Origin of the sequence: Nocardia aurantia (assembly GCF_009604425.1) — a bacterium.
GTDB classification, from domain to species: domain Bacteria; phylum Actinomycetota; class Actinomycetes; order Mycobacteriales; family Mycobacteriaceae; genus Nocardia; species Nocardia aurantia.
Genome location: NZ_WEGI01000005.1, coordinates 114,030 through 171,700 on the forward strand (window position 1 = coordinate 114,030; position 57,671 = coordinate 171,700).

Annotated in this window: 40 protein-coding genes (2 of these 40 cut by a window edge); 15 read left to right on the forward strand and 25 right to left on the reverse strand. The window is 69.6% G+C overall.

Annotation, left to right across the window (positions count from 1 at the left end; translation table 11 throughout):
- Positions 1-1,603, forward strand: partial view of an arabinosyltransferase domain-containing protein gene (locus NRB56_RS12340; RefSeq protein WP_319942893.1) — the final stretch only. It extends 2,000 nt beyond the left edge of the window; the window shows 1,603 of its 3,603 coding nt (coding positions 2,001-3,603); its start codon lies beyond the left edge, outside the window; the stop codon is at positions 1,601-1,603.
- Positions 1,604-1,737: 134 nt separating this feature from the next.
- Positions 1,738-5,154, forward strand: a complete 3,417-nt coding sequence (locus tag NRB56_RS12345) for an arabinosyltransferase domain-containing protein (RefSeq protein ID WP_153341579.1) — start codon at positions 1,738-1,740, stop codon at positions 5,152-5,154.
- Between the two features lie 125 nt (positions 5,155-5,279).
- Here the strand turns inward: NRB56_RS12345 and NRB56_RS12350 are convergent, their stop codons facing one another.
- The 19 genes from NRB56_RS12350 to NRB56_RS12440 all read right to left on the reverse strand — a co-directional run bounded on the left by NRB56_RS12350 (position 5,280) and on the right by NRB56_RS12440 (position 33,963).
- Positions 5,280-5,480 carry a DUF5988 family protein gene (locus NRB56_RS12350; protein ID WP_153341581.1) on the reverse strand — a complete coding sequence of 67 codons (201 nt, stop codon included), beginning with the start codon at positions 5,478-5,480 and terminating at the stop codon, positions 5,280-5,282.
- An 86-nt stretch (positions 5,481-5,566) separates the two neighbouring features.
- The gene (locus tag NRB56_RS12355; protein WP_319942894.1) at positions 5,567-7,111 is read right to left on the reverse strand and encodes an acyl-CoA carboxylase subunit beta; all 1,545 of its coding nucleotides are present in this window, start codon (positions 7,109-7,111) and stop codon (positions 5,567-5,569) included.
- A 21-nt stretch (positions 7,112-7,132) separates the two neighbouring features.
- Positions 7,133-12,493 carry a polyketide synthase Pks13 gene (gene pks13, locus NRB56_RS12360; RefSeq protein ID WP_153341583.1) on the reverse strand — a complete coding sequence of 1,787 codons (5,361 nt, stop codon included), beginning with the start codon at positions 12,491-12,493 and terminating at the stop codon, positions 7,133-7,135.
- A 126-nt stretch (positions 12,494-12,619) separates the two neighbouring features.
- Complete coding sequence (gene fadD32 / locus NRB56_RS12365; RefSeq protein ID WP_153341585.1) at positions 12,620-14,533, reverse strand: long-chain-fatty-acid--AMP ligase FadD32; 1,914 nt, start codon at positions 14,531-14,533, stop codon at positions 12,620-12,622.
- Positions 14,534-14,838: 305 nt separating this feature from the next.
- Positions 14,839-15,774 carry a cutinase family protein gene (locus tag NRB56_RS12370; protein WP_153342088.1) on the reverse strand — a complete coding sequence of 312 codons (936 nt, stop codon included), beginning with the start codon at positions 15,772-15,774 and terminating at the stop codon, positions 14,839-14,841.
- A gap of 50 nt (positions 15,775-15,824) precedes the next feature.
- Positions 15,825-16,379 carry a DUF732 domain-containing protein gene (locus NRB56_RS12375; RefSeq protein ID WP_153341587.1) on the reverse strand — a complete coding sequence of 185 codons (555 nt, stop codon included), beginning with the start codon at positions 16,377-16,379 and terminating at the stop codon, positions 15,825-15,827.
- A 154-nt stretch (positions 16,380-16,533) separates the two neighbouring features.
- Positions 16,534-18,357 carry an alpha/beta hydrolase-fold protein gene (locus tag NRB56_RS12380; protein WP_153341589.1) on the reverse strand — a complete coding sequence of 608 codons (1,824 nt, stop codon included), beginning with the start codon at positions 18,355-18,357 and terminating at the stop codon, positions 16,534-16,536.
- Between the two features lie 258 nt (positions 18,358-18,615).
- Entirely contained in the window at positions 18,616-19,686 is a 1,071-nt protein-coding gene (locus NRB56_RS12385) for an alpha/beta hydrolase (RefSeq protein ID WP_153341591.1), read from the reverse strand.
- Between the two features lie 365 nt (positions 19,687-20,051).
- Entirely contained in the window at positions 20,052-20,999 is a 948-nt protein-coding gene (locus NRB56_RS12390) for an alpha/beta hydrolase (protein ID WP_319942895.1), read from the reverse strand.
- A 394-nt stretch (positions 21,000-21,393) separates the two neighbouring features.
- A complete protein-coding gene (locus tag NRB56_RS12395) occupies positions 21,394-22,407 on the reverse strand; it encodes an alpha/beta hydrolase (protein ID WP_153342092.1) in 1,014 nt (337 codons plus the stop codon).
- A gap of 248 nt (positions 22,408-22,655) precedes the next feature.
- Positions 22,656-24,791 carry an RAD23 family protein gene (locus NRB56_RS12400; RefSeq protein ID WP_153342095.1) on the reverse strand — a complete coding sequence of 712 codons (2,136 nt, stop codon included), beginning with the start codon at positions 24,789-24,791 and terminating at the stop codon, positions 22,656-22,658.
- A 4-nt stretch (positions 24,792-24,795) separates the two neighbouring features.
- Entirely contained in the window at positions 24,796-25,740 is a 945-nt protein-coding gene (locus tag NRB56_RS12405) for a decaprenyl-phosphate phosphoribosyltransferase (RefSeq protein ID WP_319942896.1), read from the reverse strand.
- Between the two features lie 23 nt (positions 25,741-25,763).
- The gene (locus tag NRB56_RS12410; protein WP_227837600.1) at positions 25,764-26,333 is read right to left on the reverse strand and encodes a phosphatase PAP2 family protein; all 570 of its coding nucleotides are present in this window, start codon (positions 26,331-26,333) and stop codon (positions 25,764-25,766) included.
- Positions 26,330-28,291: a glycosyltransferase gene (locus NRB56_RS12415; RefSeq protein WP_153341593.1), complete on the reverse strand. Its 1,962-nt coding sequence runs from the start codon at positions 28,289-28,291 to the stop codon at positions 26,330-26,332. Before NRB56_RS12415 ends, NRB56_RS12410 begins: the two co-directional genes overlap by 4 nt.
- Positions 28,288-29,490, reverse strand: coding sequence for a UDP-galactopyranose mutase (gene glf, locus NRB56_RS12420; protein WP_319942897.1), 1,203 nt, complete (start codon positions 29,488-29,490; stop codon positions 28,288-28,290). Before glf ends, NRB56_RS12415 begins: the two co-directional genes overlap by 4 nt.
- 74 nt (positions 29,491-29,564) lie before the next feature.
- A complete protein-coding gene (locus tag NRB56_RS12425) occupies positions 29,565-30,440 on the reverse strand; it encodes an SMP-30/gluconolactonase/LRE family protein (RefSeq protein ID WP_153341595.1) in 876 nt (291 codons plus the stop codon).
- A 71-nt stretch (positions 30,441-30,511) separates the two neighbouring features.
- Positions 30,512-31,000 carry a hypothetical protein gene (locus NRB56_RS12430; protein WP_153341597.1) on the reverse strand — a complete coding sequence of 163 codons (489 nt, stop codon included), beginning with the start codon at positions 30,998-31,000 and terminating at the stop codon, positions 30,512-30,514.
- A 152-nt stretch (positions 31,001-31,152) separates the two neighbouring features.
- The gene (locus tag NRB56_RS12435; protein WP_153341599.1) at positions 31,153-31,917 is read right to left on the reverse strand and encodes a MerR family transcriptional regulator; all 765 of its coding nucleotides are present in this window, start codon (positions 31,915-31,917) and stop codon (positions 31,153-31,155) included.
- A gap of 588 nt (positions 31,918-32,505) precedes the next feature.
- On the reverse strand, positions 32,506-33,963 hold the full coding sequence (locus NRB56_RS12440; RefSeq protein ID WP_227837602.1) for a SpoIID/LytB domain-containing protein: 1,458 nt from the start codon (positions 33,961-33,963) through the stop codon (positions 32,506-32,508).
- A gap of 535 nt (positions 33,964-34,498) precedes the next feature.
- Between NRB56_RS12440 and NRB56_RS12445 the strand changes: the two genes are divergently transcribed.
- A complete protein-coding gene (locus NRB56_RS12445) occupies positions 34,499-37,249 on the forward strand; it encodes an N-acetylmuramoyl-L-alanine amidase (RefSeq protein WP_406603470.1) in 2,751 nt (916 codons plus the stop codon).
- 80 nt (positions 37,250-37,329) lie between these two features.
- On the opposite strand, the gene NRB56_RS12450 is transcribed toward NRB56_RS12445, so the two are convergent.
- Positions 37,330-38,130: an HAD family hydrolase gene (locus NRB56_RS12450; RefSeq protein WP_194290851.1), complete on the reverse strand. Its 801-nt coding sequence runs from the start codon at positions 38,128-38,130 to the stop codon at positions 37,330-37,332.
- 216 nt (positions 38,131-38,346) lie between these two features.
- Here NRB56_RS12450 and NRB56_RS12455 point away from each other — a divergent pair, with 216 nt between their 5' ends.
- The 6 genes from NRB56_RS12455 to NRB56_RS12480 are packed head-to-tail and all read left to right on the forward strand — an operon-like array spanning position 38,347 to position 46,299.
- Positions 38,347-39,324, forward strand: coding sequence for an ABC transporter permease (locus tag NRB56_RS12455; protein ID WP_153341603.1), 978 nt, complete (start codon positions 38,347-38,349; stop codon positions 39,322-39,324).
- 2 nt (positions 39,325-39,326) lie between these two features.
- Entirely contained in the window at positions 39,327-40,289 is a 963-nt protein-coding gene (locus NRB56_RS12460) for an ABC transporter permease (RefSeq protein WP_153341605.1), read from the forward strand.
- Positions 40,286-42,220, forward strand: a complete 1,935-nt coding sequence (locus tag NRB56_RS12465) for a dipeptide ABC transporter ATP-binding protein (protein WP_153341607.1) — start codon at positions 40,286-40,288, stop codon at positions 42,218-42,220. The genes NRB56_RS12460 and NRB56_RS12465 overlap by 4 nt, the downstream gene beginning before the upstream one ends.
- A 9-nt stretch (positions 42,221-42,229) precedes the next feature.
- Positions 42,230-43,903 (forward strand): ABC transporter family substrate-binding protein, encoded by a 1,674-nt coding sequence (locus NRB56_RS12470; RefSeq protein ID WP_319942898.1) that lies wholly within the window; start codon positions 42,230-42,232, stop codon positions 43,901-43,903.
- A 15-nt stretch (positions 43,904-43,918) separates the two neighbouring features.
- Positions 43,919-45,583 carry an ABC transporter family substrate-binding protein gene (locus NRB56_RS12475; protein WP_319942899.1) on the forward strand — a complete coding sequence of 555 codons (1,665 nt, stop codon included), beginning with the start codon at positions 43,919-43,921 and terminating at the stop codon, positions 45,581-45,583.
- Positions 45,584-45,639: 56 nt separating this feature from the next.
- Positions 45,640-46,299, forward strand: a complete 660-nt coding sequence (locus tag NRB56_RS12480) for a hypothetical protein (RefSeq protein WP_319942983.1) — start codon at positions 45,640-45,642, stop codon at positions 46,297-46,299.
- Positions 46,300-46,340: 41 nt separating this feature from the next.
- Here NRB56_RS12480 and NRB56_RS12485 read toward each other — a convergent pair whose 3' ends face one another.
- Positions 46,341-47,102, reverse strand: a complete 762-nt coding sequence (locus NRB56_RS12485; RefSeq protein WP_194290831.1) for a lysophospholipid acyltransferase family protein — start codon at positions 47,100-47,102, stop codon at positions 46,341-46,343.
- Positions 47,103-47,134: 32 nt separating this feature from the next.
- Positions 47,135-47,914 carry a lysophospholipid acyltransferase family protein gene (locus NRB56_RS12490; protein ID WP_319942900.1) on the reverse strand — a complete coding sequence of 260 codons (780 nt, stop codon included), beginning with the start codon at positions 47,912-47,914 and terminating at the stop codon, positions 47,135-47,137.
- Positions 47,915-48,082: 168 nt separating this feature from the next.
- On the opposite strand from NRB56_RS12490, the gene NRB56_RS12495 reads away from it, so the two are divergent.
- Complete coding sequence (locus tag NRB56_RS12495) at positions 48,083-49,633, forward strand: Rieske 2Fe-2S domain-containing protein (RefSeq protein WP_319942901.1); 1,551 nt, start codon at positions 48,083-48,085, stop codon at positions 49,631-49,633.
- A gap of 93 nt (positions 49,634-49,726) precedes the next feature.
- On the opposite strand, the gene NRB56_RS12500 is transcribed toward NRB56_RS12495, so the two are convergent.
- Positions 49,727-51,508 (reverse strand): putative bifunctional diguanylate cyclase/phosphodiesterase, encoded by a 1,782-nt coding sequence (locus tag NRB56_RS12500; RefSeq protein WP_227837606.1) that lies wholly within the window; start codon positions 51,506-51,508, stop codon positions 49,727-49,729.
- A gap of 512 nt (positions 51,509-52,020) precedes the next feature.
- The gene (gene serS / locus NRB56_RS12505; protein ID WP_153341613.1) at positions 52,021-53,286 is read right to left on the reverse strand and encodes a serine--tRNA ligase; all 1,266 of its coding nucleotides are present in this window, start codon (positions 53,284-53,286) and stop codon (positions 52,021-52,023) included.
- A 102-nt stretch (positions 53,287-53,388) separates the two neighbouring features.
- Between serS and NRB56_RS12510 the strand changes: the two genes are divergently transcribed.
- On the forward strand, positions 53,389-54,513 hold the full coding sequence (locus NRB56_RS12510; protein ID WP_153341615.1) for a septum formation family protein: 1,125 nt from the start codon (positions 53,389-53,391) through the stop codon (positions 54,511-54,513).
- 10 nt (positions 54,514-54,523) lie between these two features.
- Positions 54,524-54,874 (forward strand): metallopeptidase family protein, encoded by a 351-nt coding sequence (locus NRB56_RS12515; RefSeq protein WP_153341617.1) that lies wholly within the window; start codon positions 54,524-54,526, stop codon positions 54,872-54,874.
- A gap of 6 nt (positions 54,875-54,880) precedes the next feature.
- Here NRB56_RS12515 and NRB56_RS12520 read toward each other — a convergent pair whose 3' ends face one another.
- Positions 54,881-55,717, reverse strand: coding sequence for a glycoside hydrolase family 16 protein (locus NRB56_RS12520; RefSeq protein ID WP_227837608.1), 837 nt, complete (start codon positions 55,715-55,717; stop codon positions 54,881-54,883).
- A 248-nt stretch (positions 55,718-55,965) separates the two neighbouring features.
- Between NRB56_RS12520 and NRB56_RS12525 the strand changes: the two genes are divergently transcribed.
- The 3 genes from NRB56_RS12525 to NRB56_RS12535 all read left to right on the forward strand — a co-directional run.
- Complete coding sequence (locus tag NRB56_RS12525) at positions 55,966-56,277, forward strand: PE family protein (RefSeq protein WP_153341621.1); 312 nt, start codon at positions 55,966-55,968, stop codon at positions 56,275-56,277.
- Between the two features lie 65 nt (positions 56,278-56,342).
- Positions 56,343-57,524 (forward strand): PPE domain-containing protein, encoded by a 1,182-nt coding sequence (locus NRB56_RS12530; protein ID WP_153341623.1) that lies wholly within the window; start codon positions 56,343-56,345, stop codon positions 57,522-57,524.
- A protein-coding gene (locus tag NRB56_RS12535; RefSeq protein ID WP_319942902.1) for an ESX secretion-associated protein EspG crosses the window boundary here: on the forward strand, positions 57,525-57,671 show its start. 732 nt of this gene lie beyond the right edge of the window; only the first 147 of its 879 coding nucleotides appear in the window; its start codon is at positions 57,525-57,527; its stop codon lies beyond the right edge, outside the window. It begins immediately after the preceding gene.

The following is a 57,671-nucleotide window of genomic DNA, read 5'->3' on the forward strand; positions in this document are numbered from 1 at the left end:
CATGTCGCTGCTGCTGATGATGTTCACGCCGACCAAGTGGACGCATCATTTCGGCGTGTACGCGGGGCTGGCCGGGTCGCTGGCGGCGCTGACCGCGATGGCGGTGGGCAGCAACGGTATTCGGGCGCCCTATCTCCGGTCGCTGTTCGCGGCGGCGGTGTGTTTCCTGCTGGCGATCACCTTCACCGGGTCCAACGGGTGGTGGTACGTGTCCAGTTACGGCGTGCCGTGGTGGGACAAGCCGCCGATGATCGCGGGTAAGGGCTTCTCGACGGCGTTCCTGGGGCTGGCGGTGGTGTGCCTGCTGGTCGCGGCGTGGCGGTACTACCGGCAGCCGTACGTGGCGGCCCGGCCGGTCCGGTGGCGGTTCGATAGGTTCGCGGTCGAGCCGTTGACGATCGCGGCCGCGTTCATGGTGCTGTTCGAGGTGGCCTCGTTCGGGAAGGCGGCGGTGACCCAGTATCCGGCGTATTCGATCGCGAAATCGAATGTCCGGGCGCTGACCGGCCGGCCGTGCGCGCTGGCGGACGAGGTGCTGGTGGAGACCGATACCGCGGATTCGCTGTTGCAGCCGTACTCCGGCGCCGCGAAGGACGGGCTGGCCGCGACGCCCGAGGACAACGTCGGCTTCACCCCCGACGGCGTCGCCGACGATCTCACCGCCGATCCCGACGAGACCGTGGCCGGCGGCGCGAATTCGATCAACGCCAATTCCAAGAACAAGACCACCCGGACCACCGCGGCCGGCACCGGCGGCGGCACCGCGACCGCCCCGGGGCTGAACGGCAGCGCCGCGCTGTTGCCGTTCGGGCTGGATCCGGCCCGGACCCCGGTGCTGGGCAACTACACCACCGGCGACAAGCAACCGGCCAAGCTGACCTCGCAGTGGTATCGCCTCGATCCGGCGGCGCGCCAGGACGCGGATCGGCCGGTGCTGGTGGTGACCGCGGCCGGACGGATCAAGTCGATCAACAAGGACGGGGTGGTCAGTTACGGCCAGGACCTGCGGCTGGACTTCGGTCATCGCAATGCCGACGGTTCGGTCGCGCCGCTGACCTCGGTGCTGCCGCTGGATATCGGCGGCGCGCCGTCGTGGCGCAATCTGCGGGTGCCGCTGGATCGGGTGCCCGCCAACGCCGACGCCGTGCGCCTGGTCGCGGTCGCCAACGACCTGACCGCGCGGCAGTGGCTGGCCGTGACCCCGCCGCGGCTGCCACGGCTGGCGACCCTGGACGCGGTGGTCGGCCGCACCGATCCGGTGCTGGCGGATTGGCATGTGGGGCTGGCCTTCCCGTGCCAGCGACCGTTCGATCACGCCGACGGCGTGGCCGAGGCCCCGCGCTGGCGCATCCTGCCCGACCGGGTCGGCTCCGACGCCGCCAACGCCTGGCAGGACGATATCGGCGGCGGTCCGCTGGGCTGGACCGGACTGTTGTCGAAGCCGACGACGCTGTCCACCTACCTGAACCACAACTGGGATCGGGACTGGGGCGAGCTGGAGCGTTTCACGCCGTATCGGCCGGATGCCCGGCCCGCCACCATCGACGTCACGGTCCGGGATCGCGGCGGCTTCGGAAAGGACGCGCCGATCAAGACACGCTGACCGCCGGATTCCGGCCCGGTTCGAATTTCCGGCCCGCCGGAGTGCCGGATTTCCGGCCCGTGGTGAGCGGCGAATGTCGCGTCCGGACGGAATCAGCTGTGTGCTCGTGTGCACTGTGGGCGGATATCGGCTCGATGCGGATACCATTCCCAACCGTGTCCGATGTCGCAACCGCAGTCCTGACGAAGCCGGCACCGCCCCCGCCGGTGCCCAAGCCGAGCGATTACCGTGCCGCGCGGCTGATCGCCGCCATCGCCGGGCTGCTCGGAGCGCTGTTCGCACTCGCCACCCCGTTCCTGCCGGTGGTGCAGACCACCGCGGAGGTGAACTGGCCGCAGAGCGAGACGATCGGCAACCTCGAGTCCCCGCTGATGGCACAGGTGCCGGTCGATCTCCGGGCGAGCATCCCGTGCGCCGTGGCGGCGCAGCTGCCACAGGGCGGCCTGTTGCTGAACACCGCCCCGCCGCAGGGTGATCGGTCCGCGCTGCAGTCGCTGTTCGTGCGCGTCACCGAGAACTCGGTGGACGTGGTGGACCGCAACGCCATCGTCGCCAGCGCCAAGCGGGCCGACCTCGGGCGCTGCACCTCGATCGACATCAGCTCCGACGTCAACCGGACGAGCGCCGCGTTCACCGGGCTCACCGCCACGGTCGAGCGGCCGGTGGCCGGTGGTCCCGCGGGCGCCACCGAACTGGTCACGGCGCCGGTCGAGGGCACCCTCAACGGAGATCTGCGGCCGCAGGTGGTCGGCGTGTTCTCCGATCTGAAGGGCGCGGCGCCCGCCGGGCTGTCCTTCCACATGACCGTCGACTCCCGGTTCACCTCGCACCCCACGCTGACCAAGATCGTCGCGACGATCGCCGCCGTGCTGTGCACGCTCATCGCGTTGCTGGCGCTGGCCCGGCTCGATCTCGCGGACGGCCGCGGTCATCGGCGCATCCTGCCCGCCCGCTGGCTGCGGCCGACCTGGGCCGACGGCACGGTGATCGGCACGCTGGGGATCTGGCATTTCATCGGCGCCAACACCTCCGACGACGGCTACATCCTGACCATGGTGCGGGTGGCCCCGCACGCGGGCTACCTGGCGAACTACTTCCGCTGGTACGGCGTCCCGGAGTCGCCGTTCGGCTGGTACTACTACGTCATCCAGGAGTTCGCGAACATCTCCACCGCGAGCTGGTGGGTGCGCATTCCGGCGCTGTTGTGCGGCATCCTGTGCTGGCTGGTGATCAGCCGGGAGGTGCTGCCGCGCCTGGGTCGCGGCAGCCGCGGCGCACTCGGCCGGCACCCGCTGGTCCGGGGCGATTCCGTCGCGCTGTGGACGGCGGGCATGGTGTTCCTGGCGTTCTGGCTGCCGTACGACAACGGCCTGCGCTCGGAGCCGATCGTCGCGCTCGGCGCGATGCTGACCTGGGTGTCGCTGGAACGGGCCATCGCCACCAGCCGGTTGCTGCCGGCCGCGGTGGCGGTGTTCTTCGCCGCCTTCACCCTCGCGGCGGCGCCGACCGGCCTGATGTGCGTGGCCGCGCTGCTGGCCGCCATCCGCCCGCTGGTCCGGATCGTGGTGCGCCGCCGCCGGGAACTCATCGCGCGAGGCGCGGGCCGCCGGCTGGGTGCGACGCTGCCGCAGCTGGCCCCGATCGGCGCGGCCGGCCTGCTGGTGCTGACCGTCGTCTACGGCGACCAGACCTTCGCCAACATCCAGGAGGCCGACCGGATCCGGCAGATCACCGGCCCCAACCTGGCGTGGTGGGAGGACTACCTCCGCTACTACTACCTGTTCGTCCAGACCGTCGACGGCTCGGTGTCGCGCCGCTTCGCGTTCCTGGCGATGATCCTCTGCCTGATCACCACGACGCTGGTGCTGTTGCGCCGGCGGCAGGTTCCCGGGCTGGCCTCCGGGCCGACCTGGCGGCTGATCGGCATGGTGGCCGGGACGATCTTCTTCATGATGTTCAACCCGACCAAGTGGACCCACCACTTCGGCGCGTACGCCGGTCTCGCCGGTGCGCTGGCGGCGGCGACCGCGATCGCGGTGTCGCGGACCACGCTGCGGTCGCGCAAGAGCCGCTCGATCTTCCTGGCGGGCCTGCTGTTCGTGCTGGCGGTGTCGTTCTCCGGCACCAACGGGTACTGGTACGTCTCCAGTTACGGTGTGCCGTGGTTCGACAAGCCGGTGCAGCTGCACGGGCATCAGTCCAACACCATCATGCTGGTGTTGTTCGGCTTGGCCCTGGCGCTGGTGGGCTGGCAGGCGCTGCGCGAGGACTACGTGGCCCCGCCGGGCGACCGGCCGCGGCGCGCGGCCACCGCGCGCCGGCTGGCCGGGGTGCCGCTGACGCTGGTGGCGCTGCTCATGGTGGCGTTCGAGGTGCTGTCGCTGGCCAAGGGCGCGTACTCGCAGTACCCGTCCTATTCGCTGGCCCGCTCGAATTTCGATGCGCTGGGCGGCAATTCATGCGGACTCGCCAACGACGTGCTCGTGGAGGGAAATGTCAACGGCGGCAACCTGACTCCGATCATCGATCCGGCGCATCCGCCGAAGAACGGCGACCCGCTGGCCGGCGAGAACCCGACCGGCTTCGACCCCAACGGGATTCCCGACACGCTGAAGGCCGATTCGGTCGAGGTGAAACCGGGTTCCGGCAACACCACCACCCAGTCCGTCGGCGTCAACATGGCGGACGGGCAGAACGCCGGCACCGGGGGCGGCCGCATCGCCGACGCCGGGGTGAACGGCAGTACGGTGGCACTGCCGTTCGGTCTCGATCCGAAGACCACGCCGGTGCAGGGCAGCTACCAGGCCGGTATCCAGGAGCCGGCGCATCTGACCTCCAGCTGGTACGAGTTGCCCGCGCGCTCACCGCAGTCGCCGCTGGTCGTGCTCTCGGCGGCCGGGCGAATCCTGTCCTACGACACCGCGGGAGCACTCCAGTACGGCCAGGACCTCGTGGTCGAGTACGGCAAGCGCAACCCCGACGGCACCGTCACCAAGCAGGGCAGCACCATCCCGCGCGATATCGGCCCGGCGCCGTCCTGGCGCAACCTGCGCGTCCCGATGGACGCGCTGGCCGGCGACGCCGACGCGATCCGCGTCGTCGCCAACCGGAACGTGCTGATCGGCGACCAGTGGCTGGCCTTCACCGCTCCCCGGGTGCCGGCCCTGCAGACGCTGGGCGACTACATCGGCACGAAACAGGAGGTGCTGGAGGACTGGGCGGTGGGCTTGCAGTTCCCCTGCCAGCAGCCGTTCCTGCATCGTGACGGCGTGGCCGATATGCCGAACTTCCGGATCAAGCCGGACCGACCGCTCGCGGTCAGTTCGACCGACACCTGGCAGGCCGAGGAGTTCGGTGGCATCAACGGTTTCGCCAACATGCTGGCCGGCGCCTCGACGATCCCGACCTATCTGAAGGGCGACTGGGCGCGGGACTGGGGTTCGCTGGAGCGCTTCGACCGCTACTACCCGAACGCCACCCCGGCGAAGATCGATACCGGGGAGCAGACCCGATCGGGATTCTGGTCACCGGGCCAGATCAGGATGTACTGAGTCTATCGAGCGATCCGTGGGCGGACACCGCGGCGGATCGGCTCGGCGGAATTCGGAACGGGCGGGCGGCGTACCTCGGTACGCCGCCCGCGACTCGTCTGGGGAACCGGACCGGGCGAGCGAGCTCAGTGTTCGATGTGCTCGAACCATTCGTAGACGGGCAGGCTGCCCTCGGAGGTGTCCCGCCAGCGCGGGGTCACCCTGAACCGCTCGTAACCGCCGTCGTGCGCAATACGTAACTCGATACCCGGTGGAGTTATCGGGACGATCCGTTGCGACAGGTCGGACGGTCCGCCTTCTAGTACAGCCTTCGGTGAGCTACCCATAGCAGAAGGCTCTCACACCGTGGTCCCCGGTCCCGCTGATTCCGGTAAAGACAATGATTGCGGTCGTGTTCCGGCCGGTGGGGCGGTCAGAACGGGAACAGATGGTGTTTGCGCGGGTTGCGAATCAGCTTCTTGTCCCGCAGAAGGTGCAGGGCCCGGCGAATTTCCAGGCGCGTGGCGGCGGGCTCGATGACCGCGTCGACGTAGCCGCGCTCGGCGGCGACCCACGGCGTGGCCATGGTCGCGTTGTAGAAGTCGATCATCTGCTTGCGCAACTGCTCGCGCTGATCCTCCGGCGCGGCCGCCAGCTGCCGGGCGCCGATCAGGCTGATCGCGCTCTCCGCGCCCATCACCGCGATCCGGGCGGTGGGCCAGGCCAGATTCACGTCGGCCCCGAGCTGTTTGGAGCCCATCACCGCGTAGCCGCCGCCGTACGACTTGCGGATCACCACCGTCACCTTCGGCACACTGGCCTCCACATACGAGGCGATGAACCGACCGCCGCGCTTGATGACGCCGATCCTCTCCTGCTCGACCCCGGGCAGGAAACCCGGTGTGTCGACCACGAACACCAGCGGGATCTCGAACGCGTCGCAGATCCGCACGAAATGCGCGGCCTTGTCGGCGGTGCGGGCGTCCAGTGCGCCCGCGTACATCATCGGCTGGTTGGCGACCACGCCCACCGCCCGCCCGTCGACCCGCGCGAAACCGGTGATCAGGTTCCGGCCCGCCGCCGCGCCCACCTCGTGGAAGTCGCCGTCGTCGAAGATCCGCAGCAGGATGTCGTACATGTCGTAGGCGGCGTTGTCGGCGTCGGGCACGATCGTGTCGAGTTCCCGGTCGCTGTCGGTGATCTCGGGTTCCAGGCCCGGATTGATCACCGGGCCCTCCTCCTGGCAGCTGGACGGGAAGTAGCTCAGGTACTGCCGCACCCATTCGAAGGCGGCGGCCTCGTCCTTCGCGACGTGATGGATGTTGCCGTACTGCGCCTGGCTGTGCGCCCCGCCCAGTTCCTCCAGGCTGACATCCTCGCCGGTGGCCTCGAGGATCACCTTCGGCCCGGTGACGAACAGGTAGGCCGATTCGGTGGCCACCAGCACGTCGGTGTTGATCGGGGCGTAGACCGCGCCGCCGGCACAACTGCCGAGCATCATCGAGATCTGCGGCACCATGCCGGACAGCGGCTCCTGGCGACGGCCGAGCTCGGCGTACCAGGCCATGGAGGTCACCGCCTCCTGCACGCGGGCGCCGCCGGAATCGTTGATGCCGACCACCGGGCAGCCGACCTTGGCCGCGAACTCGTAGATCGCGGCCACCTTCCGGCCGAACATCTCGCCCACCGAACCGCCGTACACGGTCTGGTCGTGGGAGAACACCGCCACCGGCCGGCCCTCGACCAGGCCGTGCCCGGTGACCACGCCGTCGCCGTAGAGCGCGTCGGGGTCACCGGGGTTGCGTACCAGCGCACCGACTTCCACGAAGCTGCCGGGATCGAGCAGCATGCCGATCCGATCCCGGGCCGAGGGGATGCCCTTGCGAGTCCGTTTCGCCACCCCCACTTCGCCTGCCGGTTCCTGCGCGACTTCGAGTTTCTTGCGCAGTTCGGCGAGTTTCTCGGCGGTGGTGCTCACAGATCTCCCCTCGGATATCGGTCAGCTGCGTTGTATCTCGGTCAACTTCGCGGTCAGGTCGGCGCCGATCGTAGCGATCCGCGGTTCATCGACTATCTGGAGGTGATCGCCCGGGATGTGGATGATCTCCAAGTTCGGGATGTACTCGTCCCAGCCGCCATTGGGCCGGCGGTCGGCGAAACGCGGTTCCAGCTCGATGATTCCGTCGTGGTATCGATCCGCAAGGTACAGCACGGTATCACCGTCATACCGGCTGGGTGTCACCTTCTGCAACTCGCGGCTCTCCACCCAGGAGGTGCGCTGATGCTCCAGCACACCGCCGGGGATCTGCACACCGGCGAATTTGATGAGTTCCGAGATGATCTGGAACTGCTCGGCATCGTCGACGCCGGCCAGTTCCTCCATCTGCTCCTGATCCAATTCGCCGTTGAATCCGTAGGTCTTCTTGGCGAAGGCCTGGTACCGCTCGATCCGGCGGACCCGCTCCTCGGGGGTGTCGACCTCGTTGTCCACCGGCAGCGCCAGATCGATCAGGCCGACCAGCCGGACATCGGCGCCCTCGGACCGCATGATCTGCGCGACCTGCAGCGCGAACACCGCTCCCAGCGACCAGCCGTACAGCACATACGGACCCTCCGGCTGCAGTTTGCGGATCTCCGGAATGTACTGCCGCGCGCGCTCATCGATGGAACCTTCGACCCGCTCGAAGCCGTACATCGGGGTGTCGGCTGGCAGTCGCTTCAGCAGCGGCTCGTACACCAGCGTGTTGCCGCCGGAGGGATGAAACACGAAGACCGGCACGGTCGCCGCTCCGTCGGGCCTGGCCCGCAGGGTGCGGACGAAGCCGTCGAGGCTGCCGCCGTCCTCCTGATGCCTGCGAACGATGTCGGACAGCTGCTCGATGGTCCGGACCGCCCGCACCTCGGCCGGATCGACCGTGGCGCCGACCCGTTCGGACAACCGCTCCGACAGCTTGCCGGCGAGTTCGCCGTCGATCGCGGGCAGCAGATTGAAGATGCCGCCGGCCGACTTGCCGGTGACGGTCGCCCAGGTGGCGTAGGTGAGCCGCTCGGCCGCGTCGCGCGGGGGCACGTTCTCCTCGCGGCCGGCCTCGGTCCGCACACCGGATTCGGCGGCAGCCGTGGCGGTTTCGCCGCTGGTCTCGGAATCGGCCGGGGCCGTGGCGCTTTCGGCGGCGACGCCGAGACCGGCTGCAGCCGTGGCGGTTCCGTCGATCACACCGGATTCCGAAGGGCCGGTACCGGTTCCGTCGACGGTCTCGGAACCGCTTGCCTGCGTGGCGGTCCCGACCCCGGCGGCGGCCTTGGCGGCGGCCGCCGGATCGGCGCCGGATTCGATGGCCGCACGGGCCGCGGCGACCACGGTCTCGTCGACGGTCAGTGTGCCGCCGCCGGCGGCCAGCGCCTCGACCTCGTCGCGGTGTTCGATGGCGTACCGCAGCATCTTCGCGACCTCGTCGAGGCTCGCGTCGCGGACGGCGGCGATCTGCAGCTGCGGGATGTCGAATTCGTACTCGACCCGGTTCTTGATCCGCATCGCCATCAACGAGTCCAGGCCCAGCTCCATGAGCGGGATCTCCATCGGCAGATCCTCGGGCGCGTAGCCCATGGTCTCGGCGACGATGCCGCGCAGTCGCGCGTCGATGGTCTCGGTGCTGTCCGGACTCCAGCGCTCGCCGAACGACGCACCGGTGTCGGCCGAATCCTCCTGTACCGCAGCGGTTTCGCGCGGCGCCGGGGTTTCGGCGGGTGCCACGGCGGTCACGGGCAGCGGGGCGCCGGAGCTGACGACCGCGTCGAACAGCAGCCGGAACCCGTCGCTCCCGGCGGCGTGCACCTGCACCGACGCACCGCCGGGATGCGGTGTGAGCGTGGTGGTCAGCAGGCCGCTCGCCGGCACCGCGGCCCGGGCAACCGAGGCGCCGAGCGCGACATCCGCGAGCACCTGCGCCGCGGCGGCGGTCACCAGCGCGCCGAGATCGGTGACGACATCGGCCGACACCTCCCAGGCGTGCCGGCCGTCCGGCAGCGCCACGTGCGAACCCGGCACCCGGCCGGTGCCGGAACCGCCGACCGCGATGTTCGCCTTCGGCCAGTACTCCTTGCGCAGGAACGCCGTACGCGGCGCGTTCGCGAACGGGCCCGCGGGCAGCAGCGAGCTCAGGTCCACCGGATGGCCCTGCGCGTACAGCTGGGCCAGCGCGGCGACCACCGCGGCGGACTCGTCCTCCTTGCGCTTCAGCGTGGGGATGAGCGCCGCGTTGTGCACGCCGGCCGCGTAGGTGGTGCCCAGCACCTGCATCAGCGCCACCGAATTCGGCGCCAACTCCAGATAGGTGGTGATGCCGTTGTCGACCGCGTGCCGCACCGCGTTGGTGAAGTACACCGAGTGCCGCATGTTGGTGACCCAGTAGTCCACGTCGTGCACCGCCGGATTGCCGGTCGGGTACACCGCGTCGCGATGCACGGTCGAGTACAGGTCTACCCGCAGCGGGGTGGGCTCGATACCGGCCAGCTCCGCGGAAAGCTCACCCAGCAGCGGATCCATCTGCGAGGTGTGTCCGGCACCGCGGGTCGGCAGCACCCGGGCGAACTTGCCCTCGGATTCGGCGCGCGCGACGACCGCGTGCACCTGCTCCGGCGGGCCGCCGATCACGGTGTTGGTCGGCGCCGCGTAGACCGCGACCTCGAGGTCGGGATAGTCGGCGAGCACCTCGACGATGGCGTCGGCGCTGTACTCCACCAGCGCCATGTTGCGGACCTGATCGTCGGTGAGGGCCTGCTCGGCCTCACCCATCAGCCGGGAGCGGGCGCTGATCACGCGCACCGCGTCCTCCAGGTTCAGGCCGCCGGCGATGTACGCGCCCGCGGCCTCGCCCATCGAATGGCCGACCACGGCCTCCGGCGCGGCGCCGTGCGCGCGCAGCACCTCGGCCAGGGCGACCTGGATGGTGAAGATGCCGACCTGGGACGTGCCGACGTCCCAGTCCTGCTCGTCGTCCAGGATCATCTCCCGGACCGAGTAGCCGGTCTCGAACTCCATCAGCTCGTCGACCTTGTCGACGGTCCGGGCGAAGATCGAATTCTCGTGGTAGAGCTGCTTGCCCATCTTGCGGTGCTGCGCGCCGAAACCGGCCAGCACCCACATCGGGCCGTGCGCGGCCGGGGCGTCGGCGGTGAACACGCCGGGACCGGGCTTGCCGGCGGCGACAGCCCGCAGGCCCGCGATCGCCTCCTCGTGCGTGGTGGCGAGCACCACGCCGCGGGACCGGCCGTGGTTGCGCTTGGCCAGGGTGCGGGCCACATCGGCCAATGGCGTCGACGCGCCCTCGGCTGATTCCAGCCAGTCGGCCAGATCGGTGGCCGCGCGGCGGCGACGGGACGGCAGGTAGCCGGAGACCGGGAGGATCACCGGCAGCGGGGTCGCGCGCGCGGCGGTCCACTCCGGCTCGTTCGCGGCGGGGGCCGCATCGGCCTGCGCGACGATCGCTTCCGCGTCGGCGATCACCTCGGTGGTCTCGTCGTCGAATTCGTCCTCGACGTCACCCTCGAGCTCGGCCTTGGCCGCCAGCCCGGCGGGCACCGCGAACTCCTCGCCGGTCGGCTCGGCGGCGGGCACGTACTCCTGGATGACCAGGTGCGCGTTGGTGCCGCCGAAGCCGAAGCCGGAGACGCCGATGGTGGCGGTGCCGCTGTAGCGCGGGAATTCGGTCGGCTCGTCGACCACCCGCAGCCGGGCCTGGTCGAACGGGATGTACGGGTTCGGCCCGGCGTAGTTCACGCTCGGCGGAATGACGTTGTGCTGCAACGCCATCACCACCTTGGCCAGGCTCGCCGCACCGGCCGCCGACTCCAGGTGGCCGAAATTGGTCTTCGCGGAACCGAGCAGCACCGGCTTGTCGGCGTCGCGGCCGCGGCCGATCACCCGGGCCAGCGCGTCCGCCTCGATCGGATCGCCGAGCAGGGTGCCCGTGCCGTGCGCCTCGACGTAGTCGACGGAGGTCGGCGCGATGCCCGCGTCGCGGTAGGCGCGGCGCAGCACCTCGGCCTGGGCATCCGGGTTGGGGGCGAGCAGGCCGTTGGAGCGGCCGTCGTTGTTCACCGCGGAACCCTTGATGACGGCGTAGATCTGGTCGCCGTCGCGCTCGGCGTCGGCGAGGCGCTTGAGCACCACCAGGCCGCCGCCCTCCGACCGGACGAAACCGTCGGCATCGGCGGAGAACGCCTTGACGTGGCCGTCCTTCGCGATCGCGCCGTTCGCCTCGAAGCCCAGCGTCGCGGCGGGCGCCACCAGCATGTTCACGCCGCCGGCCAGCGCCACGTCGGCCTCGCCGGAGCGCAGCGCGCGCACCGCTTGGTGCACCGCGACCAGGGTGGACGAGCACGCGGTGTCGACGGAGACCGACGGCCCGCGGAAGTCGTAGAAGTAGGACACCCGGTTCGGGATGATCGAGGACGCGCTGCCCATCAGCGAGTACGCCTCGGCCGACACCGGCACGTTCGGATCACGCTCGGCGGACAGCCCGAGCGCCGCGATCAGCATGAAGTCGTTGGTGGACGAGCCGATGAACACGCCGACCGGCTCACCCTTGAGCTCGTTCGCCGGGATCCGCGCGTGTTCCAGCGCCTCCCAGGTGAGCTCCATCATCAGCCGCTGCTGCGGGTCGACCCGCTCGACCTCCAGCGGCGACATCGCGAAGAATTCGGCGTCGAAGCCCTTGATCACGTCCTGATCGAGGTACCCGCCCTTGGTGTTGGCCGCGTCGATCGCCGCCGCCAGCCGCGGATCGGAGGTGAACTCCGACCACCGGCCCGGGGGCCGTTCGCGGATGCCGTCGCCGCGGGCGGCGAGGAATTCCCAGGTCGATTCGGGAGTGTCGCCCGCGCCCGGCAACCGGGTGGACAGGCCGACGATCGCGACGTCGTGCGCGTCGCCCGCGAGGTGGGCGGCGGTGTAGAACGCCTCGTCGAGCGGGCCCTCCGGGACGTCCGGCTCGCCGTTGACGATCCGCTCGGCCAGCGAGGCGATGGTCGGGTGCTGATACACGATCGTCGCGTTGAGCGTGACGCCGGTCAGCTCCTCGATATCGCCGCCGAGAGCGAGCGCGTCCCGCGAGGCGAGGCCGAATTCCTCCATCGGCCGGTCCACGGTGATCTGCTCGATCGGCTGCCCGGTCGCGTCGGCGACCCAGCGGCGCAACCACTCCCGCAACTCGGCCACCGAGAGATCGGTGGTGGGTGCAGGGGTGCCGCCCGATTGCCCGGCGGCGGTGCCGCCCGATTGTTGGGCAGCCGGGGTGGATGCGACGGCGGTTTCCGCGGCGCCGTCGGCGGTCTGGGGGAATCCCTCGTTGTCAGCCATCAATTCCTCAAGCTACCTGTGTCGGGGTCTTGCACGGCGGGGATTGACAGCTGGTGTCGCCGTCACGTGCCGAATGTACCGAAATCCCGGCGGCAGAAGCTGCCGCCGGGACCGAGGGAGTGCGAGTCAGTCCTCATCCGGTGCATCGGGGAAGGCCTGCTGCGTGTAACCGCCGCGGAGGGTGCCCTCCAGATAGGCGGCCTTGCAGGCCCGGCGGGCGATCTTGCCGCTCGAGGTGCGCGGGATCGACCCCGCGGGCACCAGCAGGATGTCGCGGGCGGTGACGCCGTGGCGCTGGGAGATCGCCGCGCGCACCGCGTCCGCGATCGGCTCCGGATCGGCCTTGCCGGCGCCCGGGCCGCGCTCGGCCACGATCACCAGCTCCTCCGAGGAGTCGTCCGCGTCGAACTGCAGGCCGGTCTCCGCGAACACCTCGGCCGGCAACTGATTCGCCGGAACCGAGAACGCGGCGATGAAACCGGGCCGCAACGCCTTGCTGGACTCCTGGGCCGAGTACTCCAGGTCCTGCGGGTAGTGGTTGCGGCCGTCGACGATCACCAGGTCCTTGACCCGGCCGGTGATGTAGAGCTCGCCGTCCACGTACACGCCGTAGTCGCCGGTGCGCAGCCAGATGCCGTCGGCCGGAGTGCCGGTGGCCTTGCTGCCCACCGGGAGCCGGTTCGGCAACAGGTTCTTGAAGGTCTTCCGGGTCTCGTCCTCGCGACCCCAGTACCCGATGCCGATGTTGTTGCCGTGCAGCCAGATCTCGCCGACCTCGCCCTCGGCCAGTTCGCGGGCGCCGGCGGGATCGTCGATCGACTCCCCGTCGACGATGGCCGCCCACTGCGACACACCCACATAGCCGCAGCTGACCTGGGCGATCGAATTCGCCGTGCCCTGCTCGACCCGGACGATGCGGCCCGCGTTGAGCTCGGTGCGGTCGACGTAGATGACCTTGGCCTCGTCCTCGTGCCGGGTGGCCGATACGAACAGGGTCGCCTCGGCCATGCCGTAGCACGGCTTGATGGCCGTCTTCGGCAGGCCGTACGGCGCGAACGCCTCGTTGAACTTCTTCATCGAGCTGGTGGTGACCGGCTCAGAGCCGTTGATCAGGCCGATCACGTTCGAGAGGTCCAGCGATTCGCCGTTGCGCGGCAGGCCGCGCGCGGCGGCGTGCTCGAAGGCGAAGTTCGGCGCGGCGGCGAAGGTGCCGGCGCCGTCGGACACCGCGGCCAGCTCGTGGATCCACCGGTAGGGCCGCCGGACGAACGCGCTGGGCGACATGATGGTGATGTACTTGCCGCCGATCGCGGGCACGATCACGCAGAGCAGGCCCATGTCGTGGAACAGCGGCAGCCAGGTGACACCGCGGGAGCTCTCGTTGAGGTCCAGCGCGTGCACCATCTGCAACACGTTCGTGCCGACCGCCCGGTGGGTGATCTCGACGCCGGCTGGAACGCGTGTCGATCCGGAGGTGTATTGCAGGTACGCGATATCGTCGACCTTGATGTCCGGGCGCACCCAGGAATCGCCGAGGGTATCGGGCACCGCGTCGACGGCGATGATCCGCGGCCGCTGCGGGGCAGGCAGCGAACGGAACAACTGCCGCACCCCGGCCGCCGACGAACTCGCCGTCAGGATCGCCGACGGCTTGCTGTCGCCGAGTACCGCGTGCAACCGGTCGGTGTGACCCGGCTCGTCGGGGTCGAACAACGGCACCGCGATGCAGCCGGCATAGATGGCCGCGAAGAAGGAGATCACATAGTCCAGCCCCTGCGGCGCCAGCACCGCGACTCGGTCACCGGGCTTGGTGACCTGCTGGAGGCGGGCGGCTACCGCGCGCAGCCGGACGCCGAACTGCTTCCAGGTCAGATCCTGGTACTCACCGTCGCGCTCGCGTGAGTAGTCGATGTATCGATAAGCAAGATCATTCGCATCGTTGCGGGTGTGCTTCTCGACGTAATCGACCAGGGTACGGCCCTCGGGAATTCTGATGTTCCCGGTTTCGTCCAGGTAGTCGTCGAAAGTCTCGTCCGTCATTCCTTCTCCTCCGAGGCACACGCAGCACGGCGTCGTCGCCGCTGTTGCCTGTGAGGCCCCGACTGTCCATGCCTGCGGGCGCTCGAGTGCTACTTGCGAGCCTGCCTGCGGTTATTTGTGGCGGTCTGCGCGGTGACCGCCAGTTCGGCCAGATGTACTCGAGCCAGGGCTATGTTACAGAGCAGCGACGGGAGGAGTCTCCCGAGAGTGCGATCACCACCGGCTGCCTCCTCGAGTCGGATTCACCTTCACTGTGCCTTTGGTGTGGACGAGGAATTTACCACCGGAACCGCCGCCGGACCGGATCAGGAGTGGGCCGGATGCGGGGCATCGGAGATGATGCCCTCCGCCCACAATGTGGTCCACTGGGTCGTGGTGGTGCCCTTGTCGTCGACCTCGAACCCGCTGTACATCGCGTGCACCGGATTACCGGCCGCCCGCACCAGAGACAGCACGCTGGGGATGATGTTGACCGGGGTCAGCGCCTGCCGGGGCGCGTCACAGATCAGGTCGCCGGGCGCGCAGATGGTGAAGGTCCGATCGGCGACGGCGCCGAAGCCCGCCCGCGGTCCGGTCATGGTGATTCCGGGCACGTTGAGACCCTTCAGCGCCACCTCCGCCCCCACTCCGGGCGGTGCGGCGCCGACCTCGGTCGCCTGACCGGGCCCGATATCGCGGCGGCCGTCGGCGATGAGCATCGTGCCGAGGACCAGATCGGCCGGCACCGGCCCGCGGTTCGCGCCGATCTGTGCCGCGAGATCACCGGCGATCACCGCGCCCTGCGAGAAACCGACGATCACATAACTGGTGAGCGGGCAGGTCTTGTTCATCTGCGCCAGCTCGTCCTGGGCCCGCTGGGTGCCCTCGGAACGGCTGTTGTTGTAGGACTGCTGCCCGTCCGGCGGCAGCGCGACCGGATTGGAGAACTGGGCCACGTACGGGACCGTGTAGATGTCCAGGCGGCTCTGCGGGAACTGCGCCCGGACCGGGTTCGTGACGTTGAGCAGCAGCGACAGCGGATTGGCCGTCGGATTGCGCGGATCGTCGTCGCTGCGGGACTCCCAGGTGCCGGGAATCGACAACAATTGCACGTCCGGGCAGCTGGCGGGCTGGCTGGTCGGCCGCTTCGGCCCCGGCGGCGTGGGCCCGGGCGGCCGTAGCCGACCGGCCAGCAGGTACCACAACAGCAGCACCACGATCACCACGATCGCGACCGCCGCCAGCGCGATCAGGCAGCCCATGCCGCGCCGGCGCGACCGCGGTCCGCGCTGCGGGTATCCCGGACGAGCGTTCACTTGTCGCAGTAGGTCGCGCCGGCGACGTCGATATAGATCTTCCCGGCCTGCTCCACCGGCATCTTCTGCTGGTCGAAGGACGGATCGGCGCCGGCCATGGCGTTGACGTACGTGGTCAGCTCCGAATCGGCGGCACCGGCGGCCTTGCTCTGGCAGATGTACTGGGCCGTGGTCAGCGCGATGTCGGGGCTGGACGGATGCACCCCGCGCTTGTTCAGCTCGTCCAGGAACGCCTGATCCTTACCGGCCAGCGGGGCATCGGTGGTCGGCTGCGCGGGCTGCGGCCGCTCGGCGACGGCCGACGTGGTGGTCGTCGGCGCGGGGGCCGGCGGCTGCGGCTGCTGCGCGGAGGGCTGATCGGCGACCGCGCTGGTGGGCGACGATGCGGCGGTCGTGGTCGAGGTCTTCAGCGTCGGCGTGCTCGAGGCGGTCGAGTCGTTGTGACCGCAGGCGGTGAGGAAGAACACGGGCGCCAGTGCGAGGGCGGCGCACGCCGCGGTTGTCCTACCGCCGGCGAACGCCGCGGTTGCCTTACCACGAATCCGGAGCATGAATATGGTTCCTCGATCTGTTTTCGGGATAGGTCGCCACCCAGGCTAACGGCAACGCGCACCTTCGGGGCGCGGCAAGGACGAACCTCATGCAGTTCTCAGACCGAGATCCGCGATCGGACCGGTTCGCCGGCGGTTTCCGGAATCTCGCATCTCAGACGCCGTGCACCTCGGCCCGGCCGTCGTGCACGACCACGAATCCGGTCTGGAAGTTCTGCTGGGTGCCGCCCGGTATCGGGAATTCGTCGCTGATCGGGAAGCCGAGCCGGCCGTTCTCGAAGCCCTGCTGCCCCCAGGCGTCCATGATCGGGCCGTTGCGCACCGCCCACGCGCCCGACAGCGGACTCCAGTAGATGTTGCCGCCCTCGAACCGGCTGAACCGGCCGAAATCCTTGAGGGGCTCCTCCCCCGCGGTCGGGAAGCCCAACGGGCCGCCCTCGAAGCCCAGCTGCGCGTATTTGCCGAGGACCAGTCCCTGCACCCGGTGCGCGCCGGACTTCTCGCTGAAGAAGATCGGCCCGTTCTCGAAGCCCTGCACCACGCCGTCCTTGCCGGGGGTGCGCGCCTCCGGGCCGGTGGGGTAGCCGGCCGGGCCACGCTCGTAGCCCTCCCGGCCCCAGGCGTCGAGGATGGCGCCGCGGACCGCCTGTGCCCCGGTACGGGGACTCCAGTACACGGTGCCGCCGCTGAAGGCCTGCATCCGGCCCGCGCCGTCCGGCAGCGGAACCTCGTCGCCGATCGGCAGGCCGAGCGGCCCGCCCGGTCCGACCGCGCTCTCGTAGCTGCCGCCGATCATGCCGCCGACCGGATGCGCGCCGCCGACCGGCGACCAGATCACCCGGCCGCCGTGGAAGTCCTGCGCGACGCCGCCGGTCACCGGATATTCGCCGGTGACACAGTCGCCGAGCCAGCCCGCGGCCTGCGCCGCCGCGGCGATGTCGCCGCCGACCCCGCAGTCCCCGCGGTCGGACTCCACACCCAGCGCGGCGGCCGCCTGCGGCCAGGACTGCCGCATCTCGAAATCCCAGTACGGCCAGGAATGCGTTCCGGACTGACGGTATTCGACCGTCACCGGAATCTGCAGCTGGCCGAGTTTGGCGATGAAATTCTGACTCGTCAGCCGGGACAGTATCTCCAGTCCCATACCGGTGTAATTCGTACTGACCAGCGGGATGTCGGACGGGCTGTCGTAGTTGCCGGTGGTACCGCTACCGGCGGAAATGTAGAGACTCGTGCCCCGCAACTTATCCGCGAGGTTGTACGGGTCGTGCGCGGCCCATTGGTCGTCGGTGGGCGGGCCCCACATGGCATTGGAGTCGAACCCGCCCGCGTCCCGCATCGCGAACGTGATCGCCTGCGGCATACCGAGCGTGGTGGTGGTGAGGTAGCCGGAGTACGCGGAGGCGAACTTCGCGAAGCCCGGATTGCGCCCGGCCAGGAACATCGCGGCCGTGCCGCCCATCGAAATACCCTCCAGTCCACGGACATCCGTGGTCCGCCACTGACCCTCCAGCAGCGGCGGCAGCTCCCTGGTGAGGAAGGTCTCCCACTTGTAGTTGTGGCCGTTGTCCGGTTCGAGCCAGTCGGAGTAGAAGCTGGACTCGCCGCCGATCGGCAGCACCACGGTGACATTCTTGTCGGCGAAGAAGTCCTGTGCGCCGGCCTGTTTGGTCCAGCCGCTCTCGTCGTCGGCGGCTCGCAGCCCGTCGAGCAGGTACATCACCGGGAACCGCGCCTCGGGGTGGGTGTTCCAGTCCCGGGCGAGCAGCAGCTGCACCTGGACCGGCGTGCCCATCGAGGGCGAGTTGATCCACAGCGCGACCCGGCGATCGGTGAGCCAGATCGCCTGCTGGATCACGGCGGCCGGCGCCGGCATCGCGGACTGCTGGGCCTGCGCCGGCCCGGCGACGAGACCGGCGGTCAGCGGTAGCAGTGCGGCGGCGGCCAGCGCCGCGCCCCGCCGAGCACCACGGAACATCCTCCCCGCATCATTTCGCGCTGCTGCCACGACCATGTTTCTACCGTCATGCCAGTGGGTAACCACGCAGGACGCGCGGAGTAGCGCAATCGATTCCGGGCAGTTCCCGGACATTTGACCACAATGCCTGGAAATAACTGCCCGGTCTCGCACATCGGTGAAACGGCCACGATCACCGGTGAAACGCCACTGCCCCCGGCGAGATGCCGGGGGCAGTGGGCAATTCGTTCCGGGCGCCCGATTTCGGGCGCCGCGCTGTTATCCGGCGCTGGCGCCGAGCGCCGCCAGGATGCCCGGGCGGGCCTTGCCCAGCTCGTCCTGCCAGTACAGCCAGGAGTGGGTACCGGCCGACGGGAAGTCGTAGCTGGCGGGGATGTGCAGCGAGTTCAGCCGCGCCTGGAAGGCCCGGGTGCTGACCATCGAGATGGCCTCGATGCCCATCGCGGTGCCGGTGTTGAACACGCCCACCGCGCTGTTCGGGTGATCGTACTGACCCGGCAGACCGCTGGACGCGGAGATGTACATCGGCAGCCCGCGCAGCTGCGGCGCGAACACCATCGGGTCCATCTTCAGCCACTGCGGGCTCCACGGCACCGCCAGGGCGTCGCAGTTGAACCGGCCGGCGTCGAGCATCATCGCGCGAATGGCCTCGCGCATGCCGGGAGCGTTCCAGTTCAGCGGGCCCGAGAAGGAGGCCGCGTACTTGAACTGATCGCGGTGGAAGGCGCCCAGCCGCAGCGCGGCGGGACCGCTCATCGACAGACCGGCGACGGCCCAGTTCTTCTGCGAGACGCCGTAGTTGTTCGCGAGGTAGGCGGGCAGTTCCTGGGTCAGGAACGTCTCCCACTTGTAGGTGAACTTCTGGCCGTTGGTGTTGCTCGGGGAGGCCCAGTCGGCGTACCAGCTGGACTGTCCGCCGACCGGCATCACCAGGGTGACGTCGTCGTTGGCGAACTGGTCCTGAGCGTTGGTCTCGAACGACCAGGCGTTGCGGTCGTCACGGGCGCGCAGGCCGTCGAGCAGCAGCAGCGCGGAGCTGCCGCCGTTCTTCGCCCACTGCACCTGAACCTTGATCGGGCCCATGACCGACGGAACCATCAGTTCGTCGTAGCCACCGCCCGGAGTGCGATGCACGGAGTTGACCACGGGGCTCGCGGATGCGACTGCCGGGATCACCGCTGCTGCCGCGAACGGGACAGCCACGGCTGCGGCCCCCACAGCGAGAAGTCGTGTGCGCCAACCGGACCGAGATTCTCGCCGACGCGACCGGAGACTCTCAGTCGCGAGCGCCGAATCCGCTACCGGCGCGGCGGACCTGCCGAAACGCATGGATACTGCTCTCTTTCTTCTGCTGTGTCTGCTGTTGTAGTCGCTGCCGTCGGCGCAGTGGCCGGGCCGCCACCTACGAACTGGTCACACTTGCGCTCGCTGGACGATATTCGACCGCCCAATCGTTAGCAAGACGGTATCGCCCGGCTGACCGAAATCCGCCCGTGCGCCTTTCGTAATCGTGTAGTGACCTTACCGCGTCCGCCCGTTGCTGTCGCGCTGTCGAAAGCTCTGAATCGACAGCATTTTTCACGTCTGGTTGTCCACATATGGACAACCAGCAGGCGATGGGATGCGGTGCCGCGATGTCTCGCCACGCCACACACAATCGCACTGCTGGTTGTCCGTTGTGTCCCTCTCGAATACTAGAGGTGTTCGTTCAGATCCGGCAGCATCTTGACGACCTCGTCCGTCCAGTAATGCCAACTGTGCACACCGACCGGGGTGTAGTCGAAGGTCGCGTTGCCGGGACCGCCGCCGTCCCAGCTGGCCTGGAAGGCCTTGGTGTTCCCGAGCGCCACGGCCTCGAGCACCTGGGCGTTGACCAGATGGAAGAGGTCCATCGGTGCGTTGATCTGGTCGCGCTGGCCGGGAATGCCGTTACCCGAGGAGACCCACAGCCGAGTCCCGTTGGCGCGCAACAGATTGACCTCGTGGGTGGGATCGTTGCGAGTCCAGCGCGGATCCCAGGGGAAGCCCCACATCGCGTCGATGTTGTAGCCGCCCGCGTCCATCAATGCCAGCCGCAGGGCCTCGCGCATACCGAGCCCGGACGGATTCAGATAGCCCGAATAGGCCGCGGCGTACTTGAACTGCTCCGGGTGATAGGCCGCCAGCGTGACGGCCGCGGAACCACCCATCGACAGGCCCATGACGGCGTTGCCGACCGGGCTGAAGCCGAGCCGGTCCCGCATCGCGTTCGGCAGATCCTGGGTCAGGAACGTCTCCCAGGCGTACGGCTTGGCCTGGCCGTTGGTGTTGCTGGCCGCCGCCCAGTCGGAGTAGAAGCTGGACTGGCCGCCCACCGGCATCACGATGTTGATGTTGTACTGCGACACCAGCCGGGGGACATCGGTGTCGATCTCCCAGCCCGACAGGTCGTCCCGCGCGCGCAGACCGTCCAGCGCGTACAGCACGCGGCCGGTGTTGCCGTCCGCGGCCCGGAAGATCCGGGACTTGATCGGCCCCATGCTGGAGTCCACCCAGAAATCGAATCCGTCCTGGCTGAACGCCGCCTTCGTCACCGGCGCACCGCCGATCGCCAGGACGGCGGGCAGCGCCACCGCCAGCGCGAATCCCGCGAGCCCGCGCACGAGCCGCCGGACCCGGCCGCCATTTCCGCCGCCGGGCCTTCCTTCCCTCTCTCCCTCGGCGGCAACCCTTTCGCGTATCCAACGAACCCGCATCGACTCGACCTTTCGCCCGTGCGATCACGCGGTGACCGCAACCGAAGTGCTTGACGATCGACTCTCGACACCGAAGGCTTCCCGTGGTGACGAAGGTTTCGGCGTTGTGACTTGCCTGCTCTTCTATAGGCAGGGGACCCTGTCCGATTCAGGGGGAAACACCCTCCTTTATCGAACCGTGACGTAAACCCGGTATTTGCCGGATCGTCACGTCGCATAAAAAGGACTCGGCCCGGGGAGCGGTGTCCCCGGGCCGAGCGGTGCGAGCGGTCGTCGCCTGGTCGGCGATTCGCGGTGGATGTCAGCCGATATTGGCCGAGAGGTCGGGCAGCATCCGATTGACCTCGCTCTCCCAGTAGCGCCAGTTGTGCACGCCGATGTTCGGGAAGTCGTAGGTCACGTTGCCCGCGCCCAGCGTCACCATGCGGACCTGGAACGCGCGGGTGTTGGCCAGCGCCAGGCCCTCCAAGCCCATGGCGTTGACGGTGGCGAAGGTGGGCCCGTCCGCGGCACCGGGCAGGCCGCTGCCCGCGGAGATCCACAGCCGGGTGTTGTTGGTCTTCAGTCGGGGGGCGAACACGAACGGATCCATCCGCAGCCACTGCGGGCCCCACGGCGGCGCCATCGAGTCGATGTTGTACCCGCCGGCGTCGATCATGGCCGCGCGCAACGCCTCTCGCATACCGGGCGCCGACACGTTGAGGTAGCCGGAATAGGAACCGGCGTAACTGAACTGGTCCGGATGGTAGGCCGCCAGCGTCACCGCGGCGCTGCCGCCCATGGACAGGCCGAACACGCCGTTGCGAGAAGTGCTGAACCCCAGCCGATCCCGCAGCGCGTTGCGCAGGTCGCGGGTGATGAAGGATTCCCAGTCGTACCGGTAGCTCTTGCCCGGGCCGGCCGCGAGCACCTGCAGCCCGCCGGAGCCCGAGGAGGATCCGGAGGCCGAACCGGACGAGCCGGCGACCGGCGGCAGGCCCAGGAAGGAGCTGGCCGCGTTCCAGTCCGCGTAGAAGCTGGACTGGCCGCCGACCGGCATCACGACATTGATGTTGGCGGCGGTGAGCGCGGCGGCGACGTTGGTCTCGGCCTCCCAGCCGCTGATGTCCTCGCGGGCGCGCATACCGTCCAGCGCGTATACGACCCGGCTGGTGTTGCCGTCCGCGGCGCGGAAGATCCGCGACTTGATCGGGCCCATGACCGGTGAATCAACCCAGAAGTCCATGGCCGACGGATCGAACGCGGCCGCCGCGGTGCCGGCTCCGCCGACCGCGACGCTCAGCGGCAACACCACAGCCAGCGCCATTCCGAGCATCGCCCTGGTCAACCGGGCGGCACGCCGGCCCGGGTTGCTGTGCCGCGCCCGGAAAACAGTCACCCCACGCATATTTCGATCGGCCTTTCGGTTGTACGGCCCAGCGCGAACTCGGCCGCTGCTACGTCATGACCGCCGGAACGGATGCGGGACACGCGCTTCCGACGGATGTCTCCCGGCAGCTTATCGTCCGGGGACCACGGCAGTGTTACCCCGCCGAAACCACTGGAGTGAGCGTCCAGGTTCAGTTAATTCGGAGCGACCGGGGTGGTCGGATCGACCAGACCGCAACGCTGGATCTCGTACTTGGGCACCCGGTCGATCCGGTATTTCGCGAAATGCAGCGCCTGCTGCAGGTTGTGCCGGAATCGGGTCGCGGTCAGCGGCGCCCGCGAGGACGCCAGCAACGCCTGGGTGTCCGGGCAGGACAGTGCCGTACGAGCCTGCTTGACCCACTTCTCGTCGAGGAAGTACGGCATCCACGGATGCTGGTCCACCGAACCGGCGTCGACGATCACCCAGTCCGAATAGAGGCTCTTGTCGTGCCCGATCCGGCCGTCGGTGAGCCGATCGGTGTGCGCGGCAAGCGGATACGCCAGACCCTCCTGATCGATCACCCGGACGTCCAGTGGAACGTTCATGCTGGTCATGCCGAGGTTCAGGAAGTAGACGGTGTGCCCGGCGCCGCCGTCGGGGATCGGCAGCGGCGGCGGGGCGACGTACCACATCATGTACGACGGCGAGCTCAGCAGCAGTCCCCCCTCGGGGGTCGCGGCGATGTCCTGCACCATCGCCCGCATGCGCGGGTAGTCGAGATAGTCCTCGGCCAGCACCGGATGCTGATGGGAGCTGTTGAGCACGTAGTAGATCCGCTCGTCGACGATGCCGGTCGAGCTGATGTTGGCGCCGGAGTTGTTGCCGGTGCTGTTGGTGATGAAGACCGACCAGACGACGACGGCCAGCCAGGCCACGGCGGTACTCGCCGCGAGCCAGGTCGCCGCGCGGCCCGCGGGTTCGGCGACAGCGGCGGGCCGGCCATCAGGTCCAGCGGCGGGCCGCCCATCGGATCCGGCGGGGGGCCGCCCATCAGGTCCCGCGGCGGATCCGGCGGGCCGGGCGTTCGGTTCGGTGGGCGGGCCGTCCGGCGAGACGGCGGGCCGGTCGGCGGACACCCGTACCGGTATCCGCACCGGCAGTACCGCGACCGGCAGCAGCAGGCAGAACAGCTGCGGCAGCAACATTCGGCCGTGCATGAAGTCGCCGCCGACCCGGAGTTCGAACACGACCAGCGCCAGCCCGCCGATCAGCACCAGCGCGACCACCGCACCCGGTGTGCGCAGCCGATCACGGCGCTGCCACATCCGGCCCGCGCGGGCCGCGAGACCCGACGGCGGGGCGGACTCTTCGGCGCCGGCGCGGACCCGCGCCGGGCGCCGGGTCAGCAGGGCCGCCACGAGCAGCAGCGCGACGGGCAGCCACAGCAGATATGGCCCGGACAGATCCCACAGGTAGGTGAAGCCCTGACCCCACTTGGCGCCGCCGGCCTCCTTGGCCACGGCCGTATTCGGGTAGGGCAGACCGTAGTAGCCCATCCGGAAGATCTGGTACAGGCCGGGCACCAGGCAGCCGGCCACCAGGATCGCGAACCGCAGCACGATCGGCTTCAGCCGGCTCGCGGGCATCGGGGCGACGAAGATCAGCAGACCGGCCAGGCCGCCGACGATGATCATCTCCGGCCGGATCAGCCAGGACAGTCCGGCGACGAAGGCGATCGTCAGCATCAGGCCCGTGCCGGCGCGCTCGCTGCGGCTCCACCGCATCAGCAGCCACCACAGCAGGCCGAGCCAGCAGATCACCAGGCAGTTCTCCAGGCCGGAGGTGGCGTAGTCGCGGGCCGGCGGCACCGCGATGTACACCGCCGCGCCCGCGGGCAGCAGCAGCACCGGCGCACCGGCCCGGCGCGGGGTGGTCCAGGGCCGGCCCCACAGCCGCGCGGCGCCGAGCATGGCCAGCACGATCGCGAGCACCGAGAGGCTCAGCGCCACCGCGAGACTGACGTACTCCAGCCGGGCGTGGGTGATCCAGGCGAAGAACCAGATCACGTAGGTCCAGGCGGCGCTGGTGTTGGTCTCCACCCGCTCGTTCACGTTGAAGACCGGGCCGTAGCCGGCCAGCAGGTTGCGCACGGTGCGCAACACGATCAGTCCGTCGTCGGCGATCCAGCGGCGCTGCCAGGCGCCGAGCGCGAAGAGGACCGCGGTGAGCACTACCCCACCGACGAAGACGGTCCGGGACACCAGGGCGATTCGCCGCTGGGTACGGGTGACCGGACCGGCGGCACCCGCCGCCGGTCCGTCCTCGTTCTCTTGTCCCTCGACCACCATCTCGTCAGGTGAGATAGACAGCAACACCTACCGCTCCGATCCACGCGATGGCCAGGAGTTGCAGGATGCGGTCCCCCAGCGCGATCTCTTCGGGTTCACCGGCCTCGCCACCATCGACGTCGACCGCGTAGCGCAGGATTGCGATCGTAAACGGAATCATCGAGACCGCGAACCACTGGGTGTGCTTGTGATCGGTTTCGAACGCCCACAGGCCGTAGAAGACCACCACCGCGGTGGCCGACAACGTCCAGATGAAGCGCAGGTAGGTGGGGGTGTAGTACTGCAGCGACTTACGGATCTTGGCGCCGGTGTCGAGCGCGATCTTCAGCTCCGCGTAGCGCTTTCCGGCCGCCATGAACAGCGAGCCGAAGGCCATGATCAGCAGGAACCACTGCGACAGATGGATGTTGGACGCGGCGCCGCCGGCCACCGCGCGCAGCAGGAAGCCCGACGACACGATGCAGATGTCCAGCACGGCCTGGTGCTTGAGCCCGAAGCAGTACGCCAGCTGGATCGAGATGTACACCGCCATCACGACGGCGAGCTGCCAGGAGGCCAGGAAGGAGCCCACCAGCGAGGCGGCCAGGAACGCCACCGACAGCACGTAGGCCAGGTTCACCGGCACCACGCCCGCGGCGATCGGCCGGTAGCGCTTGGTCGGGTGGGCGCGGTCGGCCTCCACGTCCAGCGCGTCGTTGACCAGGTAGATTCCCGAGGCGGCCAGGCAGAACACCACGAACGCGATGCCGATGTGCCCGAGCCGGGTGGCGTCGGCCAGTGCGTACTGGCCGTCGGGTAGCTTGCCCGCGGCCATCGGCGCGGCCAGCACCAGGACGTTCTTCACCCACTGCCGCGGCCGGATGGCCTTGAACAGCCCGCCGACCAGGGTCTTCGGCGGGCCCTTGATGACAGCGTCGTCCAGTTCGACGGTTGTCGGCTCTTCACTCACGACCAGGGCTCTTTCCTGTGCGGTCAACTCTCGAGTCTCTTTTCGGCGGCCAGCACGACGGCGGCGGAGGCAGCGCCCAGCGCCGAACCGGCGAGCACGTCGGTGGGGTAGTGCACCCCGAGCACGACCCGGGAGATCAGCATCGGCGGTACCAGCACCGCGGGCAAGGGTAACCCGGTGAGCCTGCCCAGCAACACCGCTGCCGCCGTGGTGGAGGTCGCGTGCGAGGACGGGAAGCTCAGTTTGCTGGGCGTGGACACGTTGATCCGCACCGACGGATCGTTCGGCCGCGGCCGGCGGACGACCCGCTTGAGGATCACCGAGGCGGCGTGCGCGCCGAACGCGCCGACGGCCACCCCGGCCCACTGCCGCCGCCGCGGCTTGTCGGCCAGCGCGCCGACGGCGGCGATCCCGAGCCAGCCCAGCGAATGCTCGCCGAAGTGCGACAGGCCGCGCGCGGCCCGCACGACCCGCGGGTCGGCGCCGATCGTGTTCTGCACGGCGTTGATGATCCGCACCTCGGCCGGGCGGGGGGCCGGCGGTTCGGGGACGACGTGCAGGCGGGGCGGGCCGGCCGGCTGGGCGGCGGTCATTGCTGCTCTCCCTGGATTCGGTCGCCGTGGATTCCGAAGATGTTCTCCCACGCGGCCGTGCTGGTCAGCCGCGGATGTGCCGCACGATACCGTTCGCGCACGGTGGGGAAGCGTCCGGCCAGTTCCCGGCGCAACCGCATCGCCTCCTTGAACAGCCCCCACGCCTGGCGCGGATCGCGCTTGCGGTACACCACGCCGCGGCCGTCGGCCGTGGTCACGGTGACGCCGTCGACCTGCGACAGCAGGAACCAGCGGGCGTCCAGGGTGGGCACGTTCAGCTGCGGGCGCTCGTGGTGCCGCGGGTCGGCGGCGCGCAGGTTGTGCACGACGCCCTTGGCCAGCCGGACCACCTTGGCGATCGGATTGCCCGGCTCGCCGACCGCGCCGACGCCGCTGCCGCTGGCCAGCGGTAGCTCGGTGGAGGACGGCACGACCACCGCGTCCGGGAACTCCTTGCGCATCCGCGCCACCTCGCCGAGGGCGGTCGGCAGCAGATCGAACAGCCGGTCCGGACCGCCGAGGAAATCCCGGATCGCCTGGTTCTGGATGGCGACCGTCGAATACTCCAGGCACAGCAGGTGTTTCAGCGTGGCCTTGATCGTGTTGACGACCATCGGCCGGCCGTCGTTGGGCAGGTGCAGCGCCGCGACGACGAGCCGGTTGCGCAGGTGGAAGTACGCCTGCCAGTCGATGGCGTCGTCCTTGTCGCTCCACGCCATGTGCCACACCGCCGCACCGGGCAGCGTGACCGTCGGATAGCCGGCGGCGCGGGCGCGCAGGCCGTACTCGACGTCGTCCCACTTCAGGAACAGCGGCAGCGGCTGACCGATCTCCTCGGCCACCGAGCGCGGGATCACGCAGGTCCACCAGCCGTTGAAGTCGACGTCGATGCGCCGGTGCAGCAGTTTGGAGTTGTCCCGGTCGCGCAGCGGATACTTGGCGAAGTCGTGGTCGTATTCGACGTTCGGGGCGGCGGTCCACATCCAGATGCCGCGGTCGACGACCTCACCCATGACGTGCAGATGCGAGCGCTCCTGCAGGTTCAGCATCTGCCCGCCCACCAGCGTGGGGGTCCGCGCGAAGCGGGCGAAGGCGAGCGCGCGCAGGATGCAGTCCGGCTCGATCTCGATGTCGTCGTCCATGTAGACGATGTACTCGGCGGCGGTGGTCTTCAGCGCCTCGTACATGACCCGGCTGTAGCCGCCGGAGCCGCCGAGGTTGGGCTGGTCGTGGATGGCCAGCCGGCCGCCGAGACCCGCTGCGGCCTCGGCGAATCCGGGTTCGTCGACCGTCTTGCGGGTGCCCTGGTCGGCGATGATCACGGCCTCGATCCGGTCCAGCACCAGCGGGTCCGAACCAAGGGCCGCAAGGGTTTTCACGCAGTCGGTGGGCCGGTTGAAGGTGGGCATGCCGACCGCGATCCGGCCCTCGCCCGGGGCCCGCACCGGCGCGTACCAACCGCCGCTGCGCAGTTCGACCGCGGTGTCGGTGGTGATGTCGAACCAGATCCAGCCGCCGTCCTCGAACGGGCCCAGATCGACCTCGAATTCGAGCGGCATGCCCTCGGCAGCGGGTTCGCGATGCTCCGCATCGGTGCTGAACTCGTTGCCCTGCACGTGGATCCGGGAGCCGTCGGCCTTGGACCGATACACGTCCACCCGGCCGTGACCGGTCAGTTCCAGGCGCAGCACCACCGACTCCAGGACGCTCCAGCGCCGCCAGTAACTGGCCGGGACCGCGTTGAAGTAGGTGCAGAACGAGACCTCGGACTCCGCGCCGATCGACAGCGAGGTACGCGACGGGGCATGGGCGCGACGGGCATTCGTCGCGGACTCCTCCAGGTACAGGGTGCGCACGTCCAGCGGTTCGCCCGGCCGGGGCAGGATGATCCGCTGCAGCAACGAGATCGCGCGCGAACCGGTGGTCTCGGTCTCGTTCGCCACGGTGGCCTGGGTCATCGGTTCGCGTCCTGATCCACCAGCGGCGCACCGTCTTCCAGATGCGGTCGCAGCACGTTGTCGAAGGTGCTCAGCGCGCTGCCGATCGCCATGTGCATGTCCAGGTACTGGTAGGTGCCCAGTCGGCCACCGAAAATGACCTTGGCGGAAGCGGTTTCGGCCTTGGCGCGTTCCCGGTAGGCGAGCACCTTGGCCCGGTCCTCCGGGGTGTTGATCGGGTAGTACGGCTCGTCGCCGGTCTGCGCGAATCGGGAGAACTCGCGCTGGATCACCGTCCGGTCGGCCGGGTAGTCCCGCTCCGGGTGGAAGTGCCGCGGCTCGATGATGCGGGTGTAGGGCACGTCCGCGTCGTTGTAGTTCATCACCGAGGTGCCTTGAAAGTCTCCGGTCGGCAGCACCTCGGTCTCGAAATCGATGGTGCGCCAGCCCAGCTCGCCGTCGGCGTAGTCGAAGTAGCGGTCCAGCGGGCCGGTGTAGACGACCGGGGCGTCCGGATTCTGCGCGCGCAGCTCGTCGCGGACGGCGAACCAGTCGGTGTCCACCCGGACCTCGATCAGCTCCGACTCGGCCATCTTGGTCAGCCACGCGGTGTAGCCGTTGCGCGGCAGGCCCTCGTAGGTGTCGTTGAAGTACCGGTTGTCGAAGGTGTACCGGACCGGCAGGCGGGTGATGTTGCCCGCGGGCAGTTCCTTCGGGTCGGTCTGCCACTGCTTGGCGGTGTAGTCCCGGAAGAACGCCTCGTACAGCGGGCGGCCGATCAGCGAGATCGCCTTCTCCTCGAAGTTGGCTGCGTTCTTGCCGTCGACCTCGGCGGACTGCTCGGCGATCAGCGCACGGGCCTCCTCGGGGCTGAAATAGCGCCCGAAGAACTGCGACAGCAGTCCGAGGCCCATCGGCAGCGGGTACGCCTGGCCCTTGTGCAGGCCGAAGACCCGGTGCTGGTACCCGGTGAACTCGGTGAACTGGTTCACGTAGTCCCACACCCGCTTGTTCGAGGTGTGGAACAGATGGGCGCCGTACTTGTGCACCTCGATCCCGGTCTCCGGATCGGGCTCGGAGTAGGCGTTACCGCCCAGATGGGGGCGGCGTTCGACGACCAGGACACGCTTGCCGAGCTGGCTCGCGGTGCGCTCGGCGATGGTCAGCCCGAAGAAGCCGGAGCCGACGACGATGAGATCGAAGGGGGAAGCGACGGTCACGGGAGCCCAGAGTATCGGAAGTCCGCTCCGCCGCCAGGGCGAGTCTGCGAGCCGGTCCGCACCCAGCGGCTCGATCAGCCGCCGTGCTTGCGGATCACCAGGCCGGTGAGCGGGGTGCCGGACCACAACACCGGCCGTTTCGTGCGGGCGGTCACGTCCACCTCGTGGATGGCCCCGGCGAGATCGCTGACGTAGGCCAGCTTCCGGTCCGCGGTCAGCGCGAGGCCGATCGCCTCCCCGAAACCGTCGGCCAGGATCTCCGGCGGTCGTCCCGGCGCGCGATGGGCCGGGAGCGGGGCGCGGTTGAGGGTGTTGCCGGTCGGCGGCGCACCCCGATCGGTCCAGTAGACCAGTTCGTTGTCGAGGTCGAGCTCCAGGTCGATCGGCTCCGGCAGGCCGGACCACAACATCTCCAGATCGGGCCGGTGGGCCGGGTCGGGGGCCGGGGCCGCGGTGGTCCGGAAGATCCGGCCCAGGCCGCCGTCCTCGGGACCCTTCTGGGTCCAGTACAGCTGACCGCGGCCGTGGTCGACGGCGACGCCGACACAGCGCCGCAGCTCCTCGTCCTCCTCGCCGGTGGAGCGGTCGATCAGGGTTTCGACGTTCTCCCCGTCCAGGTCGCAGCTCATCACCCGCATGCCCTCGCGGTCGCTCCAGTAGAGCTTGCCCTCGACCCAGTCGCCGGCCAGCTGTTTGGGGGTGTGGGCGCCGCCGACCGGGACGATCGTGGTCCGGCCGCCGCCGTCGGCGTCCACCCGTTCGATCGACCCGGTGCCGGCGGCGGGGTCGGCGCCCATATCCGTCCAGTACACCCGGCCGGTCTTCGGATCCTCGACGATGCCGTCGGGCATCCGGTTCAGCCCGGACGCGAACACGGCGGTCGTTCCGGTGTCGGTGTCCACCTCGAGGATCTCGCCCCGGGACACCGCCAGCGCCAGCAGCTTGCCCATGCAGCACCTCGCTCCGTAGGAATCGCACCGGGAAACCGTCACCGAGAATTCGCCGTGAATTCCGCGAACGCCTACCGGCCGCCGCAGGATCTCCCGGCCGAACTCGCCCCCGCCGAGGAGGAGAAATCGCCGCGGCCCCGGCAGGAGTGCGACAGCGTACGGCGCACCGCCTGCACCGAGGTGTAGGCGCACGCGAGATCGATCACGCTCTCAATGTTCGCGCCGTCCAGATCGCAGCGCAGCACGCGCGCGCTCCCCACCACTCCCCAGTACAGCTTGCCGGCGTCGACGTCGCAGACCAGGCCGGACGGCACCCCGTCACCGCCCGGCACGATGGTCACCCGATCGGTCCCGTCGGCCTCGACCCGCTGGATCGCGATCCGGGCGGGGTCGAAATCGTCGGGCCGCTCCACCCAGAAGACGCGGCCGGTCCGCGGATCGTCCACGATGTCGTCGGGGTGATGGCAGATGCCGTCGATGAAGAGTGTCCAGACGCCGGAGACGGCGTCCAGATCGATGACCCGCCCATCGAGCAGGGCCGTCACACGGAGCTTGCGCATGCCTGTCCCACCCTCCGTGAAGGCGGTGTGATCACCGGTCGGAAAAAGGACAATCGGATAAGAATCGAGGCTAGGGTTCCGTTACGGCGCTGTCCACACTCGAGACGGAACCGTGAACGGTCCGTGGTGAATTCGTGGGGCACGAATTCCCGTCACGCCAACCGCTTTTCGGCGTACACGCCCATCGCCGCCCGGACGAACTCGGCCGTTCCGGGACCGTGCCGATCGTAGTTCGCGGCGAACCGCGGATCCGCGACGTACATGTCACCGAGACCGGTGAACGCCGCCGCCGTGGGTTGCCGGCCCTGCCAGCCGATCGCGATCCAGTCGTGATGCCGCGCCACGATCGCCTGCACCGCGTCGTCGTCCGGCGCCAGCCCCGCGGCGTGGGCCCGGCCGTAGTCGGCGGCGATGTCGAGGTGCCGCTGCCCGTGCTCCTGCCGCTGGGCGTCGGTCATCGACCGCCACCAGCGATCACCGCTGTCGTAGGACTCCCGGCCCCAGCGCTCGATCACCTCGTCCCGATACCGGGTGTGGTCGAACCCGTCGAATACTTCCTCGGCCATGAGTGGCTCACCTGCCTCCGTCTTGCGCAATGTGGTGTGTACCGACGCGATCTGCCGGGTGATCCGCTCTCGCTCCCGCTCCAGCAGGCCGAGCTGGGCCCGCAGCGCGGCCGCCGTGTCCTGCTGTCCCGCAAGGACTTCGGCGATCACCGGCAGGCCGAGGCCGAGCTCCCGCAACAGTAGGATGCGTTGCAGTCGCAGCATGGCGTCCTGGTCGTAGTACCGGTAGCCGTTGGCCCCGATCCGGGCCGGCGGCAGCAGCCCCAGCTGCCCGTAATGGCGCAGCGTGCGGCTGGTGGTGCCCGCGGCCCGGGCCAGCTCCTGAATCGACCATTCGGACCCGGACCCCATGGTTTCGCTCCCTCGTCGCGTCGACCACTCCAGGTTGCATCTTGACGCTACGTCAAGGTCAAGCCCGCCACGAGAACCTGCCGCGGCCCCGCTGCCGGCCCGCGCCGTCGCCGGGACGTCCTACCCCGCACCGGCCCCCTGGGCAGGCGCCCGATGCGCGTCAGTTCGGGTAAGCGACTCGGTGGCCCCGCCCGAGCGCACTCAGCGGGCCGGTGAGCACGAGCAGCCCCGGAAACGCCGGGACAGCGGCGGATCCGGTGCTACGAATGCGCCCACGCCCGATGCGCCGAGACCTCGCCAGGGTCGCCGATGCCGGCGGAGGCACCGGCGCGGAAAGGAGGTGTTCGCGCCTCCTGCAGAGACGTCGCCGCCGGGACTCGGAGTAGCCGGGCTTCGGCCGGAGAAGCTGCCGCCGTGGTGGTCCGGGGCGCCGATGGCCGCGCCCTCGCCGAGCGTCCGCCCTCAGCCGAGCGTCCGCCCTCAGCCGAGCGTGTGTCCTCAGCCGAGCGTGTGTCCTCGGCCGAGCGTGTGTCCTCGGCCGAGCGTGTGTCCTCGGCCGAGCGTGTGTCCTCGGCCGAGCCTGCGCCCTCAGCGTGGGGTGGCGCCGGCGTGCGGTGCGACGCCTGCGCCCGCGCTCGCGGCTTCCGGCCGGCGCACCGGCGCTTCGACCGAGGACCAGCCCGCGGCGGCTCCCGCATTCTCGGCGCCCGATGTCCCGGGGGCGGAAGCCGCAACGGCCGGAGCTGGATTCGCGTCCGGAGCGGTGGCGGGTACGGGTGCCATCGGCGTCGGTGACGGGGTGGGCGTGGCGGCCGTTCCGGGGGCAGGGGTGGCGTCGTGCAGTGGGTGGTCGGCGGGGCGCGGGACGGGGTGGAGGAGGGCGTTCAGGGCGCCCAGATCGATCACCTGGACGCCCAGGGCGGCGGTGGCGACGATGACGCCGTTGTGGAATTGGCGGTAGGTGCCGAGGTTGCCCGGGAGGGGAAGTTCCGGGCCTTCGGGCGATCCCAGCGGGCCCGAGTTACCGCCGGTCTCGGCGTATTTCGCGTCGATGACGGTCTGCGGGCGCGGGATCGGGGCGATGTTCGGATGCGGGACGGCGGCCAGTTGTTGCGGGGCCGGGCCGAGGTCGAGGGTGGTGATGTCGATCGGCTGCCCGCCGTCGGGGGCCGAGGAGTACTCGGTGCGCAGGATGCGGCCGGTGCGCAGCAGCACCTGGCCGACGGTACTGCGCACGGCGGCCGCGGCGCGGTCGTCCTCCCGTTCGGTGCCGGGATATTCCTGGCAGTCGGTGGTGTCGCAGGTCTGGGCGTAGGGGTAGCGGTGTTCGGCCAGCGCGTAGGAGCGGGCGGCGATCGCCTGCGCGCGCAGCGCTTCGTTCCCGCCGCGGTCGGCCCAGTTGGCCTGCATCTCGGCCGGCACCACGCCGAGCAGGTAGTCCTCGACGTCCACCTCGTTGATCGTGCGGGCGGCGTCGCCTTCCAGGGCGACACCGAGCGCGCCGCGATACGTGCCGGCGCCGCAGATCCGCAGATGCTCGGCGGCCGGGCGGTTGCTGCCCGGATCCAGCGGATAGGCCCAGGGGTCGTCGATGTGCCCGCGCCACAACGTGTCACCGTCGCAGTCGATGCTGACGACCACGTCGGCGCCGCCGCCGGGGGTGGGTGTCAGATGGGCGGCCTGACCCGCGACCACCCGCCGGCCGCCGACCAGCAGGCCGGTGTCGGAGTAGACGTCCAGGGGCTCGCCGTCGTCGGACGTCAGGCGGACCCGGACCGGGGTGCGAGGGACGGCGGCCAGCGTCGCGCCCGGGTAGTAGCTCAGCAGGATGTGGTCGGCGGAGGCGCCCGCCGCGGCCTGTTCCATCGCACCGAACTGGCTCATGCCACGGCCGTGGCCGATGCCGGCCGGGCGATACGCATCGGCCGTATGGACAGGTCCGGCCGGTGTGGCGGCCGACCAGCCGACGACGGCCGCACCGGAGGTCACCAGCAGTGTGGTCAGTCCGGCTGCCATCGTCCGGCCGCGCCGATCACCGCGTCGCATCACTGCAACCTCCGTCTGTCGCTGGATCCTGCTGGAAACGCGTCGTGCCTGAGACGGCCGGACTGGTTCACCGCGTGGGACTCATCCGGATGGACCTCGGTGCCCGGGCGGTGTGGCCGTCGCCGCCGGGCCGGTCACCGCGTGGCACCACCGCAACCTCCGTTGTGTCGAGGGCCCGCCGGATCCCGGGGTGGAAAGCACCGGCGCACTGCCGCACTGCGTGCGCGAGCACCGTGCTCATGCTCCTGCCCGGCCGTGATCGCCGCACGGTCCTCGACTGTCGATGACCGACATGCTCTGCCGCAGGTAGTGGTCGTCGGTCGCGATCAGGGGATGTGATCACGCCGTGACCGTGGCAACGGCATGTCCCGCCGATCACTGGCTAAAGCACAGCTACATTCGGGTCGATTCGGGCTAATCCTCTACTAGAGACTTAGGTTTGTACAGCCGAGACACGTGTGGCCATTGATCGGCCGGATCTCAATTCGCGCATTGGCCGCTGATCAACGGGTTCTACCTGGAATGGGAGATGATCGTGCCGTACCGCAGACCCAAACGTCCCTATGTTCTCCCGGTCGTCACCATTGTCGCGGTCGCCGCGCCGCTGGCGACCGCCTACGTCGCACACGGACCAGGTGGCTACCGACCGGCGAATGAGAACGGCATCGCCGCCGTGCCGGCCCGGATGGCCGAGGTGGCCCTCGCCGCCGCACCGGACGTGACGCTGCCGCTGCGCGAGCTGACCGGGTTGAATCTGCCCGATCTGCACCTGTCCGACCTGCGCGCGCTGCCGCTGCCGACGTCCATCCCGCTGCCCGGCGGACTGCCGTCGCTGGTCCCCGGCATGGCTCTGCCCAGCGAGATCCCACTGCCGCAGTTCGATCGCGGGACCACGACGACGACCACACCCGGCGGGGTCGCGCCCCAGGGCGTCGCACCGGCGACACCGGCCGTGCCGCAGGCGATCGGGCCGGGCACGCCGGCGAGTTCACCGCAGGCGGTCGCGTCGGCCGGCACGCCGAACGCCCCGCAGGCCGTCACCCCGGCCACCACACCGAACGCGCCCGGATTCCCGCCGCTGCCGCAACTCCAGGCCCCGCCGGTGCCACTGCCCGTCGCCACACCCGTGCCGACCGCGGACGCCGTCGCGGGTGAGCGGCTGCGCGCGGCGCCGGGCTCCGGATCGGCTGCGCCCGGCCTCGCGCCGGTCACGGCGACGACCACCGATCCGGCCCCGGCGGGCCGGTCGCCGCGGGCCGCCGGCGATGCGGTGATTCCGGCGGGGGCCGATCCGAGCGCCCCGGCGCTGAGCCCGGGCGCGGTGCCGGCGGAACTCACCGATCGGGTCGGGGCGACGGTGAAGGAGTTGACCCGCGACACCCCGTTCAGCCTGGTCGCGTTCACCGCGAAGGATCTGGCGGGCACCACCACCATGGTCCGGGCGAAGCAGGCCGACGGCAGCTGGGGTGCGTGGTACGCCACCGATCCGGTCGACACCCGCCGCAGCGATCATTTCGTCCCGTCGCCGGACGATCGCACCGGGACCGAACCGATCTACGTCGGCGAGACCAAGGCGGTCCAGGTGCTGGTCACCCGGCAGCCGGGCACGACGGCGGCCGCCCGCCGGGTGGCCACGCCACGCGCCGAGGATCTCGCGGCGGACGGCATCGGTGTCGTTCTGCCCGAGATGCACAGCGCGCCGGGCGATTACCCGCTCGCGGATTCCGCGCCCGCCGTGCACGACAGCGCCGCGCCGGATGCCTCGGATCCGGCGATCGTGCCGAATCTGCCTGAGTATCAACGTGATCCGGCCTCCGAACCGCTGTCGGGGACTCCGGCGACGGCCGACGATCCGACCCGCACACTCGCGGCGGTGCTGATCGATCCGGGCCGCGGCTTCATCGACGAGAACCTGTCCTCGGTCGCCACGCCGCTGCCGGGCAACGGGCCCCGGGTGATCAGCCGGGCCCAGTGGGGCGCCGACGAATCGCTGCGCTGCTCGGAGCCCACCTACGACGACGGCGTCAGCGCGATCACCGTGCACCACACCGCCGGTCGCACCGAGTACAGCAAGGCCGAATCGGCGGGCATCGTGCGCGCCATCTACGCCTATCACGCCCGCAAACTGGGCTGGTGCGACATCGGGTACAACGCACTCGTCGACAAGTACGGGCAGATCTTCGAGGGCCGGGCCGGCGGCCTGGACCGGCCGGTGGAAGGCGCGCACGCCGGTGGTTTCAACGAGAACACCTCCGGTGTCGCGTTGATGGGCAACTACGGCGACGAAGCGCCCAGCGAGGCGGCCCTGCAGGCGGCCGGGCAGTTCATCGGCTGGCGGGCCCGGACGGCCGGGCTGGATCCGAAGGGCAGCACGACGCTGTATTCCGAGGGCACCGTCTACAGCAAGTACGACGAGGGCGAGGCGGTGCGGCTGCCGATCGTCTTCGCGCACCGCGACGTCGGCAACACCAGTTGCCCGGGCGACGCCGCCTACGCGCAGATGGATCGGATCCGCGACATCGCGGCCACGGAGGCCGCGGCGCCCGGTGCCGGGGTCTCCGGGGCCTCCGGGGCCGATCTCGGGGTGTCCTCGAACCGGCCGGCGGCCACTGCCCCGGCCCCGCCGCCGGGTCCGCGGATCGACCTGAACATGCTGGCGGACCTGACCACCAAACTGCTCGGCCTGGTCAACGACAACATCATCGCCAAGTACTGGTCCGCGCAGGGCGGCCCGAACGGGCGGCTGGGCGCGGCGGCCTCGGAGCCGCGGCGGACCAGCGACGGCGGTCAGTACGCCCGATTCGTCAACGGTTACGTGTACGCGCGGCCGGACGGGCAGGTGGTCGAGGTGGTCGGCCGATTGCTGGACCGATTCCTGCAACTGGGCGCCGAATCCGGGGTGCTCGGGCTGCCGACGCGCAACGCCTACGCGGTGCCGGACGGGCTGCGGTCGGACTTCCAGTACGGCTCGCTGATCCTGAACCAGCTGACCGGCATCGTGACCACGCTGGTGAGCTACTACGCGGACGTCTCCCAGCGCGGTGATCAGGCCGGGGTGGGCAGCCGGCCGGGCACACCCGCCGTGCCCCAGGGGAACGCGCCGGGCGCGGCGGTCACACCCCAAGGGAATATGGTCACACCCCAGGGGAATGCGGTCACACCCCAGGGGAATGCGGTCATACCGCCGGGGAATCGGGGGGCCGGCACACCGTCGGCCGCGCAGGTGCCGCCGGGCGCGAACCCGGCCTGGTCACCGGGGACCGGCAGCGACTCCGGAACCCCCTGAGCAGCGCGAGATCTCGAGCGCGGCTCCGGCGCCATCCGGTGTTCCGGCTCCCCGCACCCGGTGTCCCCGCGCCGGAGTCCTCAGCGCCACCAGCGTTCGAGGACGCAGGCGACGCCGTCGGCGGCGTTGGTGCCGGTGACCTCGTCGGCGGCGGCCAGCGCGGCCGGGTGCGCGTTGGCCATGGCCACGCCGTGCCCGGCCATGAGCAGCATGGGCACGTCGTTGGGCATGTCGCCGAAGGCGATGATCGACTCGTGCCCGACGCCGAGCCGCTCCGCCACCGTCGCCAGGCCGGAGGCCTTGGTGACACCGGGGGCGGAGACCTCGATCAGGCCGTTGTTGGTGGAGTAGGTGAGGTCGGCGCGGTCCGCCAGTTCGGGGGCCAGCGCCGCGACCATGTCGGCGCTCTCGGCGCCGCGCAGGCGGATCAGCATCTTGATCGCCGGAGCCGACACCACCTCGGCCCGCGACACCCGGGTGTCGTCCGGATTCAGCCAGGCGTGCTCGTACTCGGGTGAGCTCACGAACTGCGGGGTGGCCGCGTCGTGGGCGCTGCGGCCGACCCGTTCGGCGGCCAGGCCGCAGCCGGGCAGGATCCGCTCGGCCAGCGCCGCGATCCAGGTCAGCTCGGCGGGCTCGAGGGTACTGGCCTCCAGGATCCGGTCGGTGGCGCTGTCGTAGACCACCGCGCCGTTGCCGCAGACGCACAGCGGGGCGTGGTCCAGGCCCGACACCACCGGCGCGATCCAGCGCGGCGGGCGCCCGGTCGCCAGCACGAAGGGCACGCCGTCGGCCACCAGCGCGCCGACCGCGGCCCGGGTACGCGCGCTCACCTGCTCCCGCTCGTCGATCAGAGTGCCGTCGACGTCGGTCGCCACCATTTTGGGTTTCTGCAGGTCGGGAACGGTCACCGGTGCCTCCTTGTCGGCCGGGACGGGTCCGCCAGGATACGCCATGCAACGGTCGGGCGCGGTGCGCCGATATGAACACGACCGTCCCGGATGAGACGATTCCCGCATGTCGCAGACCGCGCATGACGGGCCGTCCGCCGCGACGGTCCCTATGATCAGGGGCTAGGAACCGACCCGAGGGGACCGATGACCGGCTTTCTGCTGCGGCGCGCGCTGAACTACGTCGTCCTGCTGATCCTGGCGTCGTTCCTGACGTTCGCGCTGGCGTCGCTGACCTTTCATCCGCTGAACAACCTCGAGCAGCGCAACCCGCGGCCGCCGCAGTCGGTGATCGATGCGAAGGCCGCGGAACTGCACCTGAACGAGCCGATCCCGCAACGCTATCTGACCTGGGCGAAGGGCGTGACGCACGGCGACTTCGGCAAAACCCTGGCCGGACAGCCGATTTCGAAGGAGCTGCCGCGGCGGATCGGGGTGAGCCTGCGGCTGTTGCTGATCGGCTCGATCGTCGGCACCGTACTGGGCGTGCTGATCGGCGCGGCCGGCGCGATCCGGCAGTACAAGTTCAGCGACTACTTCACGACCGTGGTCTCGCTGCTGTTGCTCAGCACGCCGGTGTTCCTGCTCGCCACCTTGTTGAAATACGGTGCGCTGCAGGTAAATTCGGCGACCGGGATGCAGATCTTCCTGTACACCGGCGAGACCTCGGCCACCGCGGTGCACGGCTGGTGGAACCAACTCGTGGACCGATTACAGCATCTGGTGGTCCCGAGCCTGGGCCTGGCGCTCGGCTCGATGGCCGGCTACAGCCGCTACCAGCGCAACGCCATGCTCGACGTGCTGCAGAGCGATTTCATCCGCACCGCCCGCGCCAAGGGGCTCACCCGCGGCCGGGCGCTCTACCGGCACGGGCTGCGGACGGCGCTGATCCCGATGGCCACCCTGTTCGCCTACGGCCTCGGCGGCCTGATCACCGGCGCCACCTTCACCGAGAAGATCTTCGGCTGGCACGGCGTCGGGGAGTGGTTCATCGACGGGGTCAACGCGAACGATCTGTACATCGTGGTGACCGTCACCGCGTTCACCGGCCTGGTGGTGCTGGTGTCGGGCCTGCTGTCCGACATCGTGTACGCCATGCTCGACCCCCGGGTGCGTGTCGGATGAGCATGACCGAGACCGAGATGATCGTGCAGGGCACGCCCGAGGCCACCGGGGCCGGGCGGCGGACCCTGGTGTGGCGGCGGTTCCGGCGCAACCGCTCGGCGGTGGCCGCCGCGATCGTGCTGCTGCTGATCGTGGCGGGCGCGTTCGGCCTGCCACCGCTGTTGCCCTACAAGTACTCCCAGCGCGACAGCTACGCGCTGCAACAGCCGCCGAGCCCGAAGCACTGGTTCGGCACCGACACCATCGGCCTGGACATGCTCGCGCAGACCCTGCACGGACTCCAGAAGTCCCTGGTGATCGGCATCTGTGTGGCGATTCTCACCTCGCTGATCGCGGTCGCGGCCGGTTCGGTGGCCGGACTGGTCGGCGGCTGGACCGACCGGGCCATCATGTGGGTGGTGGATCTGCTGCTGGTGGTGCCGAGTTTCATCGTGATCGCGATCTTCGCCCCGCGCACCAAGGGCAGCGGCTCGATCCTGCTGCTGACCGTGCTGCTCGCCGCCTTCGGCTGGATGATCAGCGCCCGCCTGGTCCGCGGTATGACCCTGAGCCTGCGCGATCGCGAATTCGTCCGGGCCGCACGGTATATGGGCGCGAACACCTGGACGGTGATCACCACCCACATCGTGCCGAACATCGCCTCGATCGTGATCATCGACACCACGCTGGCCATCGGATCCGCGATCATGTCCGAAACCGGTTTGAGCTACCTGGGTTTCGGCGTCCAGCCGCCGGACGTATCGCTGGGATCGCTGATCGGCCGCGGCGCCGACCAGTGGACCGCCCCCTGGATGTTCCTGTTCCCCGGCGGCTTCCTCATCGCGATCGTGTTGTGCGCCAACCTGATCGGTGACGGGCTGCGCGACGCGTTCGATCCGGGTTCGCGGCGCGCCCGGGCCCGGCGCCGCAAGAACACCACGACCGATGCGGCGCCGTCCGCCGACGAGAAGGTCCAGGCGACATGACCGAGCCCACCGTGCCCCTGCTCGAGGTGTCCGATCTGGCGGTGTCGTTCCCGAGCGAGGAGGGGCGCGTCGACGCCGTCCGCGGCGTGAACTACACCGTCTCCGACGGCGAGGTGCTGGCCATCGTCGGTGAATCCGGCTCCGGCAAGTCGGTGTCCTCGCTGGCGGTGATGGGCCTGCTGCCCGACCAGGCCCGCGTACACGGATCGATCCGGCTGCGCGGCCGGGAACTGCTCGGCATGGGCGACCGGCAGCTGTCGGCGCTGCGCGGCAGCCGGATCGCCATGGTGTTCCAGGACCCGTTGTCGGCGCTGACCCCGGTGTACCGGGTCGGCGACCAGATCGCCGAGGCGCTGACCGCGCACAAGGATCTGAGCCGGCGCCAAGCCGAGGCGCGGGCGGTCGAACTGCTGGATCTGGTCGGCATCCCGGATCCGGAGGTGCGCGCCCGCGCCTTCCCGCACGAGTTCTCCGGCGGTATGCGGCAGCGGGTGGTGATCGCGATGGCGATCGCCAACGACCCCGAACTGATCATCTGCGACGAGCCGACCACCGCGCTGGACGTGACCGTGCAGCGGCAGATCCTGAACCTGCTGCGCACCGCCCGCGACATCACCGGCGCGGGCGTCGTCATGATCACCCACGACATGGGGATCGCGGCCACCCTCGCCGACCGGGTGGCGGTGATGTACGCCGGGCGGATCGTCGAGACCGCGCCCGTCTCCGACCTGTTCAACGAACCGCGGATGCCGTACACCGTCGGCCTGCTGGGTTCCATCCCGCGGATGGACGGCCCGGCCCGCACCCCGCTGATCCCCATCCTCGGCAACCCGCCGGCCATGCACGCGCTACCGCCGGGCTGCCCGTTCGCCCCGCGCTGCCCGGTCGCGATCGATGACTGCCGCGTGATCGAACCCGAGCTGGCGCCGCTCGCGCCCGACCACGCGGCCGCCTGCCTCCGCACCGGCATCGTGGGCAGCGAGGAGCTGTTCGCCGCCTATCGCCGCGAGACCGGCCCCGGTGACGAGGCAGACGGCACGGGGCGCGGTGAACCCGGCGGCGCCAGGAGCGGGGACGGCCGAGTTTCCGGCACCGGGCACGGAGAGGTCGCGGGCACCGGGTACGAATCCGAACCGCCGGTGGTGTTGCGGGTCGCCGGGCTGACCAAGACATTCCCGCTCACCTCCGGGATGGTGTTCCGCCGGCGCACCGGCGTGGTGAACGCGGTGGACGGGATCGACTTCGAGATCCGGGCGGGGCGCACGCTGGCGCTGGTCGGCGAGTCCGGTTCGGGTAAGTCCACGACGCTGACCCAGATCATGGATCTGGTGCGGCCGGAGTCCGGCACGATCGAGGTGTTCGGCACCGACGTCGCCACTCTCGGCCGGGAGCAGCGCCGGGAACTGCGGCGGCGGATGCAGATCGTGTTCCAAGATCCGTCGTCCTCGCTGGACCCGCGGCTGCCGATCTTCGACGCGCTCGCCGAACCGCTGCGGGTCGACGGCCGCCGCCGCGACGAGATCCGCCGGCGGGTACCCGAACTGCTGCGGCAGGTCGGGCTGCAACCGGAACACGCCGACCGCTACCCCGCCGACTTCTCCGGCGGGCAGAAGCAGCGCATCAACATCGCCCGCGCACTGGCGCTGGATCCGGAACTGCTGGTGCTCGACGAGCCGGTGTCGTCGCTGGACGTCTCGATCCAGGCCGGGGTACTGAACCTGTTGCGGGACTTGCAGATCGAACGCGGCCTCGCGTATCTGTTCGTGTCCCACGACCTTTCGGTGGTGCGCAACCTGGCCCACGACATCGCGGTGATGTACCGCGGCCGGATCGTCGAATACGGCCCGGCGGAGCAGATTTTCGCCGATCCCCGGGACGAGTACACCCGGGCCCTGATCGACGCGGTACCGGTTCCGGTCGTCTCACGATAGGAGGGCATCGTGCGGAAACTCGCGCGCGCAGTGCCGGCGGCGGTGGTCGCCGTCGCGTTGGTGCTGGGGCTGGACGCCTGCTCCGGCGGCGTGTCCGCGCCGGCCGGGCGTACGGCGCTGGGCACCACCAACGACATCAATCCGGTTCCGCGCGACGGGGTTCGCGAGGGCGGCAACCTGCGGCTGCCGACCCCGTCGATCCCGGAGAACTGGAATCTGCTCTCCAACGACGGCAACGACGCCGATTTCGCCGACATCATCCGCCCGACGCTGCCGCAGGCGTTCACGATGGACCCCGGCGGGCAGCTCGAGGTGAACCACGACTTCTTCACCGATGTACAGCTGACCAGCACCGATCCGCAACAGGTCACCTACACCATCGACCCGAGGGCGGTGTGGAGCGACGGCACCCCGATCACCTGGGAGGATATCGCCGCGCAGGCGCACGCCCTCAGCGGCACCGACAAGCGGTACCTGATCGCCATCAACAACGGCTTCGACCGGGTGGCCGACGTGCGGCGCGGCGTCGACGACCGGCAGGCCGTCATCACCTTCAACCGGCATTATTCCGAATGGCGCGGCCAGTTCTCCGGAAACTCGGCGCTGTACCCGAAGTCGGTGACCGGCGATCCGGAGGCGTTCAACCACGGACTCGTCAACGGGCTCACGCTGACCGCCGGACCGTTCGCGGTGCAGTCGATCGACCGCACCCAGGGACGGATCACGCTGGGCCGCAACCCGAAATGGTGGGGTACGCGGCCGAAGCTGGACACCATCACGTTCAGCGTGCTGGACCGGGCCGCCTGGCCCGGCGCGCTCCAGAACAACGAACTCGACGCCACCTGGCTCAGCACCAGCAACGATGTCGCGGCAGTGCGCAGTTCGCCGGGTGTGGCACTCCGGCGCGCGCCCGGAAATCGGTGGCGGCAGCTCAGTTTCAACGGCTCGCCCGGGTCGATCCTGACCGATCAGCAACTGCGCGTGGCGATCTCGAAGGCGATCGACCGGCAGGGGATCGCGGCGGCCATCCTGCGCGGCCTCACCGACACCCCGGTCTCGTTGAACAGCCACATCTTTCTGGAGGGACAGCCCGGATATCGGGACAACGCACCGGTTTTCGATCCCGCGGCGGCAGCGGCCGAACTGGACAAACTCGGCTGGACGCTACAGGGCGACGTGCGGGTCAAGGACGGACGGCGGCTGGAGATCCGTGACGTCATGTACAACGATCCCACCTGGGTGCAGGTCGCCCAGATCATCCAGGACAACCTGGCCCGCGTCGGCGTGAAACTGAACCTCGACGTGCGGCCGGCGCAGAACTTCTTCACCGGCGTGGCGATCCCCGGCGATTTCGACCTGATCCAGTTCTCCTACCAGGGCGATCCGTTCCCGCTCAGCAGCCTGCCGCAGATCTACGCGCTGCATCCCGACGACGAGCAGGGCAATTTCGGCCGGATCGGCTCGCCCGCGCTCAACGACCTGATCGACCGGACCCAGTCCGAACTCGATCCGGACAAGGCGATCGACCTGGCGAATCAGGTGGACCGCGCGGTGTTCGAGGAGGGACACTCGCTGCCGCTGACCCAGGACCCGGGCAACTGGGGGGTGCGCGACAACGTCGCCAACTTCGGCGCGGCGGGGCTGGCCTCCTACGACTACACCGTCATCGGTTTCGTGAACTGAGGAAAGGAGCGCACCGTGCGGATTCGTCCACTGGTGACACGACTCGCGATCCCGGCGGTCGCCGTCGGACTGCTGGTATCGGGCTGTAGCGCCGGAACCGGGCCAGGGGGTACCGCCGACGTCGGGACGACCAACGACATCAATCCACAGGATCCCGCCACGTTGAAGGACGGCGGCAATCTACGGATGCAGATCGACTCCTTCCCGGAGACCTTCAACAGCCTGCACATCGACTCGGACGCCGACGTCTCCCAGGTCCTGGACCCACTCATGCCGTCGCCGTTCACCGTCGACGCAGCCGGGCAGTTCACGGTGAACCACGACTACTTCACCGACGTGAAACTGACCGGGACCGACCCGCAACAGGTCACCTACACGATCAATCCGAAGGCGGTGTGGACCGACGGCAGCCTGATCACCTGGGAGGATCTGCAGTCGGAGGCGGTGGCGCTGGCCGGGGCCGACAAGGGCTACCAGATCAACTCCCCGTCGGGCTTCGATCGGGTCGCGAAGGTGGAACGCGGCACCGATGACCGCCAGGCGATCGTCACCTTCAGCCACCCGTACGCCGAATGGCAGGGTCAGTTCAGCCCGCTGTATCCGAAAGCCGTCACCGCGACCCCACAGGCATTCAACGACCTGGACCGCAGCACCCTCACAGTCAGTGCCGGGCCGTTCGTGATCAGCAACATCGATCGAACGCAGAACCGGATCACGCTGGGCCGCAACCCGAAATGGTGGGGTACGCCGCCGAAACTGGACACCGTCACCTTCTCCGTGCTCGACATCAGCGCGGTGCTGGGCGGCATCCAGAACAACGAACTCGACTATGCCTACATGTCCGGGCTGTCGAATGTGACGGCCGCGCGCAACACCCCCGGCATCGTGATCCGCCGGGCGGCCCAACCGTCGTACAGCGTGCTGACCTTCAACGGCGCGAACGGTTCGATCCTCGCCGATCCGAAACTGCGCCTGGCGATCTCGAAGGCCATCGACCGGCAGGCCATCGTGAACGCCAGCCAGCACGGGATCGTCGACGATCCCAAACCGCTGAACAATCACATCTTCATGGCCGGGCAGAAGGGCTACCAGGACAATTCGGCGCCGACCGCGTTCGACCCGAATCAGGCCGCCACGGAACTGGATGCGCTGGGATGGAAACTCAACGGCGACACCCGGGAGAAGGACGGCCGCAAACTGGTGCTGCGCGACGTGATGTACCAGCAGGACCTGTGGGTCGACACCGCGAAGATCATCCAGGAGAACCTGGCCAAGGTCGGCGTGAAGCTCGACATCCAGACCTTCCCCGGGCAGAGCCTGTTCACCGGCGTGATCAACCCCGGCAATTTCGATCTGGCGCAGTTCAGCTGGAGCGGAAGCGCATTGCCGCTCGGGGCGCTGGAACAGATCTACGCTTACTACCCGGACAATCAGCAGGGCAACAAGGGCCGCATCGGCTCCCCGGAACTGAACGCGCTCATCGACCGGACGCTCGCGGAACTGGATCCGGCGAAGGCGATCGACCTCGCCAACCAGTGCGACAAGATGATCTGGGAAGAGGGTTTCTCGCTGCCGCTGAACCAGGCGTCCGGTAACTACGCGGTCCGCTCGAACCTGGCGAATATCGGTGCGTTCGGGCTCGCCTCCGCGGATTGGACGAAAATCGGCTTCGTGCAGTGAGTTCCGCTCTCCGTCACCCACTGGCCTACCCGGTGCTGACGGCGGGCGCTGCCCTGATCGTCTGCCTGGCCTGGACGCCGGTCGCCGATCCGGAACAGCTGGCCATGCTGGTGACGGTGGCGCTGATCGTGCTGGGCTACACCGGTTTCCGGCTTGCCGTGGCGTTCGGGCGGTTCCGCCCGGCGACGTCCGGCGGCGTCCGGACGGAGCCGGCCGAATCTCGCCATCCGGCAACGACTCCCGGACCGCCCGGCTCGCCGGCCGCGACGGGTGAACGGGTCCGGCAGCAGCACCGGCTGACGAGCCGCTCCTGGCTGGAGTATCCGGTCGACGGCCGGACCCGTTGGCTGCCGGTGTATTTCGATCCGGCACTGGTCACGCTGCCTGTATCGACGATCGAAACCTTCGGCGGCACAGTCCGGATCGGCCCGCTGCGGGTGTATCCGGCCGGACGGCGGCGCGATTCGGAACCCGTCGGCCGATTGATCGACAACCCCGGCCGCGCCGATCCGGACGGCCCGGCCAGGGCCGTGCGCAGCGCCCGCCTGGGCCGCCGCCTGCTCCTCGACGCCCAGCACGCCATCGCGGCCCCCTTCGCGGGCCTGCTCTGGATCTATGTCGCCGGGGGCGGCGTCGGGGCCTACTGCGGTGCCACGGTCGTCGCGGCCGCCGTGGCCGTCTGGCTACCCGCCATCCGTGGCTCCGATCCGAGCTGACCAGACCGCAACGCCCGCACCGGATATCGCCGACCTACCGATCAACTCGCCGCGCGGCGCTCGGCGGCGGCGCGGCGGCGGGCCAGTTCCTCCTGGTCGAGGATCACGGCCTGTTCCGGAGTCGGTGCCGAGCCGCCGAGGCGCGCCGGGACCCAGGGGGCGCCGGCGGGCATCTCGTAGCCTTCCTGGGCGTGGGCCAGCAGTTCCGTCATGGCCGTGCGCAGATCGGCGGTCATGGCGTCGGCCGACTCCCCCGGCGGGATGGCCGCGCCGATCCGGATGTTGATCGGAAAGCGGTGGCGGCCCAGCTGTTTCGGGAGGTCCTTGGTCCAGACCCGATGAGCGCCCCAGATGGTCATGGGGATGATGGGCACGCCGGCCTCGATCGCCATCCGGGCCGCGCCGGACTTGAATTCCTTCAGTTCGAAGCTGCGGCTGATCGTGGCCTCCGGATAGACCACCACGATCTCGCCGTCCCGCAGCGAGTCCACCGCGCGGGCATAGGATTGCGCGCCCGCGCTGCGGTCGACGCCGATCGCCTTGCAGTGCTTCATCAGCCAGCCGACGATGCCGTGCTCCAACTCGGCCTTCATCATGTAGCGCACGTTGCGGCCGGATTTGCGGCCGACCAGGCCGACCTCCATGAAGTCCAGGTACGCCGTGTGGTTCACCGCCAGCACGGCGCCGCCGGTGCGCGGGATGTTGTCCTGCCCGCCGATATCGAAACGCAGGCCCTGCAGGCCGAAGAAGGTACGCACCAGACCGGTGAGCACATCGAAGACCGGTTCTCGACCCAACACCATCGAACTCTCCCGCACTACCTGCCGGTTCGCGCCTACTGCGGACCGGATGCCGTCTTCCGCCGGGCGGCCCGCTCCTGCGCCTCGGCGGCATCGAGCGCGTCGGCCTCCTCCAGGGTGGGCGCACTGCCGCCCAGCCGGGCCGGAACCCAGTACGCGCCCGGCTCGTGCCGGTAGTCCTTCTGCAACTCCAGCAACATGTCCTGCATGGTCGAGCGCAGCCGCTCGGTGAGTTCGGTGGCCGCGGCGGAGATGTCGCCGCCCTCGACCACCGGCGGGACGATCGGCTCGCCCACCGCGATCGAGATCGGCGTGTTGGTCCGGCCGAGGCGCTTCGGATGGCCCTTGGTCCACACCCGCTGCGCACCCCACATCACCATCGGGATGATCGGCGCGCCGGACTCGATCGACATCCGGGCCGCGCCGGACTTGAAGCCCTTGATCTCGTAGCTGCGGCTGATGGTGGCCTCCGGGTACACGCCGACCAGTTCGCCGCGGCGCAGATAGTCGACCGCGGCCTGGTACGAGTCGGCGCCCGCCCCGCGATCCACCGGGATGTGCTTCAATGCCCGCATGATGGGGCCGGACACGCGGCTGTCGAAGACCTCCTTCTTCGCCATGAACCGGATATAGCGCTTCGGAGTGCGGGCGGGCAGCCCGGCATAGGTGAAGTCCAGGTATCCGGTGTGGTTGACGGCGATGACCGCACCACCGGTGGCGGGGATGCGCTCGGCACCCCTGACGTCGAATTTCAGGCCCTGTGCGAAGAAGACGGTCCGGGCCAGCCCGATGATCGTCCGATAGACGGGTTCCACGTTCGGCCAGCCTAGTCGGTCGGCGCGCCGCTGACCCGGGACACCGGCACATCGCACCATTTCGGACATCCAACGCGAACGCGGCGGCGCGGCGGCGCCGGATCGGCGATGTCACGGTTCAGCCGCTACCCTGGGTCACCGGCACTCGGTTCAGGAGGGACTAGGTTCGTGCAGATCACCAGCGTCGGCCACGCCGGCTTCCATATCCGCACCGCGGCCGGGTCGATCCTGTGTGATCCGTGGGTCAACCCGGCGTACTTCGCGTCGTGGTTCCCGTTCCCGGACAATTCCGGGCTGGACTGGGCGGAACTGGGCGACGTCGATTTCCTGTACGTCTCGCACCTGCACCGGGACCACTTCGACGCCGCGCTGCTCGCCGAGCACGTCAACAAGGACGCCACGGTCCTGCTGCCGGACTATCCGGTGCCGGATCTGCAGCGTGAGCTGGAGAAGCTCGGCTTCCAGAAGTTCTTCGAGACCAGCGACTCGGTCCGGCACACGGTCAGCGGCCCGGGCGGCGACCTGGATGTGATGATCATCGCCCTGCGTGCCCCCGCGGACGGCCCGATCGGCGATTCCGGGCTGGTCGTCTCCGACGGCGAGACGGTCTGCTTCAACATGAACGACGCGCGGCCGGTCGACATGGATGTGCTGCACGACCAGTTCGGCCACGTCGACGTGCACCTGCTGCAGTACTCCGGGGCCATCTGGTACCCGATGGTGTACGACATCCCGGCCCGTACCAAGGCCAACTTCGGCAAGCAGAAGCGGCAGCGCGGCATGGACCGCGCCCGCAGCTATGTCGAGCAGGTCGGCGCGACCTGGGTGGTGCCGTCGGCCGGCCCGCCGGTGTTCCTGGATCCGGAGCTGCGCTACCTCAACGACGACGGCCCGGACCGGTCCTCGACCGAGAACGGCAACATCTTCCCCGATCAGGTCACCTTCCTGGAGCAGCTGCGGCTGCACGGCAACGACCACGGCGTGCTGATGATCCCCGGCTCGGTGGCCGAGGTGCGCGGCGCCGAACTGTCGGTGGCGCATCCGGTCGATCCCGAGCAGATCTACGGCGACAAGGCCGGTTACATCGAGCGGCTGGCGCAGGAGAAGGCGCCGATCCTGGCCGCCGAGAAGGCCAACTGGGCCATCGGCGACGAACCGCTGCTGCCGCAGTTGAAGGCGCTGTTCGAGCCGATCATGGCGGCGAGCCCGCAGATCTCCGACGGCATCGGCTATCCGGTGGGCCTGGTGCTCGGGCACGAGACCGTCGTGCTGGATTTCCCGGAGCGGATCGTGCGCGCCCCGATCGAGGGCGAGGGCAAGTACCGCTACGGCTTCCGCATCGACCCGCAACTGGTCCGCACGGTGCTCCGCGACGACGAGCCGGACTGGGTCAACACCATCTTCCTGTCCACCCGCTTCCAGGCGTGGCGGATCGGCGGGTACAACGAGTACCTCTACACGTTCTTCAAATGCCTCAGCGACGAGCGCATCGCCTACGCCGACGGCTGGTTCGCCGAATCGCACGACGATTCGGCCTCCTGCGAGCTGGCCGGCTGGGAGGTGCAGCGGCGCTGCCCGCACCTGAAGGCCGACCTGTCGAAGTTCGGTGTGGTCGAGGGCACCACCCTGACCTGCAATCTGCACGGCTGGCAGTGGGATCTGGAATCGGGCCGCTGCAAGACCTCGAAGGGTCACGAACTGCGCAGCCGCAAGCTCTGAGTCACCGGGCCGACTCCGGCAGGTGGGTGCGGCCACGTGGCCCGGGATGCCGACGCGGACCGGACCGCGGTGTCCGGTCGTATCCGGGCGGGATCAGTTCGGCCCGTAACCGTTCTCGACCGGGATCCAGCCGTTGCCGGTGGCGGTGTGGTCACCCTCCGGGATGCCCGCGCCGACCAGGCCCCGGCGGTCGTTGAGGTCGCTGATCAGTTCGGCGACCGGATGCGAATCGCTGTAGTGGTAGCCCTGGGCGAGCGCGAAACCGAGTTCGGTGAGCACCGCGGCCTGATATTCGGTCTCGACACCCTCCGCGATCACCTGCAGGTCGAGCGATTTGCTCAGCGCCGCGATCACGCCCAGCAGCGGCGGGGCCGGGGAGTCGGAGCGGATGGCCGCGACGAACGACTGGTCCACCTTCAGGATGTCGCTCGGGATGGTCGCCAGGCGGCTCAGCGAGGAGTACCCGGTACCGAAATCGTCGATGGCGATCCGGACCCCGCGGTCCCGCAACTTGTGCAGATTCCCCAGGGCCGTCTGGGATTCCGCGGCCAATTCGCTCTCGGTGACCTCGAGCACCAGTTGCTCGGCGGGCCAGCCGGTGTCGGCGAGGATGCCGGAAACCCGGTCCGCGTAATCGGATTCGGCCAGTTCCAGGCCGCTGACGTTGACGTTCAGGGTCAGGTCGAGTTGCGCGAAGCTGTCCTGCAACCGGGCCGCGTCGGCGCAGGCCCGGCGCAACACCAGCTCGTCCAGATCGGAGATGAGGTCGTATTCCTCGGCCACCCGGATCAGGCCCTCGGTGGTGACGTCCGGCTGCGCGCTCGACGACCAGCGCAGCAGCGCCTCCACGCCGACCGCCTGCCCGCCGTCCTCACTGAGGCTGACGATCGGCTGATAGTGCACGTCCAGCGCGCCGGTATCGATGGCCTCGCGCAACTCCACGGCCAGCGGCAGCTGCCGTGAGGATTCCAGCACGGTCCGGTTGCGGCCGGCCTGCTTCGCCCGGTAGAGGCCGACGTCCGCACGGCTGACCAGCAGCGAACCGGATTCGCCGGGCTGCCAGGAGGTGACACCGGCGGAACAGCCGGTGGTGACTGCGGCCCGCAGCTGTTCGGTGAGCAGGATCGCCGCCTGCTCGGTGGTGTTGGGCAGCAACAGCGCGAACGCGTCGCCGCCGTAGCGGGCCAGCCGCTGGTCGGGGGCGAGCAGCTTCGACCAGGTGTCGCCGACCCGTTGCAGGACGGCGTCGCCGGCGCGATGCCCGAGATGGTCGTTGATCTTCTGGAACCGGTCCAGGTCGACCAGGACCAGCGCCAGGCCCTGGCCGGTGCGAGTGGCGTGCCCGATGGCGCCGGACAGTGCGCGGTCGAAGCCGCGCCGATTCAGCAGGCCGGTGAGCGTGTCGATGTCGGCGTCGGCGGCCAGCCGGGTGAGCACCCCGACCACCATGCCGGCGCCGACGGTGACCCCGGCCGGGATCATGCCCGACCACCAGGGCAGGCCGCGCGAGGGCACCACCCACAGGCACAGCAACACCGCCAGCAGCACGTGCGCGGCGACCCACTGCCAGGCGAAGAAGATCGCGGCGTCGCAGGCGACGAAGACGTAGAACGAGGCGAGGCTGATGCCGCCGACCATGTTCGGGAACCAGTGCACCGCCACCGACACCAGGACCGTCGCGACCGCGACGTAGCCGTGGTGGATCCAGTGCGGCAAATGCGGGCCCCAGATCAGCAAACTGATGCCCAGCAACAGCGCGATCGCCGCGGCAACACCCACCAGCGGCCGGTTGCCCTCGGTACCCGGGGCGACGGCAGTGATCAGCAGGCCCAGGACACCACCCATGACGTAGAACGCCCCGGTAGTCCGCGCCATGAGCATTGCCGTAGCCAGCGCCGATGCCGCCCGCACCCGCGTGCGGGTATCGCCGCGAGAGCCGATTCCTCGCACGCCACACAGCCTAAACACTCGAGTCGGGAGCAGTGCCCACAATGAGGTATCTGCTGTATCTTTGGCCTCCGCTTCGCTCCGGCGGGTTCGCGGCCCCCAAGTCTCGATCCTTCCCTCCTCCGGTCAGTCGCTGCGCTCCCTCCCTCCGTCAGTCCAGGATCGAGCCGGGCCGCGAACTACCGGGCTACCGCACCGACAACTCTCGGCTACCGCGTCGAGAACCTTCAGCTATCGCGTCGGGACCCTCAGCTATCGCGTCGGGGACTTCGGGGCTACCGCTTCGAGGACTCAGGTTACCGGGCCCCGGCTTCGGCCACCGGGCCGACGCTCCCGGCCACCCGGCCGAGGCTTCCTGCCACCGGCCGACTCTCCCGGTTACCGGGCCGAGGCATCCAGCCACCGGGCCGGGGGCTCCGGCTATCGAGCGGGGGCTCCGGCTATCGAGCGGGGGGCTTCAGCAACTCCGTGCCGACGAAGGGGACCAGCTCTGCCGGTACCCGGACCGAACCGTCGGCCTGCTGGTGGTTCTCCAGCAGAGCCACGATCCAGCGGGTGGTGGCGAGGGTGCCGTTGAGGGTCGCGGCGATCTGCGGCTTGTTGTTCTCGTCGCGGTAGCGGACCGACAGGCGGCGGGCTTGGAAGGTGGTGCAGTTCGAGGTGGAGGTGAGCTCGCGGTAGGCGGCCTGGCTGGGAACCCAGGCCTCGCAGTCGAATTTGCGCGCGGCCGAGCTGCCCAGATCGCCCGCGGCCACGTCGATCACTCGATACGGCACCTCGATGGCGGCGAGCATCTCCCGCTCCCAGGCCAGCAGGCGGCGATGTTCCTCGTCCGCCTCCTCCGGGCGGCAGTAGACGAACATCTCGATCTTGTCGAACTGGTGCACCCGGATGATGCCGCGGGTGTCCTTGCCGTAGCTGCCCGCCTCGCGACGGAAGCACGAGGACCAGCCCGCGTAGCGCTTCGGACCGCCGGCCAGGTCGATGATCTCGCCCGAGTGGTAGCCCGCCAGTGGCACCTCGGAGGTGCCGACCAGGTACAGGTCGTCCTCCTCGAGGTGGTAGACCTCGGCCGAGTGCTGCCCCAGGAATCCGGTGCCCGCCATGATCTCCGGGCGCACCAGCACCGGCGGGATCATCATGGTGAAGCCGTTGGCGACGGCCTTGCGGGCGGCCAGCTGCAGCAGGCCCAGCTGTAGGAGCGCGCCGTATCCGGTGAGGAAGTAGAACCGGGCGCCGGACACCTTGGCGCCGCGCTCCATATCGATCAGCCCGAGGGCCTCGCCGAGTTCCAGATGGTCCTTCGGCTCGAAGTCGAATTCGCGGGTGGCGCCGACGGTTTCGAGCACGACGTAGTCGTCCTCGCCGCCGGCCGGGGCGCCCTCCTGGACGACGTTGGAGATGGCCCGGGCCGCGGCCTCGAGTTCGGCGTCGGTGGTCTGCTCGACCGATTCGGCCTCCTTGACCCGCCGGGAGAGTTCCGCGCCCCGCTCGAGCAGGTGGGTGCGCTCCTCCGGGCTCGCCTTGCCGACCTGCTTGCCGAGCGCCTTGTGCTCGGCGCGCAGCGTGTCCGCGGCGGCGACCGCGGACCGGCGCGCGGAATCGGCCTGGAGCAGCGCGTCCACCAGGGCCGGGTCCTCACCGCGGGCCAGCTGGGAAGCGCGGACGACATCGGGATTGTCGCGCAGGAATCGCAGGTCGATCATGGGGCATCAGCCTAGTCGGTGGCACTGACGCGGCACCGCTCGCCCGTTCCCGGTGAACCTGCTCGTGGCGGCCACGCGACCGCGCTGCCATCATGGAGCGCGATGCCACCCGATCTGCCGCGTACCGCTCCGCCCGACTCGCCGGACACCGGCGCGTCCACCTCCGTCTTCGCGCACGAGGCCGATTCCGCCGCCCCGCCGGCCGGACGGCGACCGCCGCGACCGCTGCTGCCGGCGCAACGGATCCGCTGGGGCCTGCTCGCCATCGCGGTCGGCGCGGTGGTCGCGGCGCTGGTCACCATGCTCATCAGTGGCTTCCGCAGTTCGCACGGACTCGAGGCGCACGATCCGGGCTCGACGGAACCGACCGGCCGCGCGCACTCCGCCTTCGGCTCGGCCCGGCCGGGCGACTGTCTGACCTGGTCCTCGCCCAAGGCGCTGGACCTCACCAAGGTCAACTGCGCGGACAAGCACCTGTTCGAGGTGACCGCCGAGATAGATCTGAGCAAGTACCCGGGCAAGGAGTTCGGGCCGGGCAGCCGTTTCCCGGACATGCTGCGCTTCTCCGAACTGCGCGACGAGCACTGCGCGCCCGCGGCGGCCGCCTATCTGGGCGGCAAACTGGACCCGCGCGGCCGCTTCGTCGTCGGCATCATCAATCCGGGCGAGCCCGGCTGGGCGCACGGCGACCGCACGATCCGCTGCGGGCTCCAAGTGGTCAGCGCCACCGGCAGCGCCTCCCAGCAGGCCGTGGGCCGGGTCCGCGACAGCGACCAGTCCCGCACCTTCGAGGTCGGCCAGTGCGTCGGCATCGCGCAGAGCCTGCCCACCAACGAACCGGTCGACTGCGCGAAACCGCATGCCTACGAGGTGATGTCGGTCGAGGATCTGGGCTCGCACTTCACCGGTGGTCCGCCGGCCAAGGACGAGCAGGACAAGTTCATGCAGGACGCGTGTGGCAAGGTGATCAACGACTATCTCGGCGGCCAGGACGCGCTGCTCGCCAAGACGCTCACCGCGTTCTGGGACAGTATCGACGCCCGCAGCTGGCTGGTCGGCAGCCGGAGGCTGAACTGCTTCGTGGGCAAGGGTTCCCAGGACGGCTTCTCGACGATCACCGGTCCGGCCAAGGCGGACATCCTCATCGACGGTCAGGCGCCCGTGCCGCCGCCGACCTCCGGTCGTTCGACTCCCGCCCCGCTGCCGGGCGCGGCGCCGCCGCGCTGACGGGCCGCACATGACCGTCGTCATGTCCGAACAGCGCTTCGAGGAACTGGTCTCGGACGCGCTCGACCTCATCCCGCCCGAGCTGGCCCGCGCGATCGACAACGTGGTGGTGCTGATCGAGCCGCGCGATCCGGAGGACCCGCACCTGCTGGGGCTCTACCACGGCATCGCCCTCACCGAACGCGACATCGACTACGGCGGTTCGCTGCCGGACACCGTCACGATCTATCGCGAGGCCATCCTCGACATCTGCGCCGGTGAGGACGAGGTGGTCGAGGAGGTCGCGATCACCGTGATCCACGAGATCGCCCACTATTTCGGGATAGACGAGGACCGCCTGCACGAATTGGGCTGGGGCTGACGGGGTTCAGCGGTAGACCCGGACGTGATCGACCATCAGCTCGGCAGGAAAGACCGTGGCGCTGTCGGGTGGTCCGGGCCATTCGCCCCCGACCGCGAGGTTGAGCAGAATATAGAACGGATGATCGAAAACCCAGGTGTGCCCGGGCTTCAGGTCCGAGCGGGACAGCGTGTAGTAGCGGGTGTCGTCGAGGAACCACTCGATCCGGTCGGGCTCCCACTGCACGGCATAGGTGTGGAAGTCGTCGGCGAGCCGCTGCCCCACGGCCCGAAAGCCCTGGGAATAGCCGGGATCCGCGAATCCGGGTCCGTGCGCGGAGCCGTACACGGTGCCCGGGTCGTCGGCGATGGTCTCCATCACGTCGATCTCCCCGTTGCCGGGCCAGGTTTTCCCGGCTGTGCCGATATCCGCGCCCATCAGCCAGAAGGCCGGCCACAACCCCTTGCCCCCAGGGATTCTCATCCGCGCCTCGAACCGCCCGTAGGTCTGCGCGAATCGGCCGAGCGTGGTGATCCGGCCGGAGGTGATATCGCACGGTCCGTCACTGCACGGCGCCATACCGGGCAATTGTTCCCGGCGAGCCGAGATCACCAGATGCCCGGCGCCGTCGAGCGCCACGTTGGTCGCGCGGTCGGTGTAGTACTGCCATTCGTGGTTGCCCCACTGCGGTTCGCCGCCGACGTCGTAGCCCCAGTTCGCCGGGTCGGGGCCGACGCCGGCGGCTCCGGTGAACTCGTCCCGCCAGACGAGTTGCCGGACCGCCGGATCCGAGGCCGGCGCACTCGCCGCGGGACCCGTGGTCCCCGCGACCGTGAGCACCACGGCCGTCGCGAGCACTACCATCGCACCCCGGCGGCCGCTGCGCCGACGGCGCGATGAGGAGGGGACCGTCATCTCGCAAACCTTTCCGCAGAACCGGCTTCCGCGATCCGGCGGGACCGCACCGCCGATACTGCGCACTGCCACATGAGAATTCGATGAGGTCCCGGTCGGCGCGGGAACGTCCGGGCCGTCGCACGTTCGGGGAAGACCGGCCGCGGGGGTGCCGATGGGCTACCCTGATATCGCCGTCTCGAGAAGGAGTTCGGGAAATGGTTGGCAATGTGCTCGTTCAACCCGAAGTGATTCTGGCCGCCGCCGCGGAACTGGACCTACTGGCCGAGCGCCTGGCCGCCGCCGCGACCCTCAGCGGTCCGGTGACCCATGTGCTCCCCTCGGGCGCCGAGGAGGTGTCGCTGATGGCGGCCGGCCATTTCAACCAGGCCGCGGTCACACACGACAACTCGGTCGCGCAGGGGATCCTCGAATTGCACCATGCCGCTGCGATGTTGCGGCAGCAGGTCGTCCAGTACGCGGCCCAGGACGCCGCGCACGCCGCAGGTATCGCCGCCATCGAGGTGTAGCCGCGGCCGATCCGGGGGAGATACCAACCGGCGGGGGCGGAAACAGCGAGTTCAGGGGAGACACGATGACCGCAGGGATCACCGGGGTGTTCTGGCTGCCCCGGCTGGCCGAGGGCAATTCGGCCGCACTCGAGAGCGGGACGCACGCCGTGCCCATCTCGGCCGCCGCCTCGGCCTGGGGCACGCTGACCAGCGCCTGGGTGGACGCCACCGCGACCGTCGCGCGCGTACTGGCCGAACTCGGGGCCGGCCTGGAGGGCGTCAACGGCGTCGCGGCGCTGAGCCGCCTCACCGGCTTCATCGGCTGGGCCGAGCAGCAGGGCGCGCTGGCCGCCGCGATGGGCGTCAAGGCCGCGTCCAATGCCACGGCCTACACGGTCGCCTCGCTGGCGATGCCCAGCCTGCCGGAGATCGCGGCCGCCGACACCGCCCGCGCGGTCGCGCACGCCTCCGGCGGCGACCTGGACGGGAGTGCCGAGCTCGCGGAGGCCGCCAAGGCCGCGATCGACCTGCGCGCCGCGATGGTGATGGAGACCTACGAGGCCGCGACCACCGCGATCGTCACCACCCCGAACCAGTTCCCGCTGCCCCCGTCGATCGCGAACGGCGCGGGTTCCGCGGTGGACGGCCAGAACGCCGACGAGGCCTTCCAGGATTCCGTCGATCCGGCGCAGGCCGCGATCGCCGGCGCGCAGGCCGTGCTGAGCGATCCGGGTGTCGCGGGCGCCCTCGACCAGGCCGCGCACGTGGCCGGCACGGTCGTGACCACCGGCGCCACCGCCGCGGGCGATGTGGCGGGCGGCGTGATCAACGCGGCCGCCGGCGGCATGCCGTCCTCGATGCTGTCCCCCGGCTCGATGCCGATGATGATGGGCGGCCTCGGCAACCCGGCCGGGGCGGGCCAGGCCGCGGTCACCCGCACGGTGTCCTACGGCGGCAGCTCGGTCGGCCTCGGCAACGGCGGCGGCAGTCTGCGACTGCCCGAGGGCTGGGGCGCCGGCGGCGTGCTCGGCGGCGGTCCGGCCGCCGCCACCGGCACCGATATCACCCTCGACCTGGATGATTCGCACGCGGCGGGCCGCGGGCAGGTCCTCGGCGGCAATCCGCTGCTCGGCTACCAGACGCAGGAGGACGAGGACGACTCCGAGCACCGCGGTCCGGATTACCTGCGCGGCGAGCACTTCGCCGACGGCCGCGACCTCGCCCCCGGCGTGATCGGCGCCGACCCGATGCCGAGCGGACGCTAGGTGACGGTGCTCGGCGCGGGCCGCGGCCCGGCCGCCCTCGGTGCGGTCGTGCTGTCGCCGGACGAGATGCAGTACCTGCTGGAGTCACTGCGGATCGACGAGGTGCCGGTGGTCCTCGACGCGATCGGCCGCTACGACCATGTGGCC

Bases quoted from the DNA above. Each gene is read 5' to 3' on its own strand.
- NRB56_RS12450 (WP_194290851.1), bottom strand. From the start codon at position 38,130: ATGGTGGCGACCGACGTCGACGGCACTCTGATCGACGAGCGGGAGCAG.
- NRB56_RS12500 (WP_227837606.1), bottom strand. From the start codon at position 51,508: ATGGCGCGGACTACCGGGGCGTTCTACGTCATGGGTGGTGTCCTGGGC.
- NRB56_RS12440 (WP_227837602.1), bottom strand. From the start codon at position 33,963: ATGCGACGCGGTGATCGGCGCGGCCGGACGATGGCAGCCGGACTGACC.
- NRB56_RS12460 (WP_153341605.1), top strand. From the start codon at position 39,327: ATGACCGAGACCGAGATGATCGTGCAGGGCACGCCCGAGGCCACCGGG.
- NRB56_RS12530 (WP_153341623.1), top strand. From the start codon at position 56,343: ATGACCGCAGGGATCACCGGGGTGTTCTGGCTGCCCCGGCTGGCCGAG.
- NRB56_RS12430 (WP_153341597.1), bottom strand. From the start codon at position 31,000: ATGCGCAAGCTCCGTGTGACGGCCCTGCTCGATGGGCGGGTCATCGAT.
- NRB56_RS12380 (WP_153341589.1), bottom strand. From the start codon at position 18,357: ATGTTCCGTGGTGCTCGGCGGGGCGCGGCGCTGGCCGCCGCCGCACTG.
- NRB56_RS12485 (WP_194290831.1), bottom strand. From the start codon at position 47,102: ATGGTGTTGGGTCGAGAACCGGTCTTCGATGTGCTCACCGGTCTGGTG.
- NRB56_RS12370 (WP_153342088.1), bottom strand. From the start codon at position 15,774: ATGGGCTGCCTGATCGCGCTGGCGGCGGTCGCGATCGTGGTGATCGTG.
- NRB56_RS12525 (WP_153341621.1), top strand. From the start codon at position 55,966: ATGGTTGGCAATGTGCTCGTTCAACCCGAAGTGATTCTGGCCGCCGCC.
- NRB56_RS12425 (WP_153341595.1), bottom strand. From the start codon at position 30,440: ATGGGCAAGCTGCTGGCGCTGGCGGTGTCCCGGGGCGAGATCCTCGAG.
- NRB56_RS12385 (WP_153341591.1), bottom strand. From the start codon at position 19,686: ATGCGTTTCGGCAGGTCCGCCGCGCCGGTAGCGGATTCGGCGCTCGCG.
- NRB56_RS12415 (WP_153341593.1), bottom strand. From the start codon at position 28,291: ATGACCCAGGCCACCGTGGCGAACGAGACCGAGACCACCGGTTCGCGC.
- NRB56_RS12375 (WP_153341587.1), bottom strand. From the start codon at position 16,379: ATGCTCCGGATTCGTGGTAAGGCAACCGCGGCGTTCGCCGGCGGTAGG.
- pks13 (WP_153341583.1), bottom strand. From the start codon at position 12,493: ATGGCTGACAACGAGGGATTCCCCCAGACCGCCGACGGCGCCGCGGAA.
- NRB56_RS12350 (WP_153341581.1), bottom strand. From the start codon at position 5,480: ATGGGTAGCTCACCGAAGGCTGTACTAGAAGGCGGACCGTCCGACCTG.
- fadD32 (WP_153341585.1), bottom strand. From the start codon at position 14,533: ATGACGGACGAGACTTTCGACGACTACCTGGACGAAACCGGGAACATC.
- NRB56_RS12410 (WP_227837600.1), bottom strand. From the start codon at position 26,333: ATGACCGCCGCCCAGCCGGCCGGCCCGCCCCGCCTGCACGTCGTCCCC.
- NRB56_RS12400 (WP_153342095.1), bottom strand. From the start codon at position 24,791: ATGGTGGTCGAGGGACAAGAGAACGAGGACGGACCGGCGGCGGGTGCC.
- serS (WP_153341613.1), bottom strand. From the start codon at position 53,286: ATGATCGACCTGCGATTCCTGCGCGACAATCCCGATGTCGTCCGCGCT.
- NRB56_RS12515 (WP_153341617.1), top strand. From the start codon at position 54,524: ATGACCGTCGTCATGTCCGAACAGCGCTTCGAGGAACTGGTCTCGGAC.
- NRB56_RS12510 (WP_153341615.1), top strand. From the start codon at position 53,389: ATGCCACCCGATCTGCCGCGTACCGCTCCGCCCGACTCGCCGGACACC.
- NRB56_RS12395 (WP_153342092.1), bottom strand. From the start codon at position 22,407: ATGCTCGGAATGGCGCTGGCTGTGGTGTTGCCGCTGAGCGTCGCGGTC.
- NRB56_RS12465 (WP_153341607.1), top strand. From the start codon at position 40,286: ATGACCGAGCCCACCGTGCCCCTGCTCGAGGTGTCCGATCTGGCGGTG.
- NRB56_RS12455 (WP_153341603.1), top strand. From the start codon at position 38,347: ATGACCGGCTTTCTGCTGCGGCGCGCGCTGAACTACGTCGTCCTGCTG.
- NRB56_RS12435 (WP_153341599.1), bottom strand. From the start codon at position 31,917: ATGGGGTCCGGGTCCGAATGGTCGATTCAGGAGCTGGCCCGGGCCGCG.
- NRB56_RS12345 (WP_153341579.1), top strand. From the start codon at position 1,738: ATGCGGATACCATTCCCAACCGTGTCCGATGTCGCAACCGCAGTCCTG.
- NRB56_RS12520 (WP_227837608.1), bottom strand. From the start codon at position 55,717: ATGGTAGTGCTCGCGACGGCCGTGGTGCTCACGGTCGCGGGGACCACG.